The sequence below is a fragment of the Thorsellia anophelis DSM 18579 genome (genome assembly GCF_900111395.1).
GTDB lineage: Bacteria > Pseudomonadota > Gammaproteobacteria > Enterobacterales > Thorselliaceae > Thorsellia > Thorsellia anophelis.
The window spans coordinates 1-57,671 of record NZ_FOHV01000001.1 but is presented as its reverse complement, the minus strand read 5'-3'; the positions used below and the strand labels follow the sequence as shown (position 1 = coordinate 57,671).

51 protein-coding genes and 1 pseudogene (1 of these 52 running past the window's edge) are annotated in these 57,671 nt (G+C 35.3%); 30 read left to right on the top strand and 22 right to left on the bottom strand.

Going from position 1 to position 57,671, the window contains the following annotated elements; genetic code table 11:
* Positions 1-42 carry the 3' portion of a small ribosomal subunit biogenesis GTPase RsgA gene (rsgA, locus tag BMW37_RS00260; protein ID WP_093316478.1) on the top strand. The gene continues 1,008 nt to the left of window position 1, outside the view, so only the last 42 of its 1,050 coding nucleotides appear in the window; its start codon lies beyond the left edge, outside the window; it ends in the stop codon at positions 40-42.
* Positions 43-84: 42 nt separating this feature from the next.
* Positions 85-393, top strand: a complete 309-nt coding sequence (locus tag BMW37_RS00255; RefSeq protein ID WP_093316476.1) for a hypothetical protein — start codon at positions 85-87, stop codon at positions 391-393.
* Positions 394-410: 17 nt separating this feature from the next.
* On the opposite strand, the gene plsY is transcribed toward BMW37_RS00255, so the two are convergent.
* From plsY to BMW37_RS00240, 3 genes are all read right to left on the bottom strand, one after another.
* Positions 411-1,016: a glycerol-3-phosphate 1-O-acyltransferase PlsY gene (gene plsY, locus BMW37_RS00250; protein ID WP_093316473.1), complete on the bottom strand. Its 606-nt coding sequence runs from the start codon at positions 1,014-1,016 to the stop codon at positions 411-413.
* 46 nt (positions 1,017-1,062) lie between these two features.
* Positions 1,063-2,145 carry an alanine racemase gene (alr, locus tag BMW37_RS00245; protein ID WP_093316471.1) on the bottom strand — a complete coding sequence of 361 codons (1,083 nt, stop codon included), beginning with the start codon at positions 2,143-2,145 and terminating at the stop codon, positions 1,063-1,065.
* Between the two features lie 191 nt (positions 2,146-2,336).
* Positions 2,337-2,939 carry a DNA-3-methyladenine glycosylase I gene (locus tag BMW37_RS00240; RefSeq protein ID WP_093316468.1) on the bottom strand — a complete coding sequence of 201 codons (603 nt, stop codon included), beginning with the start codon at positions 2,937-2,939 and terminating at the stop codon, positions 2,337-2,339.
* A 257-nt stretch (positions 2,940-3,196) separates the two neighbouring features.
* Here BMW37_RS00240 and pcnB point away from each other — a divergent pair, with 257 nt between their 5' ends.
* The 3 genes from pcnB to epmA all read left to right on the top strand — a co-directional run bounded on the left by pcnB (position 3,197) and on the right by epmA (position 6,406).
* Entirely contained in the window at positions 3,197-4,777 is a 1,581-nt protein-coding gene (gene pcnB / locus BMW37_RS00235) for a polynucleotide adenylyltransferase PcnB (protein WP_093316466.1), read from the top strand.
* A gap of 52 nt (positions 4,778-4,829) precedes the next feature.
* Positions 4,830-5,345 carry a 2-amino-4-hydroxy-6-hydroxymethyldihydropteridine diphosphokinase gene (folK, locus tag BMW37_RS00230; protein ID WP_093316463.1) on the top strand — a complete coding sequence of 172 codons (516 nt, stop codon included), beginning with the start codon at positions 4,830-4,832 and terminating at the stop codon, positions 5,343-5,345.
* An 83-nt stretch (positions 5,346-5,428) separates the two neighbouring features.
* Entirely contained in the window at positions 5,429-6,406 is a 978-nt protein-coding gene (gene epmA, locus BMW37_RS00225) for an elongation factor P--(R)-beta-lysine ligase (protein WP_093316460.1), read from the top strand.
* A 939-nt stretch (positions 6,407-7,345) separates the two neighbouring features.
* Here the strand turns inward: epmA and ilvN are convergent.
* From ilvN to BMW37_RS00210, 3 genes are all read right to left on the bottom strand, one after another.
* A complete protein-coding gene (gene ilvN, locus BMW37_RS00220) occupies positions 7,346-7,675 on the bottom strand; it encodes an acetolactate synthase small subunit (RefSeq protein ID WP_093316457.1) in 330 nt (109 codons plus the stop codon).
* A 13-nt stretch (positions 7,676-7,688) separates the two neighbouring features.
* The gene (gene ilvB / locus BMW37_RS00215; RefSeq protein ID WP_093316454.1) at positions 7,689-9,374 is read right to left on the bottom strand and encodes an acetolactate synthase large subunit; all 1,686 of its coding nucleotides are present in this window, start codon (positions 9,372-9,374) and stop codon (positions 7,689-7,691) included.
* Positions 9,375-9,944: 570 nt separating this feature from the next.
* Positions 9,945-10,181: a helix-turn-helix domain-containing protein gene (locus BMW37_RS00210; protein ID WP_093316452.1), complete on the bottom strand. Its 237-nt coding sequence runs from the start codon at positions 10,179-10,181 to the stop codon at positions 9,945-9,947.
* Between the two features lie 151 nt (positions 10,182-10,332).
* Here BMW37_RS00210 and BMW37_RS00205 point away from each other — a divergent pair, with 151 nt between their 5' ends.
* On the top strand, positions 10,333-11,175 hold the full coding sequence (locus BMW37_RS00205; protein ID WP_093316449.1) for a LexA family transcriptional regulator: 843 nt from the start codon (positions 10,333-10,335) through the stop codon (positions 11,173-11,175).
* Positions 11,176-11,300: 125 nt separating this feature from the next.
* Here BMW37_RS00205 and ilvC read toward each other — a convergent pair whose 3' ends face one another.
* Together ilvC and thrC are read right to left on the bottom strand one after the other, a co-directional pair.
* Entirely contained in the window at positions 11,301-12,779 is a 1,479-nt protein-coding gene (ilvC, locus tag BMW37_RS00200; protein ID WP_093316447.1) for a ketol-acid reductoisomerase, read from the bottom strand.
* 186 nt (positions 12,780-12,965) lie between these two features.
* Positions 12,966-14,258: a threonine synthase gene (thrC, locus tag BMW37_RS00195; protein ID WP_093316445.1), complete on the bottom strand. Its 1,293-nt coding sequence runs from the start codon at positions 14,256-14,258 to the stop codon at positions 12,966-12,968.
* A gap of 337 nt (positions 14,259-14,595) precedes the next feature.
* Here thrC and orn point away from each other — a divergent pair, with 337 nt between their 5' ends.
* From orn to BMW37_RS00135, 12 genes are all read left to right on the top strand, one after another.
* Positions 14,596-15,165, top strand: a complete 570-nt coding sequence (gene orn / locus BMW37_RS00190) for an oligoribonuclease (RefSeq protein WP_093316442.1) — start codon at positions 14,596-14,598, stop codon at positions 15,163-15,165.
* Positions 15,166-15,967: 802 nt separating this feature from the next.
* A complete protein-coding gene (gene rodZ / locus BMW37_RS00185) occupies positions 15,968-16,990 on the top strand; it encodes a cytoskeleton protein RodZ (protein ID WP_093316439.1) in 1,023 nt (340 codons plus the stop codon).
* 5 nt (positions 16,991-16,995) lie between these two features.
* Positions 16,996-18,096, top strand: a complete 1,101-nt coding sequence (ispG, locus tag BMW37_RS00180; RefSeq protein ID WP_093316922.1) for a flavodoxin-dependent (E)-4-hydroxy-3-methylbut-2-enyl-diphosphate synthase — start codon at positions 16,996-16,998, stop codon at positions 18,094-18,096.
* A gap of 96 nt (positions 18,097-18,192) precedes the next feature.
* A complete protein-coding gene (hisS, locus tag BMW37_RS00175; protein WP_093316437.1) occupies positions 18,193-19,470 on the top strand; it encodes a histidine--tRNA ligase in 1,278 nt (425 codons plus the stop codon).
* A gap of 91 nt (positions 19,471-19,561) precedes the next feature.
* Positions 19,562-20,212, top strand: coding sequence for a YfgM family protein (locus BMW37_RS00170; protein WP_093316434.1), 651 nt, complete (start codon positions 19,562-19,564; stop codon positions 20,210-20,212).
* A gap of 10 nt (positions 20,213-20,222) precedes the next feature.
* A complete protein-coding gene (bamB, locus tag BMW37_RS00165) occupies positions 20,223-21,419 on the top strand; it encodes an outer membrane protein assembly factor BamB (protein WP_093316433.1) in 1,197 nt (398 codons plus the stop codon).
* A gap of 138 nt (positions 21,420-21,557) precedes the next feature.
* On the top strand, positions 21,558-23,123 hold the full coding sequence (gene der, locus BMW37_RS00160) for a ribosome biogenesis GTPase Der (protein WP_093316430.1): 1,566 nt from the start codon (positions 21,558-21,560) through the stop codon (positions 23,121-23,123).
* An 83-nt stretch (positions 23,124-23,206) separates the two neighbouring features.
* Entirely contained in the window at positions 23,207-23,974 is a 768-nt protein-coding gene (locus BMW37_RS00155; protein ID WP_093316428.1) for a class II glutamine amidotransferase, read from the top strand.
* 65 nt (positions 23,975-24,039) lie between these two features.
* The gene (locus BMW37_RS00150; RefSeq protein ID WP_093316425.1) at positions 24,040-24,963 is read left to right on the top strand and encodes a branched-chain amino acid transaminase; all 924 of its coding nucleotides are present in this window, start codon (positions 24,040-24,042) and stop codon (positions 24,961-24,963) included.
* Between the two features lie 132 nt (positions 24,964-25,095).
* Positions 25,096-25,848: an NUDIX domain-containing protein gene (locus BMW37_RS00145; protein WP_177168543.1), complete on the top strand. Its 753-nt coding sequence runs from the start codon at positions 25,096-25,098 to the stop codon at positions 25,846-25,848.
* Positions 25,849-25,919: 71 nt separating this feature from the next.
* Complete coding sequence (locus BMW37_RS00140) at positions 25,920-26,894, top strand: divergent polysaccharide deacetylase family protein (protein ID WP_143047577.1); 975 nt, start codon at positions 25,920-25,922, stop codon at positions 26,892-26,894.
* Positions 26,895-27,006: 112 nt separating this feature from the next.
* Positions 27,007-27,618: a hypothetical protein gene (locus BMW37_RS00135; protein WP_093316418.1), complete on the top strand. Its 612-nt coding sequence runs from the start codon at positions 27,007-27,009 to the stop codon at positions 27,616-27,618.
* 22 nt (positions 27,619-27,640) lie between these two features.
* On the opposite strand, the gene BMW37_RS00130 is transcribed toward BMW37_RS00135, so the two are convergent.
* The 4 genes from BMW37_RS00130 to BMW37_RS00115 all read right to left on the bottom strand — a co-directional run bounded on the left by BMW37_RS00130 (position 27,641) and on the right by BMW37_RS00115 (position 32,719).
* On the bottom strand, positions 27,641-28,129 hold the full coding sequence (locus BMW37_RS00130) for a DUF1249 domain-containing protein (protein ID WP_177168542.1): 489 nt from the start codon (positions 28,127-28,129) through the stop codon (positions 27,641-27,643).
* A 5-nt stretch (positions 28,130-28,134) separates the two neighbouring features.
* Positions 28,135-28,767 (bottom strand): ADP-ribose diphosphatase, encoded by a 633-nt coding sequence (nudF, locus tag BMW37_RS00125; RefSeq protein ID WP_093316413.1) that lies wholly within the window; start codon positions 28,765-28,767, stop codon positions 28,135-28,137.
* Positions 28,768-28,822: 55 nt separating this feature from the next.
* Positions 28,823-31,624 (bottom strand): DNA polymerase I, encoded by a 2,802-nt coding sequence (gene polA, locus BMW37_RS00120; RefSeq protein WP_093316410.1) that lies wholly within the window; start codon positions 31,622-31,624, stop codon positions 28,823-28,825.
* A gap of 711 nt (positions 31,625-32,335) precedes the next feature.
* Positions 32,336-32,719, bottom strand: a complete 384-nt coding sequence (locus tag BMW37_RS00115; RefSeq protein ID WP_093316408.1) for a hypothetical protein — start codon at positions 32,717-32,719, stop codon at positions 32,336-32,338.
* A gap of 906 nt (positions 32,720-33,625) precedes the next feature.
* On the opposite strand from BMW37_RS00115, the gene BMW37_RS00105 reads away from it, so the two are divergent.
* Positions 33,626-34,294, top strand: coding sequence for a glutathione S-transferase family protein (locus BMW37_RS00105; protein ID WP_093316405.1), 669 nt, complete (start codon positions 33,626-33,628; stop codon positions 34,292-34,294).
* Positions 34,295-34,416: 122 nt separating this feature from the next.
* Here BMW37_RS00105 and BMW37_RS00100 read toward each other — a convergent pair whose 3' ends face one another.
* The 3 genes from BMW37_RS00100 to hslO all read right to left on the bottom strand — a co-directional run bounded on the left by BMW37_RS00100 (position 34,417) and on the right by hslO (position 37,226).
* Positions 34,417-35,394 carry an ATP-binding protein gene (locus BMW37_RS00100; protein WP_245710984.1) on the bottom strand — a complete coding sequence of 326 codons (978 nt, stop codon included), beginning with the start codon at positions 35,392-35,394 and terminating at the stop codon, positions 34,417-34,419.
* Complete coding sequence (locus BMW37_RS15370; protein ID WP_245710983.1) at positions 35,394-35,741, bottom strand: AAA family ATPase; 348 nt, start codon at positions 35,739-35,741, stop codon at positions 35,394-35,396. The genes BMW37_RS00100 and BMW37_RS15370 overlap by 1 nt, the downstream gene beginning before the upstream one ends.
* A gap of 588 nt (positions 35,742-36,329) precedes the next feature.
* Positions 36,330-37,226, bottom strand: coding sequence for an Hsp33 family molecular chaperone HslO (gene hslO / locus BMW37_RS00095; protein WP_245710982.1), 897 nt, complete (start codon positions 37,224-37,226; stop codon positions 36,330-36,332).
* Positions 37,227-37,587: 361 nt separating this feature from the next.
* On the opposite strand from hslO, the gene trmB reads away from it, so the two are divergent.
* From trmB to hldE, 4 genes are all read left to right on the top strand, one after another.
* Positions 37,588-38,388: a tRNA (guanosine(46)-N7)-methyltransferase TrmB gene (trmB, locus tag BMW37_RS00090; RefSeq protein WP_093316403.1), complete on the top strand. Its 801-nt coding sequence runs from the start codon at positions 37,588-37,590 to the stop codon at positions 38,386-38,388.
* 57 nt (positions 38,389-38,445) lie between these two features.
* Positions 38,446-39,237 carry a DUF2884 family protein gene (locus BMW37_RS00085; RefSeq protein ID WP_093316401.1) on the top strand — a complete coding sequence of 264 codons (792 nt, stop codon included), beginning with the start codon at positions 38,446-38,448 and terminating at the stop codon, positions 39,235-39,237.
* Positions 39,238-39,319: 82 nt separating this feature from the next.
* On the top strand, positions 39,320-40,069 hold the full coding sequence (locus tag BMW37_RS00080) for an EI24 domain-containing protein (protein ID WP_093316398.1): 750 nt from the start codon (positions 39,320-39,322) through the stop codon (positions 40,067-40,069).
* A gap of 75 nt (positions 40,070-40,144) precedes the next feature.
* Positions 40,145-41,569 (top strand): bifunctional D-glycero-beta-D-manno-heptose-7-phosphate kinase/D-glycero-beta-D-manno-heptose 1-phosphate adenylyltransferase HldE, encoded by a 1,425-nt coding sequence (gene hldE / locus BMW37_RS00075; RefSeq protein WP_093316396.1) that lies wholly within the window; start codon positions 40,145-40,147, stop codon positions 41,567-41,569.
* Between the two features lie 77 nt (positions 41,570-41,646).
* Here hldE and fmt read toward each other — a convergent pair whose 3' ends face one another.
* Both fmt and def read right to left on the bottom strand, forming a co-directional pair.
* Entirely contained in the window at positions 41,647-42,636 is a 990-nt protein-coding gene (gene fmt / locus BMW37_RS00070; protein WP_093316393.1) for a methionyl-tRNA formyltransferase, read from the bottom strand.
* Position 42,637: 1 nt separating this feature from the next.
* Entirely contained in the window at positions 42,638-43,162 is a 525-nt protein-coding gene (gene def / locus BMW37_RS00065) for a peptide deformylase (protein ID WP_093316391.1), read from the bottom strand.
* Between the two features lie 138 nt (positions 43,163-43,300).
* Between def and dprA the strand changes: the two genes are divergently transcribed.
* The 5 genes from dprA to BMW37_RS00040 all read left to right on the top strand — a co-directional run bounded on the left by dprA (position 43,301) and on the right by BMW37_RS00040 (position 48,750).
* Positions 43,301-44,206 carry a DNA-processing protein DprA gene (gene dprA, locus BMW37_RS00060; RefSeq protein ID WP_177168541.1) on the top strand — a complete coding sequence of 302 codons (906 nt, stop codon included), beginning with the start codon at positions 43,301-43,303 and terminating at the stop codon, positions 44,204-44,206.
* A gap of 335 nt (positions 44,207-44,541) precedes the next feature.
* The gene (gene acs, locus BMW37_RS00055; protein ID WP_093316385.1) at positions 44,542-46,503 is read left to right on the top strand and encodes an acetate--CoA ligase; all 1,962 of its coding nucleotides are present in this window, start codon (positions 44,542-44,544) and stop codon (positions 46,501-46,503) included.
* A gap of 257 nt (positions 46,504-46,760) precedes the next feature.
* Positions 46,761-47,057, top strand: coding sequence for a DNA-directed RNA polymerase subunit omega (gene rpoZ / locus BMW37_RS00050; protein ID WP_093316383.1), 297 nt, complete (start codon positions 46,761-46,763; stop codon positions 47,055-47,057).
* 204 nt (positions 47,058-47,261) lie between these two features.
* Positions 47,262-48,149: an HTH-type transcriptional activator IlvY gene (ilvY, locus tag BMW37_RS00045; protein ID WP_093316380.1), complete on the top strand. Its 888-nt coding sequence runs from the start codon at positions 47,262-47,264 to the stop codon at positions 48,147-48,149.
* Between the two features lie 142 nt (positions 48,150-48,291).
* Complete coding sequence (locus tag BMW37_RS00040) at positions 48,292-48,750, top strand: hypothetical protein (protein WP_093316377.1); 459 nt, start codon at positions 48,292-48,294, stop codon at positions 48,748-48,750.
* A 53-nt stretch (positions 48,751-48,803) separates the two neighbouring features.
* On the opposite strand, the gene djlA is transcribed toward BMW37_RS00040, so the two are convergent.
* A complete protein-coding gene (gene djlA / locus BMW37_RS00035) occupies positions 48,804-49,625 on the bottom strand; it encodes a co-chaperone DjlA (protein WP_093316917.1) in 822 nt (273 codons plus the stop codon).
* A gap of 336 nt (positions 49,626-49,961) precedes the next feature.
* Here djlA and uraA point away from each other — a divergent pair, with 336 nt between their 5' ends.
* Both uraA and BMW37_RS00025 read left to right on the top strand, forming a co-directional pair.
* Entirely contained in the window at positions 49,962-51,224 is a 1,263-nt protein-coding gene (uraA, locus tag BMW37_RS00030; RefSeq protein WP_093316375.1) for a uracil permease, read from the top strand.
* 22 nt (positions 51,225-51,246) lie between these two features.
* Positions 51,247-53,850, top strand: a complete 2,604-nt coding sequence (locus BMW37_RS00025; RefSeq protein WP_177168540.1) for a GDYXXLXY domain-containing protein — start codon at positions 51,247-51,249, stop codon at positions 53,848-53,850.
* Between the two features lie 444 nt (positions 53,851-54,294).
* Here BMW37_RS00025 and BMW37_RS00020 read toward each other — a convergent pair whose 3' ends face one another.
* The 4 genes and pseudogenes from BMW37_RS00020 to BMW37_RS00005 form a co-directional block, all read right to left on the bottom strand.
* Complete coding sequence (locus tag BMW37_RS00020) at positions 54,295-54,609, bottom strand: hypothetical protein (RefSeq protein ID WP_093316370.1); 315 nt, start codon at positions 54,607-54,609, stop codon at positions 54,295-54,297.
* Positions 54,610-54,955: 346 nt separating this feature from the next.
* Entirely contained in the window at positions 54,956-55,660 is a 705-nt protein-coding gene (locus BMW37_RS00015; protein ID WP_093316367.1) for a barstar family protein, read from the bottom strand.
* Positions 55,661-55,703: 43 nt separating this feature from the next.
* Positions 55,704-56,420 (bottom strand): barstar family protein, encoded by a 717-nt coding sequence (locus tag BMW37_RS00010; protein WP_093316365.1) that lies wholly within the window; start codon positions 56,418-56,420, stop codon positions 55,704-55,706.
* A 1,012-nt stretch (positions 56,421-57,432) separates the two neighbouring features.
* Positions 57,433-57,671 (bottom strand): annotated as a pseudogene (locus BMW37_RS00005) (hypothetical protein); the annotation flags it as partial.

The window sequence follows — 57,671 nt, the reverse complement described above, 5'->3', positions numbered from 1 at the left end:
GATGCTCAAAATAGGCGCTTTATGACGACCGATGACGAATAATCACATTCATCAGATACCGAAGCTACTTTTTAGGATTGAATCATGCAAAATCAACTTAAATCATCACTGTTCTCGATAGGTATTGTTTGCTTATCTTCTTTTATATCTTTGCCAGCTATAGCAGATGATTGCCAATACATAAAAGAACAATTAACCGTGATATCCAAAAAAGCCCAAAATTTAACACAAAGTGCTGAACGAAACCAGAATGTCGACTTACTACTGACATCTTTACTCAGTAACATTGACACGCTTGAAGAGCCTTCGAAAACGGAAGTTTGCTCAAATGCAAAACTTAAAATTGAACCACTATTAGATGGAATTGCAGCGTTAGAATTAGAATCAAAATAATAAACATAAAAACAGCATTACTTTTTACGCTTATTCAATCTAAACAGTTTAGATTCCCCACCTTTCCATAACCGTTCCAAATTATCGTGGTGACGCCAAATTATCAAACAAGCTAATACAGAGACTGGAAAGGTAAATTCGGGTCTAAACCACCAAATAAAGATTGGGGCAAGTACTGCAGTTATAACCGAAGCTAATGATGAATACCCACTTATTAAGACAACTAACAACCAGACTAATAAAATTAAACCACTTAAATCCCAGCCAATAGGAGCGATTGTTCCGAGTGCAGTAGCAACACCTTTTCCTCCTTTAAACTGGAAAAAAATTGGATAAATATGACCAATACAAACAGCGAGAGCAGTGAGACTGATATAAAGTAAAGGTAAATCTAAGCGATAAGCCAACCAAACCGGTAGCATCCCTTTTAATAAATCAAACATAAACACTAAAATAGACAAATACACTTTACCTGACCTGAATATATTTGCAGCGCCAGGATTGCATGACCCTATGGTTCTTGGGTCAGGAAGATTAAATACCTTGCTAAATAGGATAGCACCTGATACAGACCCCATTAAATAAGCAACAGCAGGAAACAAAAAAATAAAGTAAATAGGCATATCTATATTTAACTCAATAATATATTCATATCAACTTATGACGAAGTCATTCGTCAATGTATTCTAATTTTAAACGAGATGTTAATTGTGTCATTAATTCATAAGGAGACAATCCATTTTGTAACGCAATTCGCTCTATCGGTAAGGCTTTGCCCCATAAAATGACAGTATCTCCAACTTTGTCAGTTGCATTAGGACCTAAGTCAACCGTTATCATATCCATAGAAACTCTACCAATTAATGGTACTTCTCTACCATTAACTAAAACTGGTGTACCATTTTTTAAAGAGCGACTATAACCATCACCATATCCTATCGCAACAACGCCAATAGTCGTATCTCGATCACCAGTCCAAGTAGCATTGTAGCCTACACTTTCACCTTTGAGATGTCTACGCACAGCAATTAGACTACTTTCAAGTTGCATAACTGGCTTTAAATCAAAATCAATTGCGGGTTTATTAGTAAGAGGAGACACACCATATAAAATGATGCCTGCGCGATTTAAATCCCGCCTTGATTCAGGCCAAAAGAGGATGCCTCCAGATGCAGCAAGCGAGCTAAGTCCGATAGCTTTTGTTTGACTAAACGTATCAAATTGATTTATTTGATTCTGAGTAAGTGGGTTGTCTAATTCATCAGAGCATGCAAAATGTGTCATTAAATTGATGGGTTTTTCAACTATCGCAGAGCAACTTAACTGCATAAATGCATTTTCAGCCTCTTCCATGCGAATGCCTAATCGATGCATACCAGTATCTAATTTCAACCAAACTTTAATCAGTTGTTCTGACTTAAAAGCAAGTAGCATATCTAACTGCTCTTGACAATGGATAACGGTTTCTAATTGATGCTCTATCAATAGTGGTAGGCAATATTCACTAACAAATCCCTCTAAGAGTAAAATTGGAGAGGTGATTCCTGATTCCCTTAACGCTAATGCTTCATCAACTCTTGCAACTCCACAATAATCAGCAAAATGTAATGTTTTAGCAATTTCTAATGCGCCATGTCCATAACCATTAGCCTTCACTACAGCCATTAATTGACTATTTGGTGACAATTTTTTTAACGTATTATAATTATGAATGAGTGCAGATCGGTTTATGATGGCTGTGGCAGCTTTCATCGAATATCCTTAAACAAACTTTATATAAATGATTTTGTGCATTGATGCTAATGAATTTCATAATCTTAGTTGATTGAAAACCAGAAGATTAGTATTACCTAATAGTATATACTGAATTAGCTTCTCACTCATAAAAATAAAATCATATTCAGTATCATACTTCTTCTTATTAAATCTAATTAATATCATTTTCAATGACGTGCAATACAATCAGTCAAGTGATCATTAACTAAACCACATGCCTGCATAAAAGCGTAACAGATCGTTGGCCCTACAAATGTAAACCCTCTTTTTTTCAATTCCTTGGACATCAAAATAGCCTCATCTGTCACTGTAGGTATATCTGCCATAGAATTCACTCTGTTTAATTTCGGTTCACTATTTACAAATCCCCATATGAATTCAACAAAATTTTCCCCGTTCTGTTCCATAAGAAGTAAAGCTTTTGCATTTTTAACAATCGCATTCAATTTTAAACGGTTACGAATTAACCCTGGATCAGACAATAGCTCGCAAATATTTTTTTCACTAAATAATGCGACTTTTTCAGGAATAAACTGTTCAAAACAGGTATAATAGTGTTCACGTTTTTTTAAAACAGTATACCAAGAAAGCCCTGCTTGCTGCCCTTCTAAACAGAGCATAGCAAAAAGTTGTAAACGGTCATAACAAGGGACCCCCCATTCATGATCGTGGTAATCTATATATAATTGTGATTCTGTTACCCAATTACATCGTTTGGGACTATTATCTAATTTATCAACTGGATCTATAGAACTATTTTCATAAATCATAATGTTCCTCTTATTAAATACATTATGTGCTTGTAATTTTACTAAGATGTCATTAAACAATCTCTCTTAATAGTGTATCATTGCACTCATAGACTTGATAGGATAGCTTAATGTCTTTATCAAAAAACCCTTAATCAACATAACTACAAACACAATTGAGGTGTATTATTTTTAAGAGTATTACCAATCTATACCGGACTATAGTCAGCGGTAAATTAAAATCAGATTCATTAGATTATGGCTCATCGCAGCCTAATATGACGTCTTCACATAATGCTGAGTTATCCGCTAATGAAGCTCCGCGAAGGAAAAAAAAGTCTAATTCTAAACAACGTGTTACTAAACAAAACGAGATAACAAAAGAATCTAGAGCGAGAGAAGATCAGCGGGATGAACGCCAAAACTCACACATGCCTCGCAGAAATAAACCAAACCGAATCAGAAAAGGCCCAACACAAAGCCGAATCACTGACAACGGTTTAATTGAAACTATTATCCCAAGAGATAAGCATAACATCAGTCGTAATAATATTAGCTCAAATGCGACAAAAGTACTTTATCGCCTTAATAATGCAGGTTTTGAGGCATACCTGGTTGGAGGCGGAGTAAGAGATTTATTACTGGGAAATACACCTAAAGATTTTGACGTATGTACGAATGCTACACCAGCTCAAATAAAACGATTATTCGCAAATTGTAGAATTATTGGCAGACGATTTCAGCTTGCTCATATTGTTTATGGCCGTGAAATTATAGAAGTAGCAACATTTAGAGCGCCTCATGATGAAGAAACTGTAGATAAGAATGCTTCTGCACAAACCCAAAATGGTATGTTAACAAGAGATAATATTTTCGGCACACTTGAACAAGATGCAGCTAGGCGTGATTTTACTATTAACTGCCTTTATTATAATGTAGATGATTTTAGTGTAAAAGATTTTGCTGGGGGAATTGATGATCTCAAAGCCGGGCTCATCAAGTTAATTGGGGATCCTATTACTCGTTATCGCGAAGATCCTGTCCGAATGCTAAGAGCGGTTAGATTTGCAGCGAAACTGAATATGCAAATTAGTAAAGAAACTGCCGAACCAATATTTGAATTATCGCATTTATTAAAAGCTATTCCGCCTGCTAGATTGTTTGACGAATCACTTAAGCTATTACAAGGTGGCTATGGGTTAGCAAGTTTAAAAAAACTGCGTGAATTTAATTTATTTGGTGTGCTCTTTCCACTTTTAAATACATGGTTAGATGAACAAACTAATACTCCCTTTACACGTATGGTAGAGCAAGTTTTAATAAATACAGATCAAAGAATTGCTGACAATTTAGGGGTCAATCCTGCTTTTCTTTTTGCAGCGCTTCTTTGGTATCCCTTGCTAGAAAAATCTAAAACTATCAAAAATGAAGGCGGGTTAACGGATTATGATGCCTTTAACCTTGCAATGAATGATTTATTAGATGAACAGCACCGTACTCTTGCCATTCCAAAACGTTTAACTTTAATTATCCGTGAAATATGGCAACTTCAATCACAACTTGCTCGTCATCAAGGCCCTAAAGCATATAAGCTACTTGAACTCAATAAGTTCAGAGCTGGGTTTGATTTATTAAAACTCAGAGCATCTGTTGAACGTAATCAGGAGATACAAAATTTAGCTCAGTGGTGGGAAAATTTCCAAATTGAGAATCCTATCAGTCAAAGCCAGATAGAGGGCTCATCTAAGCGCAACAAAAGTGTTTATGCAAATGATTTACACGATGCAAATGACACTTATCCAAAACCAAAGCGTCACTTTAATAAACCAAGGCGTAAGAAGGCTATGCCTGAACAATAAGAAACTTGATACAAATAGATATATTTGACCAATCAACGAAGTAATTTAAAATATGAATGAACATAATACCATTACAGCAAATAACCCTTATCATACAGTATACTTGGCACTTGGAAGTAACCTAGGTGACCCGTATGCCAATGTTAATTTTGCAATAGAACAAATCAAAAAGTTGCCTAACTCGAAATGGATGTGTGTTTCAAGTTTCTATCGAACAAAACCACTAGGCGGCTTGTCACAAGATGATTATCTAAATGCCGTAGCATGTATAGAGACCCAATTATCCCCTATAGAATTACTAGATAAAACCCAATCAATTGAATTAAAAGCGGGGCGTATAAGAACGCAAGAGAGATTTGCTTCACGTACTTTAGATATAGATATACTACTATTTGGCAATGAGATCGTCGAAAATGATAGGTTAACAATTCCTCATTATGGATTGAAAAGCCGTGAATTTATGCTTTACCCTTTATTTGAGATTGCTCCCGATCTTATTTTACCTGAAGGAGAGTTTCTAAGTGCTCTTATCAGTAAAACTGATAAAAATGAGATGCAACCTTGGTAAGGCCATTATCAAATATTCACAATAAATTCAATTTTCACTAAAAAATAGCACAATTAAGTATTGCAATGGAAAATAAACTAAACATGTCTGAACAAAATATTAACTGGCAACCAACTGCTACAAATACTATATTAGTCAAGCGAGCAGAATTGATGCATAAAGTAAGACAATTTTTTGTTTCTAGAGGCATACTTGAAGTAGAAACACCTTCTTTAAGTCAGTCAGCAGTGACTGATAAACATTTGCATAGTTTTAAAACTCATTTTTTAGCTCCTAATTCATCAAAAGAAGAACCGCTATATCTTATTACTAGTCCTGAATACCATATGAAACGTATGGTCGCATCAGGAAGTGGCGCTATATTCCAAATATGTAAATGTTTTCGCAATGAAGAAGCAGGACGACTTCACAATCCAGAATTTACCATGTTAGAATGGTATCGTCCTTTTTACACAATGCTAAATTTAATCAATGAAGTAGATGACCTATTACAGTATATCCTAGAGACACAACCTTCTGAGCATTTAAGCTACCGCCATGCAATGCAATTACATCTCCAAATTGATCCACTTGATTCAACACTTAGTACTTTACAAAATAAAGCCCATAAGCTTGGATGGGATGGGGCGCTTTTAGAACAAGACAGGGATACTCTCCTGCAGTTTTTATTTTCAATTGGTGTTGAACCTAAAATTGGGCAGGAAAGACCCATTGTGATTTATCACTTCCCTGCTTCTCAAGCAGCATTAGCTAAACTCAGTGATGTCGACCACCGTGTTGCTGAACGATTTGAGTTCTATTATAAAGGTATTGAACTGGCAAATGGTTTTCATGAATTAACTTGTCCAATTGAGCAACGTAAAAGATTTGAACTGGATAATATCCAAAGGCAAAAATCAAATCTTGAATTAATGCCTATTGACGAATTTTTATTGGCCGCATTAGTCCATGGTATGCCCCCAACCTCCGGTGTTGCACTTGGACTAGATAGATTATTCATGCTTGCTTTAAACAAAACATCAATAAAAGAAGTGCTAGCATACCCAGTAGAATTATCCTAAATGACTCTAAAAATTCTTAAACTGAAACACTCGCTTTATATGATTGATTGTAATTTCTAACTGTAAACTTAACACAGCTAATCAACACTTTAGTAATTAACGAACCTAATCTTATAAAATAATGCAGCATATTCTTCAATAATTACCTATTTCTCGCTCCTTTAATCGTAAAGATTCCGAAAATTTAAATAAAATTTTTGTCTAAAATCGCCGTAAAAACTTTCATCTTTTTTACACACTAAATAAACCTAAAATTTAAATTTAATTAATGCATTGTATTTAAATAGGTTCCCTCCAATAAACTGTAAATTAAAAATAGATTTAAATTAGTTACATCCTTCTTTTTAGCTTTTATAAAAAAACGTTACGCTAATATGAGATTTTTACATCATAGAACTTATATATAATTTAAAAACAAAAAAGCGCTGTTCTAAGGCTTTTAAATTTTAGTTCCTATTACTTAACCAATTTTAGAAGAAAACCTTATGAAAAAACTAAGACGTTCTATATCTTTATTATTAATATTTCACTCCATACTGACAAAATCGAACAAAGAAAACTTTACTTATGAACAATATTTCAATAAACCATGGTATCTATCAAAAAATCGAAAGATAACTGCAAAGGAAATAAACTTATTTTTATTTCTTATTCAAAATCAGTTATATTTAACAATTAAAATATTCTCAGCAATTTTAATTTCGATTTACATCATATTAGGCATCCTTACTTTTTCAATTTTTCATTACGGGCTAAGGTATATATCCAATATATTTACATAACATTAGACTAAAAATGAAATTATGAAATAAGTAGAAAATTAATTAACAAAATGAAGGTTTACAATTATTAAGGTGTTTACCTTCATTTTTTATTACATAATAAATTATCTCAGGCTAATTCACACAGGATGATCTCCAAATACAAATTCTAAAAAAATTAAATTTGCTCATTAAAATAAGGGGCTACCCTATGAAAAATTGGATGGTTACCTGGATATTGTATTACATCAGCGACATCTTGTAATTTTTTTAACTGAGCTATAATTTGTTTTAATCTACTATCTTGGGTAACCTTTAACCAAATACGGCTAGAGGAGGAATTGCTGCCCTGTATCGGTAAACAGAGTATACCTTCCATATTAAAGGCCCTCCTAGCAAATAATCCACAAATATGTGACATTACACCAGGATGATTTCTGACAGTTAAGGCTAATATAGCATATTGGGTTTGAGACTGTTTAGATTCAATTAGCGCCGAATTTGTCATTTTGATTCTCCTTTTAAGCATTGATCATATTAATATTTGAAGCACCAGGCACAACAACAGGGTAAACTTTATTGTGTAAGTCAATAAAAGCATGAATCAAACATGGTCCTTCTGAATTAAGGGCACCTTGTAATGCTACAGCTGGATTAATTGACTGGTTTAAATCAAATGTTCTTAATCCAAATCCCTCTGCTATTTTTAGAAAATTTGTCTGACAATGATAAGTGGAGGCATAGATTTGATTATCATAAAAAAGAGATTGTTGTTGATGGACCATTCCTAATGCTCTATTATTTAATAATATAATTTTCACGTTAAGCTGATGTTCTACTAAAGTTGCCATTTCTTGAAGGTTCATCATGATACTTCCATCACCAGTAAAGCATAAAACTTGACGCCCTGGACAAGCAATAGCTGCGCCTATTGCTGCAGGCAAGCCAAACCCCATCGTACCTAATCCACCTGAGGTTAACCACTGTCTCGGTGTTAACATAGGATAAACTTGAGCAACCCACATCTGATGCTGTCCCACATCTGTTGTAATAATAGCATCCTCAGCTGCATATTCAGCACAATGATAAATTAGCCCATAGTGAGATAAAGGATCATCTTTATTCTCTGTAATTAATGGGTAATCTGCTTTAACTTTAGTAATTCTCTCAAGCCAATCATAGCGTTCATTAGGGCTAATGTACTCTATTAATTGCCTTATAACGGCAGCAGCATCAGCTTCAATGGCAATATTAGCAACCTTAATTTTATCAATTTCTGCAGCATCAATATCGATATGTATAATTTTAGCATTAGGACAAAACTCTGTTACTTTTCCAACGGCCCTATCATCGAATCGAGCACCTATCACAATTAATAAATCTGCTTCATTTAAGATAAGGTTCGTGTAACGTGCAGCATGCATGCCTAACATTCCAATCGAAAGAGGATGAGTTGTTGGAATTGCACCTAGCCCCATAAGGGTCATAGTGGTCGGTAATGAAGATAACTCAGCAAGAGATAAAGCTTCGCTGGAAGCATTTGAGTGAATAATCCCCCCACCTAAATACAAAATAGGTCTTTTTGAGTGATTAATCCAATCAGCAGCATCTTTAATTAATTGTTCTATACTATGACTACGATGATTATATGTACTTGGTTTCCCAATAGAAGCTAATTGATCGGTAACATCTTCAAGCGCAATTTTAGCCATTAAAACATCCTTAGGGATGTCTAACCATACAGGCCCGGGCCTTCCATCTTTAGCTAGCTCAAACGCTTCAATCAAGCTTGGCACCAAATCGATAATGTCTCTTACAAGATAATTATACTTTGTGATAGGAATAGAAATCCCATAAGTATCTATTTCTTGAAAAGCATCAGTACCAATTAAATTATTAGCTACTTGAGCTGTAATGCATACTAAAGGGATTGAATCTAGTTTTGCATCTGCGATAGCGGTGACTAAATTTGTTGCACCTGGCCCACTAGAAGAAATACACACAGCTGGTTTACCTGTTGCACGAGCTATACCTTGGGCAATAAAACCAGCGCCTTGTTCGTGCCTTGCTAAAATATGTTTTATTTTTTTGCTATGACTTAATGCATCATAGAGTGGGAGCGCGGCCCCACCTGGTATACCTGCTATTTGGGTAATATTTTGGAGTTCTAAGACTTTAACAATTAATTCAGCACCTGTCATCTGCATAATACGTTCCTTTTCAAAGCTTAGCCGAGCAAGCTAGATTAAAATAGAACCGGTATCATCAGTGAGGTACAAATAAAAAACCCCACCGATTTTAGCCGGTGGGGTTTAAGCAATTTTGCGTTATGTTCCCATCACGGCTGATTGCCGACGACGACCACCACAACAGAAACAAGCACAAGCGCACCTAATAAATTAGATGTGCACTTTGCTAGTATATTTATCATAGTAGTTAGGTTCATAACGTAGAATCTCAATTTAGTTAATCAATCTATATCGAATATACCTAATTACATCAAATTGATCAAATTAAATCAACCTGAAAGGGAAGTGTGTCAGGTTGATCATCTAAAAATGTGAACTAAATCACATAGAGCATGTTTTGCATAACGCATATTATTAAAATTTAAGCCGCTTCACTATAAGTTATCAACGACCTAATAGGGTGATACTACCAAGTAGGGTGATACTACCAAGCTATAAACCCAGTACATTTTTGCACGTAACCTGCAATACACTACTCGTGGATTCGTACAATAATTTAAATCATACTAATAAATGAAATATGAATCATCAACCAGTTTTATTTTTTGTATATCGACTCGGCCAAATCACCTCAGCTTCAATACCAATTGCTTCTGCTATAAGCCTCTCACCTTTGGGCCAGCGTCTTACTAAGGTATTTTTCAATGTATCAGGTGCTAACCCTGCTGCCCTTGAAACTTGCCTCAAATTTGTTCCTTTTTTTTCTAAAGCTGCACGAATATCAGCTGGATGCCAATCTAATATTTGTTGATTACGTAATATCATAGTATGATTCCTTTCATGTTATCCGGTTAGATAGTATTTAAATCCTAAAGCACATAAAAAACGTATTAATACACTAAGATAACGGATTAAAACACCAAAATCAACTAAAAAAAGTTTTTTTATCCTATAAAACTCATTCAAAGGAAGGAATATGAGCAATAAATCAAGTACGCAAAAAAAAATCATCCAAAGTTATCATGATGAATATAACGTTCATGATTCATTTCCGAGTCGGTTAAAATTAATACTCAAAGATACTTCATATAGTGCGTTTTCAAAACAAACTGGATTATCCGACAAAAGTATACGCGATTATGTAAATGGTAAAACGACCCCTAATTTAGAAAAAGTAAAACTTTTTGCGGAACTAAAAAACTGTAGTGTTACTTGGTTAGCATTTGGTATTGGACCTAAAGATGCATCAAAAGCTCAACCACATGGTTTGCTTGCATGCGAACCTACCCCAAATAATACTGGATATAATTGGCAAATTTTAGATGCCTTAAACCCAGAAAGCAGATTAGTGGTACTAACGGATATTGCGCTAAATCAAAGTATTCAAAATATTAATAAAAAAAACAATCCCAAAGAAGTAGATTATGAAAAAATCTCGTATGCAGCGGTAGATAATCTTAACAGGCAAAATAAAACGACTTTAAGTATCCCATTTAATCTTTCTTTTATTGAGTCAACACTAAATGCAAATCCAGATCATCTATCTGTTTTTGAAGTAATAAGCGATAGTATGACTCCCATGATTAACCCTCAAGATCATATAATTATCAATCATATTGATAAGACCTTAAGCGAAGGGATATATTTGATTTATATAAATGGCACACCAACAATTCGCCATATTCAACAAATGACAGGAAATAGATTAAATTTAAGCTGTAGTAATCCAAATTTTACAAATGAGGAAGTTGATAAGGATAATTATCCGGATGAATTTCAAATTCTAGGTAAGGTAATTTGGGTAGGTAAAATTCTTTAACTGAGCATAAATGATAATGACTTAGTACTAAAAAATAAAAAGTTTAACCTGCAATTGATTAGTGCCTGATATCAAATAAAACCTTTAATTTGATATCAGGCAACTGTTCTATTAATCGCTACTAATTAACCTGCAACTGAAATACGTTTCATATCAGTCATGTAACCACGGAGTTTCGCACCTATAGACTCAATTGGGTGATTACGGATAGATTCATTAGCATCTCTAAGTTGAACGTTATCTACTTCACCTTCTTTAATTGCTTGTCCTAAATCACCAGGTTGAAGTTTTGACATAAACGTTTTTAATAGTGGTACAGCGGCATTAGCAAAAAGGTAATTACCATATTCAGCTGTATCAGAAATAACAACATTCATTTCATATAAACGCTTACGAGCGATAGTATTAGCAATTAAAGGTAATTCATGAAGTGATTCATAATATGCAGATTCTTCAATAATCCCTGCATCAACCATTGTTTCAAATGCTAACTCAACACCTGCTTTTACCATAGCTATCATTACAATACCGTGGTCGAAATAAGTTTGTTCTTCAATTTTTTCATCTGTTAGTGTTGAATTTTCAAACGCAGATTTACCTGTTTCTTCGCGCCAAGTTAATAATTTTTTATCATCATTAGCCCAATCAGCCATCATACCCGCAGAAAATTCACCTGCAATGATATCATCCATATGCTTTTGGAATAGAGGAGCCATTATAACTTTTAACTCTTCAGATAAAGCTAGTGCACGTAATTTTGCAGTATTGTTCAGTCTATCCATCATTAACGTAATACCACCTTGCTTTAAGGCTTCCGTTATAGTTTCCCAACCGAACTGGATAAGTTTTGCTGCATATTTAGGGTCAACTTTATCTGCAACCATTTTATCAAAACATAAAAGAGAACCCGCTTGTAACATGCCACACAGGATTGTTTGCTCTCCCATTAAGTCTGACTTAACTTCAGCAACAAAAGAAGATTCAAGCACACCAGCGCGGTGCCCACCTGTTGCAGCCGCCCAAGCTTTTGCAATAGCAAGACCTTCTCCTTTAGGATCATTTTCTGGGTGAACAGCTATTAGCGTAGGTACACCAAATCCACGTTTATACTCTTCACGTACTTCAGTACCTGGGCATTTAGGTGCAACCATAACAACCGTCAAATCAGAACGAATTTGCTCACCAACTTCAACAATATTAAAACCATGTGAATATCCCAATGCTGCCCCATTTTTCATGAGAGGCTGAACATCTGCAACAACTTTAGAATGTTGTTTATCTGGTGTTAAATTAATGACAAGGTCAGCTGTAGGTAATAATTCTTCATAAGTTCCTACTTTAAATCCATTCTCAGTAGCGCGTTTAAATGAATCCCTTTTTTGTTCAATTGCTTCTTTTCTTAAAGCATAAGCAACATCTAAGCCAGAGTCTCTCATATTTAACCCTTGGTTTAACCCTTGGGCACCACAACCTACTATTACAACTTTCTTCCCTTTAAGAAAATCAGCTTCCCCAGCAAACTCACTGCGTGACATAAAACGACACTTACCTAACTGAGCAAGTTGCTGCCTTAAATTTAAAGTATTAAAATAATTATTAGCCATTATGTTACTCTCTCCAAAAATATCTGAATAAATAGTTATGTGATATATTGTTAACCAATTCAAGATAACCATGATAGAGGTTTACAATCATATTAATTAGTATACTGATTTTTTTCATTGCCAAAAGTGAAATATATAGGATTATTTATTTCACTTTATGCAACAACAAACTTAAGTATTTAAATTCTATTGCCCCGCAACAGACATTAAAAATGCCCTTAATTCTGAAAAATCATCCTGCATCTTATGGGATAACAGCTCTAATGAGGCCCGTTTTGCTAAAGCTTCAGGTAAATCAATTTTTTTATCCAAAATACTTTCAACACTTTCAATAAATTTTGCAGGGTGAGCTGTTCCTAAAAATAAACCAAACTCTCCTGGTTGTAACTGATCTCTCAATAATCGATAAGCAACTGCTGCATGTGGTTCCGAAACATAACCTAATGCATCTAATGCTTTCATTGTCTCAGCAGTTACTTGATCCGTTACTTTACCTGAACCTAATTCATTTAGATCCCATCCCTGAGTTCTAAAAATTTCTTCAACTCTAGGCCAATTATTAGGGGAACTGACATCCATAGCATTCGAGATAGTTGCAACAGTTTTATTTGGCTCCCATTTGCGAGTTTCAAGATAACGCGGTACGGTATCATTTTCATTCGTTGCCGCAATAAAGCGCTTAATTGGTAAGCCTAACGCTTTAGCGAGCAACCCAGCTGTTAAATCTCCAAAATTACCGCTTGGTACTGAAATCACTAATTCTGATCGCTCAGTCTCACTTAATTGAGCAAATGCTTCAAAATAATAACAAATCTGGGCTAATAATCGACTAATATTAATAGAATTAGCTGAATTTAACCCAATCGCTTTTTTAAGTTCGACATCATCAAAAGCATGTTTAACAAGCGCTTGGCATGCGTCAAAATCACTTTCAATCGCAATCGTATGGATATTTTCACCTAATGTACAAAATAATTTTTCTTGTAATGGGCTAATTTTACCTTTTGGGTAGAGGATAACCACTTTAATGTTTGGGATCTTATAAAATGCATGTGCAACAGCAGCCCCAGTATCTCCAGATGTAGCAGTCAAAATGGTAATTTTTTCATCTCCTGCTATATGCTGAAGCATTTGCGCCATAAAACGACCACCAAAATCTTTAAATGCTAATGTAGGACCATGAAATAATTCTAATGTTGCAATATCGTCCGATACATGTTTAACGGGTGCTGGAAACGTAAATGCTGTTTTAATTCTAGCGTGTAAGTCTGATTTTTCAATTTCATTTCCAATTAATGCAGAAAGAATTTCAGTGCTTCTGTCAACAAAATTTAACGACAAAAGCGCCTCTATTTCAGAGGTAGAAAAATGGGGAATAACAGAAGGAAAAAAAAGTCCTTGTTGCTTACCAAGCCCTTGTTTTACAGCTTGAGCAAAACTGACAACTTCACTGTGATCTTTTAAATTATATAATTGCATATTCAGCCTGCTTAAATTAAATTAAAAAAAACAAATTATTAGAGATAAAAAAATCAAAGAAGATGAATTGAATGCGGAAAAAAACTCCAAATTCATCTGCATAAAATGAACACATATATTAATGTTTCTATAATGTAGCAAATTTAGTAAGAAATAACAGTGAAAAAATAGCATTAATGGCTGTCAGTGAAATTTTCATTGAGACTAATTGCTAAAAAACAAGCTTTTCTTGTTATTTCACATCACCACAGGAAAAAAATACCACTAGGCCTGAGTTTACGATATAATAAGAAACAATAATAAAATGATTAGTTAAACATCTAAAGGTATATAAACCATGCAAGAATATCCTAAAATTGATTCTAATGATAAGAAAGAAAATTTAATTTGGATAGATCTTGAAATGACTGGACTTGATCCAAGAACTGACCGAATTATTGAAATTGCAACAATTGTGACAGATAAAATGCTAAATATTCTTGCACAAGGTCCAGTAATAGCAGTATACCAACCACCTGAAGTTTTAGCTTTAATGGACGAATGGAATCAACGTACTCACGGGCATTCTGGCTTAACTGAAAGAGTTAAAAACAGTACAATAACTGAGTCTATTGCTGAATCACAAACATTAGATTTTTTAAAACAGTGGGTACCTGCTAACACATCACCTATCTGTGGCAATAGTATTGGGCAAGATAGACGATTTTTATTTAATTATATGCCAAACTTAGAAGCATATTTTCACTACAGATACTTAGATGTCAGCACTATAAAAGAGTTAGTTCAACGTTGGGAACCTTCAATTTTGAAGAAATTTTCAAAAAAATCGACTCACCAAGCATTAGATGATATAAAAGAATCCATAGAGGAATTAAAATTTTATCGCGAACATGTCATGAAAATTTAATGGTGTCATCGTAATTTGATAAGACTAACCCTTTTTGAATCTATGACATTAAAAAAGCTCAATTATTTTTATCATTTAAATTGAACTTATCTGGAAAAATAAAGTCAAAGTAAAACGAGCAGTTTGAAATCAACGCTTACACTCAAAATTAGTACTAAAGATCAAAGACATCTCCGCAATCTATTAATTTAATAAGGTGGAAATGTAAGTTAAAGTTAAAAAGTGCATAAATCTGCATTTTAGATTATAATTCAAAAGCTTAAGTAAATTTGAATAAATAATGCTATAAAACTATTTGCTAAAATACTTACCTACCCGGTTTTGTATTCACTCTGCAGTGCTTAAATTCACATACTAAAGTGTAAGTTGTTCACTAAAATAATTTCAATTGATTGTACATTAATAGCCATTAATGCACTATAATAAGCTAATTGAAGCTATTTAACCTAAATAACGTTATTGCTGACTTTATTTAGGTTAAATAGAAAATAATGAATATAGTCTTAGCGTTAGATTAACTATTTGATTAAATTTAAAAATCATTAATCGCATTGTTTTAGTACTAAACTCATATTCACAATACGGTACATGGAATGAGATGCCAAAGTGGATTAAATCTTGAATCAGCTCAGCACTCATACCTACCCAAAACATAGCAATAGACTTAGGCTTAATTTTTTAAAATTAACAAAGTGGGTTGCATATAATGAACTTATGACTGGTATTTAGCTGATAAATAACATAAAAAATAGCAAATAACTCAGTCTCTTACATCGCTATTGCGCAGAGACATAGAATTCAAATGAAAACAATTAATAATGAAACACAAACTCCCGCAGAATCTCAGTCACAAACCAATAATGAACATATCCAACAAGCGACAATTGGCGAAATTTTTCGCTCAGAGAGAGAAAAACTAGAATTAACTATCGATACAGTCGCAAAAAGACTTCATCTAAAGAAATCTGTTATCATTGAGCTTGAGAATAATGAGCTACCTGACGTAGCATCTACATTTGTCAGAGGCTATATTCGCTCATATGCGAAGCTTTTAGGTCTTCCTGAATCACAACTACTTTCAATGGTTAATACAGAAAAACCACTGGAAGTGGCCTCACCAACCCCACTTCAATCGTACTCTATAGAGAAGAAAAAAAGACGAAAAGACATTTGGTTTAAAGTCATATCTGGCCTAGTTGTTTTTTCCATAATCGGTGTAACGGGTGCTTATTTACATAACTATCAGCAAGAGAAATCTCAAAGCATAGTACCACTTGATACGATTAATGACTCAACAACAATTAACAATAATATTCCTTTGTCTGTTAATTCAAATACCCCAAATGTATCTTCTGGAGCTAATGGTCCTTTAGCAATACCAAATACAAATAATACTCAATCCGCTCCGCTTGGTATAGAATCAACGCTTCAAGCTCCTTCACAACCTAATGTTTTAATCTCAACTGAGCAATCAGAAAATGCACCAACTCTCACTATACAAGAAGCAGTGAATGATACACTGGCACAAAAAAATAATATTGTACAAAATGAAGACTCAGAAAGTACAAATATAGTTAGCTCTGGAATTATAATGAATTTTAGTGCTGATTGTTGGGTTGAACTAGTAGATGCATCTGGAAAAATATTATTTTCTGGACTGAAAAAAAATGGAGATGAACTGAAGTTTACTGAAGGTGCACCATTTAAATTAAAACTAGGAGTGCCATCTGCAGTTTCTATTAATTTTGATGGTGATCCGATTGATATTACTGGTTTCATTAAAAAAGGCCAAGTTGCTAAATTTACCGTTCCATTAACAGAATAATGATCATGCACCCAGAGAATTCAATTAAAAGACGTCAATCAACTCGTATTAATGTTGGGAAAGTTCCTATCGGGGATGGTGCCCCAATTGCTGTTCAATCTATGACAAATACTAAAACTACTGATGTTGATGCAACAATTGAACAAATAAAACGATTAGAAAGGGTCGGAGTAGATATAGTACGTGTATCAGTGCCTACAATGGATGCAGCTGAAGCGTTTAAACTGATTAAACAACAAATAAATATTCCGCTTATAGCTGATATACATTTTGACTACAGAATTGCACTAAAAGTCGCAGAATATGGCGTTGATTGCTTAAGGATCAATCCTGGAAATATTGGTAATCAAGAAAGGATTCGTTCTGTTGTTGATTGTGCAAGAGACAAGAATATTCCAATAAGAATTGGAGTAAATGGGGGGTCATTAGAAAAAGATATTCAAGAAAAATATGGTGAACCAACACCTGCTGCACTAGTAGAATCAGCTATGCGGCATGTTGATATCCTTGACAAGCTAAACTTTGACCAATTTAAAGTGAGCGTTAAAGCTTCAGACGTATTTCTTGCCGTAGGCGCCTATAGACTATTAGCTGGTAAAATCGACCAACCACTTCACTTAGGAATTACAGAAGCAGGTGGATTTCGTAGTGGCGCGGTCAAATCAGCTATTGGTTTAGGTTTATTGCTCTCTGAAGGGATTGGAGATACCTTACGAATTTCATTAGCCGCTGATCCGATAGAAGAAGTTAAAGTTGGGTTTGATATATTAAAATCCTTACGCATACGCTCAAGAGGAATCAATTTTATCGCCTGTCCTACCTGTTCTAGACAAGAATTTGATGTGATTGCAACTGTAAACGCTTTAGAACAAAGACTTGAAGACATTATTACTCCAATGGATGTGTCTATTATTGGCTGTGTTGTTAACGGGCCTGGTGAAGCCTTAATTTCTACTTTAGGTGTTACCGGTGGTAATAAAAAAAGCGGATTTTATGAAGATGGTATCAGGCAAAAAGAACGATTTGACAACCATGATATGATAGATGCATTAGAGCAAAAAATTCGGCAAAAAGCTTTAATGCTCGATAAAAACAGAATTATTTAGCTTATGAATTCTTTGTTTTTTCTTAACATATGTGAGATAACCCATAACTTTCTCAGAACAATTGAGATTCACTTTTAAATAAAAAATTAGATTACTATGAGCAAAACAATACAAGCTATTAGAGGAATGAATGACATTCTACCAACTGATAGCGCACAATGGCAGCAAGTTGAAACAATATTAAAATCTGTTTTGAATCAATATGGTTTTAATGAAATAAGACTACCTATTGTTGAACACACTCCTCTTTTTAATCGTGCAATTGGTGAAATCACCGATGTAGTTGAAAAAGAAATGTACTCTTTTGAAGATAGAGGCGGTGAAAGCTTAACATTAAGACCAGAGGGCACTGCAGGCTGTGTCAGAGCAGGTATTGAGCATGGATTATTATACAATCAAGAGCAACGTCTTTGGTATATAGGCCCAATGTTCCGTTATGAGCGCCCTCAAAAGGGTCGTTATAGGCAATTTCATCAAATTGGTGCTGAGGTATTTGGTTTAGCAGGGCCTGATATTGATGCTGAGCTTATCATTATGACTGCTCGTTGGTGGAATGCATTAGGGATTAATCAACATGTAAAATTAGAATTAAATTCTATTGGCACTCTTGAAGAGCGAGCTAACTATAAAAATGCTTTAGTTTCTTTTTTATCAAAACACAAAGACAGCTTAGATGAAGATTGCTTACGCAGGTTAGACACAAATCCTCTAAGAATTTTAGATAGTAAAAATCCTGATGTTCAAGCCATACTGATTGATGCGCCAAATTTATTTGATTATTTAGAAGAAGAATCCAAAAGCCATTTCAATCGTTTATGTGATATCCTTAAAGCAAATGGTATAGATTTCACCCTTAATCAACGCTTAGTGCGTGGCTTAGACTATTATAACAGGACCGTTTTTGAATGGGTCACTACAAGTTTAGGTGCACAAGGTACCGTATGCGCTGGTGGAAGATATGATGGCTTAGTGGAACAATTAGGAGGAAAAGCTACCCCTGCTGTTGGCTTTGCTATGGGGCTTGAAAGACTCGTTTTATTGATTCAATCCATTAACCCTCAACTATTTAAAATCAATCAAGCTGACCTGTATGTCGTATCTTTTGGTGACAATAGCATTGAACAAGCGATTGCGATTGCAGAAAAGATACGTAATACTATGCCTAATTTACGCTGCGTTGTGAATCATGGCGGTGGTAATATGAAAAAACAGCTAACACGCGCTGATAAACAAGGGGCTAAATTTGCCGTTCTGATTGGAGAAGATGAGATTAAGCAACAACAAGTGACAATAAAATCTTTAATCTCTGGCGAGCAAACAACCGTTATGCAAAAAGATATGGTAGAATTTCTAAATAATGCGACTAAAAATTAAGATAATCATCAAACTTAATGTTACTCTAAATTTTTAGATGCATAATAATATAACTATCGCTTAGTAAAGCCTATCACTGCAGGAAATAAGAATGCAAACTGATAATGAACAATATGAACAAGTTAAAACCTTTATCCGAGAAAATTGGATTGCAATCACTGCCGGTGTTGTTATTGGTGTTGGTGGATTGCTTGGTTGGAGATACTACCAAGAATATCAAATTGAAAGCCAGCTGAATGAAGCAAGTGCTTATTTTAATGCGACCAGTGCTTTAAATAAATTAAATGAAGCAATAGAGGCAACACCTGAAAATGCTGAATCATTAAATCAAGAAGCTGATAACGCAATTAAAACTTATCTTGCTACAGATAGCAGTAACTACGCTGGCATCGCTGCTTTGAAATTAGCTAAAAATTTAGCTTCACAGAAAAAATATACAGAAGCTGAACAAGTATTAATTGATATCGCATCCAAAGTAAAAGACGAGAATATCTTAGCTACTATTTTGTTTATGCTTGCGAATATTCAAGCAGAACAAGATAAATTTGCAGATGCGCTGGCAACGATAGAAAAAATCACGTTAGCTAGTTGGAACGCTAATCTTCTAGAATTTAAAGCTGATATATTAAAAAGAAAAGGGGACATAAGCGAAGCTAAAAAAGTTTATGAACAAGCTATCACAGTCGCTGATCCATCCTTACAGGATTATCTTCGCCTAAAATTAAATAATTTACCAAGTTGAGGCAAATAGCATGCGCATGCGCTATAGTTTAATTGTTAGTTTATTCTCAATCTCTTTATTAAGTGGATGCTCAACATTATCATCACTGAATCCATTTGGAGAAAAGTTAGAAGTCATGGCACCAGTTCCAGAATTTGCAGCTGAATTTAGTCAGAGACAGATTTGGGAAAAGTCAGTTGGTAAAGGTAGTGGAGAGTATTTCTCTACGCTACGTCCTGCTCATGATAATGGTACGATTTATGCCGCTGATAGGCAAGGTACAGTTATGGCTATTGATGCTACTTCTGGCAATACAATTTGGGAGATCCAATTAGCAGAATCAGTAGGATTACTTTCTAGTAGAAAATCCGCCCTATTATCAGGAGGAGTAAGTGTATATAACAATCGAGTATATATAGGAAGTGAAAGAGGTATTTTATATTCTATTGACTCAGCAACAGGCCAACTCATTTGGGAAGTACAAGCTGCAGGTGAAATTGTTGCAAGACCTACAATTGAAAAAGACAAAATCATGCTCGTAACAACCAATGGAAAATTACAAGTATTGAATATTGCAGATGGCACAGAGGTCTGGCGTGCAGATTTAGATGTGCCTGTTTTATCTTTACGTGGTCAATCATCACCAATTACAGTAGAAGATAAATTTGTGATTGTTGGTGGAGATAACGGTAGAATTAATGCCTTTACTTTCGATCTTGGCCAACTTGTTTGGCAAGAACGCGTTGCAGAGCCACTTGGCGCAACTGAGATTGATCAATTAGGTGATATTGACGCTCAGCCAGTATTTCATAATGGTATATTGTATGCAATCGCTTTTAATAATATGCTTGTTGCCTTTGACTTCAATTCAGGTGAAGCATTATGGAGAGCAGAATATGGCTCAATACGTGACTTCATTGTAACTGATGATGTGATTTATTTAACAGATCAAAATGATCACATTTATGCGCTTAACACCTCAGATTACCAATTAATTTGGAAGCAAGATGGTTTAAATAAGCGCTTCGTAACCGCACCAGCGTTAGTGGGCAATAATATTGTCGTTGCGGATGGTGAAGGGTATGTCTTTTGGTTAAATAAGCAGACAGGCGCATTTGTTGCAAGTGAACAGTTAGATAGATCAGGATTTGTGGCCGATCCCCTTACTGTAAACACTAAAGTAATTCTTCAAGCACGTAAAGGCTCAGTGTATGCAATTGAGCGATAAGTTAATTTAGCGCTATAAATACTAAGCGTCCTTAATCTTACCTGCCTTGGCGGCTGCTTGAATATTTTAAGCAGCCGCTTTATTTTTTTCATATGCATTGATATTTTCAATGCCAAAATCTTAGGTTTAATTTGAATTATGATTCCAGTCGTTGCCTTAGTTGGTCGTCCAAATGTCGGAAAATCAACGCTCTTTAATAGATTGACCAAAACACGCGATGCGCTTGTTGCTGATTTTCCTGGGCTCACTCGTGATAGAAAATATGGTCATGCTCATTATGCAGAGCAATCTTTTATTGTCATTGATACTGGTGGGATTGATGGTACAGAAACAGGGGTTGAAACGCATATGGCAGATCAATCTTTACTCGCCATTGAAGAAGCAGATGTAGTGCTATTTATGGTAGATGCAAGATCTGGTTTAATGCCTGCTGATCACTTAATCACACAACATTTAAGAGAGCGTAAAAAACCGACATTTGTCGTAGTAAACAAAACAGATGGATTAGATCCTGACGTTGCTATGAGTGATTTTTATTCGCTCGGACTTGGTGACATCTATCCTATTGCAGCTGCCCATGGACGTGGTGTGATTAGGTTGCTTGAAGATGCCCTTTTACCATTTAGTGAAAAACTTCAAATCGACGCCGAAGTTGCTGCAAGATCTGAAGATGGTGAATCTATTGATGAAAATGATACGCTTGATGCTTTACTCACAAGTAGTGATGCAGATACAACAAGTGAGCTTACTGAGGAAGAAATTGAAGCTTTAAATGCTAAAATTGCTGCTGGTGAGATTGAAGAGGAGGAAGAAACCACTTTTAATCCTCAAACAGACCTCCCAATTAAAATCGCAATTATAGGCAGACCTAATGTCGGAAAATCTACTCTGACAAACCGCTTACTTGGTGAAGATAGAGTTATAGTTTTTGATATGCCTGGTACAACTCGTGATAGTATCTATATCCCTTTACAAAAAGATGACAGAGATTATGTTTTAATTGATACAGCTGGAGTAAGAAAACGCGGTAAGATCCATGAAGCAGTTGAAAAATTCTCTGTAATTAAAACCCTCCAAGCAATAGAAGATGCAAATGTAGTATTACTTGTAATTGATGCAAGAGAGGGCATTTCAGACCAAGATCTCTCACTTTTAGGCTTTGTACTTAACAGTGGTCGCTCACTTGTTATTGTTGTTAATAAATGGGATGGCATGACCCAAGAAGACAGGGAGCATGTTAAAGATATGCTCGAACTACGCCTAGGATTTGTTGATTTTGCACGTATCCATTTTATCTCTGCACTACACGGTAGTGGAGTTGGTAAATTACTTGGCTTTGTAAATGAAGCTTATGACTGTTCTACCCAACGTGTCAGCACCGCCAAATTAACCCGAATAATGCAAATGGCAACTGAAGATCATCAGCCTCCCCTTATTAGAGGAAGAAGAGTTAAGATGAAATATGCTCATGCAGGTGGATATAACCCTCCAATTGTTGTAATTCATGGTAACCAAGTTAATTCTTTACCTGATAGTTATAAACGCTATTTAATGAACTATTTCAGAAAATCCCTAAAGGTAATGGGAAGTCCGATTAGAATACAATTTAAAGAAAGTGAAAATCCTTACGCTGGTAGACGTAATCAATTAACTGCTAGCCAAATTCGAAAACGAAAAAGATTAATGTCACATATTAAAAAATAAATAATTTCTAATATATCTTGATAAGCTGCGCAAAAACGATAACAATTGAAGTAAATATGGCTTTTAAAGGAAACTGTTAAAATATGTGCGAACTTTTAGGTATGAGCGCAAATATTCCGACGGATATTTGCTTTAGTTTTAGTGGATTAATTCAACGTGGTGGGAAGACTGGCCCTCATAAAGATGGATGGGGGATCACCTTTTATGAAGGTAAAGGATGCCGTATTTTTCGCGATCCGAATCCAAGTTATGATTCTCCGATTGCACATTTTGTTAGAACCTATCCAATTAAGTCACAAACGGTTATTTCTCATATCCGGCAGGCTAATTCAGGCGCAATTGCGCTCGAAAATACCCATCCGTTTATACGAGAATGGCAAGGCAAACATTGGACTTTCGCGCATAATGGTCAACTAAAAGGATTTAAATCGATCCCAACAGGACATTATATTCCCGTAGGAACCACTGATAGTGAACATGCATTTTGTGGTTTACTTCATAGTCTAAATGAAAAATATCGCAGAAAACCCGCTAATTGGCCAGCTGTATTTCGCTTTATAGCACAATATGCTGAAACTATCCGTAAAAAAGGGGTTTTTAACATTCTTCTATCTGATGGAGAATATCTGTTTGCTAGTTGCTCTACAAACCTCTATTTTTTAACTCGCAAAGCTCCATTTGGAAAAGCAGTTTTATTAGATGAAGACTTAGAAGTTGACTTTCAAAAAGAAACAACTTCAAATGATGTTGTGACCATAATTGCTACTCAGCCTTTAACTAGAAACGAACCTTGGGAAAAAGTACAGCCAAACCAGAGTATTTTATTCCTGCATGGTGAAAGAATTTTTTAATACTAATTAAGATTTAAATTTTTAACAGCAACAACCTATCAATAAATAAAAAGAAGGAAAATACAATGACAAAAAAAGCAGATCTCATTTGGTTTAATGGGGAAATGGTTGCTTGGCAAGATGCTAAAATACATGTAATGTCACACGCATTACATTACGGTACATCAGTATTTGAAGGTGTTCGCTGCTATGACACCCATATTGGACCTGCAGTTTTTCGTCACCGCGAGCACATGCAACGCCTTCATGACTCAGCTAAAATTTATCGTATGCCAATTAAATATACAGTTGATGAGCTGATGGAAGCATGTCGTCAAACCATTAGTAAAAATAACCTAAAAAGTGCCTATATACGTCCTCTCGCATTCATAGGAGATGTTGGCATGGGAGTCAATCCTCCTGCAGGATATACAACCGATGTCATTATTGCTGCGTTCCCATGGGGGGCATACTTAGGTGAAGAAGCTTTAGAACAAGGTATAGATGCGATGGTCAGCTCATGGAACCGTGTTGCACCTAATACTATCCCTACTGCTGCTAAAGCAGGTGGTAACTACTTATCCTCATTATTGGTTGGTAGTGAAGCTAGGAGACATGGCTATCAAGAAGGTATCGCACTTGATGTAAACGGATACTTATCTGAAGGTGCAGGCGAAAATTTATTTGAAATAAAAGATGGTATATTATTCACTCCACCTTTTACATCTTCGGCTTTACCTGGTATTACCCGTGATGCCATTATTACACTGGCTAAATCATTAAATATTGAAGTCAGAGAGCAAACTTTATCACGTGAATCCCTTTACTTAGCTGATGAAGTCTTTATGACTGGTACCGCAGCTGAAATTACACCTGTACGTTCAGTAGATGGTATCCAGGTTGGTATTGGTAAAAGAGGTCCTGTTACCAAAAAAATTCAAGATGCATTTTTTGGATTATTCAATGGTAAAACTGAAGACAAATGGGGTTGGTTAGATCCTGTTAACTAAAGTTTGTCATCTTGGTTTAAAAAGGCACATTTAAGTGCCTTTTTTTATAGGGAAATGAGATGGGTGGGTTCAATACTAACTACGCATTTTTGCTAATCCGTAGTATAGTTAATAATTATGCGAGGTGAAAAAATGATAACTTTTGATAGTGATGTATACCAAGGTATAACACTGAACAGCACAGATTTTCCAAAAGAAGCAAACGAATTTAACGAAGCAATCAAAGCAGTGATTGCAACAGCAAATCAAACTCATAAAAGAATCATTTGGGTTACACTTACCCATGAGCAATCGATTTTAATTCCTGTCCTAACACAACATGGATTTATCTTTCATAGCTGCATGGAAAAAGAACTCACCCTAGTGCTAAGATTACAAAAAAATGTGTATGTGCCATTCTCACCGACCCATACCGTTGGGTTAGGGGGAGTTGTATTACGGAAAAAAACTAACCAAGATGCTGAGGTATTAATTATTAAAGAGCACCTCGGTAGTTTTTATAAATTACCGGGTGGACATATGGAGCTTGATGAAACGATTGAGTTAGGTGTTATACGTGAAACCTATGAAGAGACAGGTATTCAAACTGAATTTCAATCAATTGTTGCCATTGCCAGCAAATACCCGTATCAATTAGGTAAATCAAATATTTTTCTGGCATGTTCACTTACCCCAATTAATCATGAAATAAATATCCAAGATACAGGTGAAATTGAAGATGCGAGATGGATTAATTTATCGGATTTTTTTACTTGTGAAGAAGTCTCTCCTTTTGCTAAAGTCTTAGTAACATCGACCCTCAAACAAACTGGTTTAATCATTAATACAACAGCATTTATCACACAAGATAACAATGATGATAAAAGAGAATTATTCACTTTTTAATAAAAAAATTTCTAAAATTTTATATATGCAACCAATTAAAATTAAACGTTAACACTAATCGGGATAACATTTTGAATTCTAAATCTAATAAGATAATTCATTTTTTTATGGTCTTTATTCCTTATCTCGCTTTTTATAGCGTTATAATCTCTGTATCTGCTAATGCCTCAATATTCACACAAACACCAAGACCCACATTCCCTATGACGATTCAATCTGAAACTATTTCTCAATCAGATGCCGAGGCTAACACTGAGATTAATATTGAGCCAGAATCAAGTAAAAACAGACCTCTCTCTTCTTTACCAGAAAGAACACATACGTCAAAATCATCAGAACAGCAAAATATTCAACAAGACCCTAAATTTATTGCCCCTCTTACAACTATCAGCGAAAATAAAGCAAAACTCGTCATTGTTATTGATGATTTAGGATATATTAAGCGAGATTTCCAAATATTAGACCTCCCTGTTACTGTTGCCATCATACCTACAGCACCTTACGCGACCGAGCGTGCTGAAATAGCGTTTGCCAATCAAAGAGAAATTCTCATCCATTTACCAATGCTACCATTCAGTCGCAGTGGTCTAGAAAAAGATACACTTACACCAGATATGTCTCAGACGGAAATAACCACTATCATAGAGCGCTCTATTTTAGCCGTACCGCATGCTGTTGGTATTAATAACCATACTGGTAGTGAAATGACCGCGAGTTTTGAGGGGATGAAAAAGGTTTTTCACGCTTTATCTGGAAAATCTTTATTTTTCCTAGATAGTTTAACAACAGGGAAAAGCCAAGTTGCTTCAGCAGCATCTGAATTTAATCATCCTGTTCTTATTAGGGATATCTTTTTAGATAATATACAAACTGAACAGTCTGTTAATACTCAATTTAATTTAGCTATTGCTATTGCAAGAAAAAAAGGGGTTTCTATTGCTATCGGCCACCCTCATCAAGCAACCATTAATGTGCTAAAACGCCGCTTAGCTGATTTACCAGATGATATTGAACTCGTTACATTACAGTCCATATTAAACGATTAGCAACAGCTTAAATTTTTAATCAGACACAGAAATCGCTTCAAATAATCTGTAAAGTTAATTGCGAGATACAATTAGAAATAATACGATACACTGTATTAAAAAGGAGAATAGCATGCCACATACAACCTATACAGACTGGTCTGAGCTTAAAACTCGTAACGGTTTTGCTGCTGATGAAATCATTTCTAACTTACAAAAAAGCATTCGTCGTTCTATGGATGAATCTGCTTGTGAGTCTGCCTATGAACTTTATATCTCAGGCCAAATGTTTTTAGAAAAATTATGGCGTAGACTACAAGTTATAGCCATTGAAGATATTGGATTTGGTAATCTCTCTGCGACCTATCAAATTAAATCTCTTAATGAAATGCGCAGAAGTTTACCTTATGACGATCCAGATCAACCAGTATTTTTTATTCATGCGATAAGAATTTTATGTGATTCAGAAAAAGATAGATCAAGCGCTTTACTTAAAAATATTATTGTTAAAAGCTTCGAGATGGGTAAAACTCCAACTATTATGGATATTGCGATTGATAAACATACTAAGCGTGGTCGTGAATTAGGAAGAGACGCCATGCATTTTTTCCATGAAGGATCAAAAGTAATGCCTGAAAAAAGAGTCAATAATAATTATCGCCAACGATATTTAGAAATACTGGAATCTTATGATCCAGAACATGCTATTTCAACAAGCTTTAAATATAGTCCAACCCAATTCTAGGTTTAGGTCGCCTTGTTTAAAATTATAACAAGGCGATATTCTCTTTTTTACCCCATAAAATACAGGCTTTTAACCACTCATACAAAAATCGATTATTTCTTTCTTTTTCATCTACTTGCAAGAGATCATCATTAGGATAATTATACCGTCCTTGATAAACCGATCTATTTTTTGCTAAAACCTCAGCTAATTTAGCGTCAAAATAAACTCGAATGGTTAAGTTCGTATACCGTAATTTATTATTTATTTTGGTAATATTACATTCTTCCTTGTTATCATAAGGAAGAATCCAAGATAAAGAAACTAGCATGGTATAATTCGTTTCTTCTAATATAGATAATTCAAAACGCTGAGCACCTAAATAATAAACCTCAAAACTGCTATTCGACTTAGGTAGAAGGTGCGTGATTAGCTTAAAATTATTTTCCGCAAGTTCCAATAAAGTATTTAAATTTGGGTGATAACGCTGCCTAGCTGATACTGGCAATACTCCTAATTTATGGATTATCATCAATATCAACTTCCTAACCAATCTTTTTGAATCTGTTGATAATTCAATTGCAACCATAAAAGAGAAATCACGGAACCTGCATTATCTATTTTACCTTCATTGACCATTTGATAGGCGGCTTCGCGAGAGACTACATGGACTTTTATATCCTCATTTTCACTTGCTAACCCATGTATACCAGAAGCTTCTTTGCTGTTAATCTCACCAACAAAAATAGAGAGCTTTTCACTCATTCCACCTGGACTCGCTAAATAATTTAACGCAGGTAAAATACGCTTTACTTCCAAGCCTGCTTCTTCTAATGCTTCTCTTCTAGCCACTTCCTCAGCGCTTTCACCCTCTTCCATCATGCCAGCAACCATCTCAAACAGCCAGGGTGAAGAGGACGAATTTAAAGCGGCAAACCTGATTTGTTCAATCAGCACAACTTCATCTCTTACTGGATCATATGGAATTAGAATAGCCGCATGACCCCGCTCTAATATCTCCCTCTCAACCACGCCACTTTTGCCACCAGCAAAAAGCGCATGTTTAAATCGATAACGCTTTAATGTAAAAAACCCTTTAAACACGACATCTTCTTCAATTATTTCAACATCAGAACGATTAAAAGTTGGCTCTGGTATTTGGTTAAACATCCCCACATCCTCTTTTCAAATTCACATTAACTGGTTCGGTTATGCATCACTCCCATCAATGGGCTTCATCCCAATTATCACCTATACCAATATCGACTTGAAGCGGAACATCTAATGGCATGGCGCTTTCCATTAAGACTCTTATTTGCTCAGTCACCTGTTCTAAATATATTTCAGGGACTTCAAATACTAATTCATCATGCACTTGCATAATCATCTTAATATTATAATTTGGATTATCATAAACCCACTTATCTACTGCTATCATCGCTAATTTAATGATATCAGCTGCGGTGCCTTGCATAGGTGCATTGATTGCCTCACGCTCTGCAGCCTTTCTTCTCATGCCATTTGAGGACCTGATTTCAGGTAAATACAATCGCCTTCCTTGCAAAGTACGAACGTAGCCTTGCTCAGCTGCAAATTGACGGGTTCTTTCCATATAATCTAACACACCTGGATAACGTTCAAAATAGCGCTGCATATACTCTTTCGCATCTTGTCTTGAAATATTAAGTTGCTTAGCTAAACCAAACTCACTCATCCCATAGATAAGACCAAAATTAATGGCTTTTGCGCTACGACGCATGTCAGATGTCACTGAGTCTAAAGGGACATTAAAAATTTCAGCAGCTGTTGCTTTATGGATATCTAAACCTGAAGCAAAAGCATTCAATAATCCTTCATCTTGTGATAAATGAGCCATAATTCTAAGCTCAATTTGTGAATAGTCGGCTGCCACTATCTTACACTCTGGTGAAGCGATAAAAGCTTGACGGATACGACGCCCATCTTCATGGCGTACAGGAATATTTTGTAAGTTAGGATCAGTAGAAGATAATCGCCCTGTTGCAGCAACCGCTTGTTGATAGGAAGTATGTACTCTACCTGAACTTGGATGAATCAAACTTGGCAATTTATCCGTGTAGGTGTTTTTAAGCTTAGCGATAGTTCTATAGCGAAGAAGTAATTTAGGTAATGGGTAAGTTAAAGCTAGTTCTTCTAATACTTCTTCATCTGTAGAGGGTGCACCTTTAGGCGTCTTTTTTAACACTGGCAATTGTAGCTTATCATAAAAAATGGCTTGTAATTGCTTTGTTGAGGCTAAGTTAAACTCTTCACCTGCTAATAAATATGCATCTTGTTCGATAACTCGCATTTCTTTTTCAAAAGCGATTGATTGCTGATGGAGCATATTTGAATCAATTAATACACCTGTTCTTTCCATTCTCGCTAAAACAGTTAAAAGCGGTATCTCAATTTTTTGAAGTACATGGTCTAAATCAGGTTCAGCTTTAACCTGTGGTAGCATTGCTTGATATAAACGCAAGGTGACATCCGCATCTTCTGCTGCATATTTAGCTGCAATTTCTAACTCTATTTGATTAAAGGTTAATTGTGACTTTCCTTTTCCCGCAATCTCTTCAAATGAAACGGTTTTATGCTCTAGATACCGCTCTGCTAAGCTATCCATATCATGACGTCTAGAAATACTGTTCAGTACGTATGATCCAAGCATAGTGTCAAATTGGATGCCATTTAACGTAATGTTATGCGTTTTAAGAACTGAGAAATCAAATTTTAAATTTTGACCCACTTTTTTAATGGCTTCATTTTCTAATATTGGCTTTAACGAATTGAGAACTAAATCAAAATCCAACTGATTGGGCGCACCTAAATAATCATGGCCTAATGGGATATAGATGGCTTCACCTGGCGAGATTGCAAATGAAAGACCAATTAATCTTGCTAATTGAGTATCGAGAGAATCCGTTTCCGTATCAAACGCAAAACAATCAGCTTGGCTCAGTTTAGCTAACCATTTATCTAAGCTTGCTTGCGCTAAAATCGTCTCATAGAATTCATCACTTAGCGTGGATTTAGAATCAACATTAGAGGTCGTCTCTAGGTCGGTTTTTTTAAAGACTGTATTAACTGCACCTTGCTGTAAAAATGTTTTTTCAAAGACACCTGATTCAAGCTCTTTGAGCCAACGTTTAAAACCATATCGATTAAAATCCGCCTTCAATTGCTCTGTATCTAATGTGTTTATGACCAATTGATCCCAAGGTAAATCTAATTCTACATCGCATTTTATCGTTGCTAATTGTTGTGATAATAACGCCATTTCCCGATTAGCAACTAATTTTTCTGCCATCGTTTTTGACCCTCTAAAACTCAAGGTCGCGATTTTATCTAAATTCTCATAAAGCGTGTTGATTCCACCAATTCCCTGTAAAAGCGCTTGAGCCGTTTTTTCACCAATACCAGGCACACCTGGAATGTTGTCAGAGCTATCTCCCATTAAAGCTAAGAAATCGACAATTAACTCTGGCCCAACGCCATACTTTTCTTGAACACCTTCAGTATTAAGCAGTGTGTTTGTCATCGTATTAATCAAGGTAATGTGAGGCCCGACCAATTGGGCCATATCTTTGTCGCCTGTACTAATTAATACATTCTGCCCTTGCTGCGCTGCCCGAGTTGCTAATGTTCCAATAACATCGTCAGCCTCAACCCCCTCTATCACGAGCATAGGTAAACCAAGCGCAGTAATCATTCTATGCAAAGGTTCTATCTGGGACCGCAAATCATCTGGCATTGGAGGGCGATGAGATTTATAGTCACTAAATAATTCATCACGAAATGTTTTTCCTTTAGCATCAAATACAACAGCTAAATGCTTAGGATTGACCTGTACTAGCATTGAGCGAATCATATTTAACACACCATACATTGCACCCGTTGGTTCTCCCTGCGAGTTCGTTAACGGTGGTGAGGCATAAAATGCACGATAGAGATAAGATGAACCATCGATTAAAACAAATGGGGGAGTAGGGGGGATCTCAATTGACATATTTATCCTCATTATATTGCCCATTTATTGGGATATTTTTGGCGATTTACATGAAAAGGATGTCGCGTATTAGAGCTTAATTGCGATATTTAAGCTTATTTTTATTGCACCTAATCATGAAATTAAATGATAACCAGCGTGAGCAGAATTTAAATGCATGTGCTACGTGAAGGGTTAATTATATTAACGCTTATGACCTAATCTTACCATATCTAAGATTAATTTTGATACTCAAATAAAGGCCGTTTATCTAGATTAGTTTTAAGATTAAAGAGCACAAGTCAGAAAGGCGCATTGTCATTCTAAAAGCTTAGTCATGAGAGACCAGTTAAGACTATTTTTATATATAACGCGATCTTCTACTTTTATCCATTTTGCCATAAACCCCCGTTCTTCAAGGTAGGGAGGGCGTCAAATGAAGAGATAAAGACTATCTGAAAACAAATACCACGGAACAATACACTAAAATGGGAATTGCAACCAAAAAAAACACCTGTTAGAAAAAATTAAGCATCACGCTACATATTAAAGTGTGTTTTATTATTGACATCTTCCCCCTGCTAAAGCAAGGGGATTGCTACTGCGCACCTTCAATGACATAAAAATAGATTCATAGAGCGATTCTTTATATTGATGCACATAGTTATAGGTAGATCCACCTGCTAGACTCATTAAGCTATTGATTATGAATTGTGCAGTCCTTGTTACCTTCTACCACCACTTCGGATAATGATTAAAGGCTTCATAAATATGTGAATACATATCTAAAGTTAATTTCTCACTGCCAGATACATTCATGATGCTTGAATCTACATTATCACCCCTAAATAACCATTTTAATGTATGTGATTTAGGATCGAGCACAAGTTGAAAGTCATTGCTCATATCACGAATTGATGCTAACTGCCTTTTATTTAATAAAACCATAAACTCATCAAGCTGTTCACATTCAAACCACAGAGCAGTCTTAATATTACAGCTATATGTAAATTTATCTATTCGAATTAAAATATTAAACTTTACTGATGGAAGATGATTGTCAAATTCTATTGTTTCAAAAGCGATGTGTATGGGCTGCTTAATTATTATATCCATTTAATTTCCTTCAAAATATCTAGCATGCAGGCAATGATGAATCAATTTAGTTAGTGCTGTTGAGCACGTACTATCGGAATGAAGTAATTAGAACATTCAACCAGTAGTGACATGGCACTGCCAAAGGCAATGAGACGACCTATCGACCTACACTTCAAAAAATCACTGACAATCATCTGAACGAAATCTGAAATTTTATATTTCTAATCATTATGTTAACTTCAGCTTAAACCGTTATTTTATTTGATTGTTGAGATGTCATTATATTCTATTATCCAAATGCAACAATAAATTAGATGGCATGGATGATATCAATTAGGATTTTGATTTTTATAGACACTTACCAATTTAATTTAGTGTTCGCTTATTTTTCAATTCAGGCTATATGCACTTTGAGATTAAATTGAGCGTTTAAAATCTAGAAAAAACTTACCTGTAAGGATATGATATGACCTCACATGATATATACTTTTAAATGCAAATATTCTAAATGCCTTGTTATGATAAAAGACATTTCAAATCATTGCATAAAAAGTTAACTCACGGCAATATCAGTATCCAGGCATAATGCGAAGTATCTAGGCCTCATTATGAATCAACCACTATAATGGGTCTTGGTGTTGGGAGAAAGCTAACCGCACAACACAAAGTAAATTCCAGTGTCTGGAATGCGGATATACTGAAAACGCCGGTATTGCGGTGCATATAATATATTCGTGGCGGGGTACGCCGTGTTAGCCTGTGGAGAGATGACAACTTCAGGTCGCAAGGTGAAGCAGGAACTCGCATAGGTAAATCAGACTTCGGTCTGAATACGGTATCCTCCTCGCCATTTAGGACAAGGAGGATACCAAGTGGTTCAATTTCTTAAACAACTATCTACAACAACAGGTAAAGTGAGGTTATATGTACACACTAGTTCTTGCAAATAAACGTTATTCATCATGGTCAATGCGAGTATGGTTGTTAATGAAAGAATTTGATATTCCCTTTAAAGAGGAACTAATAAGGTTTGACTCCCCTGATTTTGCAAGTCGTGTTAGCGATTATAGCTTAACGAAAAAAGTTCCCCTTTTACTAGATGAGTCACTTGTTATTTCTGATACTTTGGCGATTGTCGAATATCTTGCTGAGTCTCATGCTGAGCTGGCTATTTGGCCGACTGATAAGCAAAAAAGAGCAAAAGCGAGAAGTTTATGTGCGCAAATGCATGCAGGATATTCATTATTAAGAAACGAATGTCCGATGCAATTTGATAAAGTATATAAACGGTTTACACCATCAGAATTATTAAGAAAAGAAATAGCCAGTTTCTCGTCGATATTTTTGGAGGCTTTATCTCAATCAGATGGAGATTTCCTATTTGGTGAATATAGTGCAGCAGATGCCTATTACGCACCTTTTCTATCGAGATTTGACTCGTATTTATTACCGCTAGATGACCGAATTAATGCTTATTATGCCAAGGTAAAAATGACGAAAAGTTATCAAAATTGGCAACAAGACGTAGCAAATGAAAAAGAAGATAATACTGAAAGCTCCCTATATAGTTCTTTAGACGATGTGCGTGATTAGCGATTGTCATCTATGCGCACGACCTAAAGTCAGCGCGCATAGATACTGGCCATTGCCTGAATAAATCAGCAAAAAATAATCCCTTAAACTCGTCTTGAAAAGTAAGCACCCTACCACACCCATCACTCGTTCTCAGTTATACGCATTTTTAAAAAGTGCGCGTAATATAGCGGCATAACGGTATGATTTTTTTCTAGGATAGAAGAGCCTTGAGTGCCGGTTAATTTAAATGTTCTCTTAGGCCTATTTTTTTCAATATAAGATGCCAGTGATTTAGCTCTTGTTCTCTTCCCGCTTTTGACTTCTACTGGGATAATTTCGCCGCTATCCGTTGAAAGAATAAATTCTATTTCAGCTCTTGCATCATGCCAAGAGTAGCATGGCTCATAACCAAGCGCGGTCAATTCTTGCTGAACAAAATTTTCAGCTATATAGCCTTTATATTCATAATTTTGCTGCTTAATTTCTCTATAACCACTACCAAGCATATGATTCAGTAGCCCCACATCAAAATGAAATAGTTTTACCATATTCTCTTTTTTATAGGCCGCAAATGGCATCCTTAACAGACCTTCAACAGGATAATTAGACAATACCAAATTGCAACATTTAAGCCAATAAATGGCAGTTTCAAGATCTTTATAGCGTGATTTTCGCTCATGGACACCTTTAAATTTAAATCTTTGAACAGACTCATCACCCACAATAGCAAGCTGGGAAGGGATGCTATTAAAGACGGATTCAATAAGCATGGCATCCACTTTGCCTGCATATTTACCAAAATCTCGTCTATACCCATTGACGAGATCAGAGTGGACTTTAGAGACTTCTGCTATGCGCTCCAAAATATTTGCTTGTTTTAATTGATACCATTTACACACTGCTTCTGGCATGCCGCCTGTGAAAAAATAATCCGTTAACTTATCCATTAATATGGTGTGTACAGCTGGAGTATTAATCTGAGAATCAAATGCTTTTATCAAAGCAGGCTCATCTGATGCATGAATGAATTCCTGAAAAGTAAGAGGTCTTAAGTTATGCTGCTCTACTTGCCCAACTGGAAAAGAATTTAATAGGCCAATATTAGATCCACTTGCCACTAAAAAAATGACTGATTACTTTCTGCAAAATATTTTAATGACGTAACAGCACGTTCACACTCCCCTATCTCATCAAATATCAATAAATCTGTTAATGGATTGAATGGCTTATTGGTGATTAAAGAGATATTCATGATAATTTCATCTGGAGTTAAAGCACCATTAAAAACCTCCTTATAAATTGGGTTTTCAAGGAAATCAATCCGCAATACATGATTAAATGATTTACCCAATAATTGATGAAGTAAGTACGTTTTTCCTGTTTGCCTTGCTCCATTAATTAAAAGCGGTTTACGAGCCGGCTTATCTTTCCATTTTATTAATGCGTCTAATAAGTTTCGTTTCATCAATACCTCCAATCCGTTAGATATCTATTTATAGACAGACTGCTCCTACTTTAAAATACAACACAGCACATTTTTATGCGCATAAAAATGTAAAATGGATGTTGATATAGAGTATTACTGTAATTGTCTATTTAGTAGCGGTAGGGTACCCTCTAAAATGACTTGTCCTAAGCTTACCAATGGAACCCTAAATTTTTACACTGATAAAGAAATTGAAAATAGACTTGCTCGTTTGTGATAGTCATTTAACACAATCAAACATACTAGCAAGCTTATTTATTGATATATTGATGAATGTAAGGAGTTAACTCAGTGTATCTTAGTTTAAGTGCGCAATTAACGATATCAAGGAATAAATAATTAAGGGGACGTGTGAAGTAAACTTATCCGGCATGCTATAAAAGCCGGACCTTAAGGGAAGAGAGGATGTCAAAGATTATAATCTACATCAGCTATCCACTCTGTGGATTTGCATGAGAGCGCATTTTCAAATCTTTGATGTCCAATTTAGGCTGCCCGCCAATGACTCAACCCTATAGCAATTTGAAAAGGCGCAACAACCTAAAATGGCAACATTACGATTAAAACCTAGTTTGTTAGATTTCTTTTGAGTGCAGTATTAATCATATCCGCATCAAATTCGTAAGCTTTACCACAAAAATCACAATTAAAAGTCACAAGCTTTTGCTCATTAAGCAATGATTCAATCTCTTCATCACCCAAAGTCGCCATCGCTGAGTAGCACTTTTCTTCAGAGCAATGGCAAAAAAAGGAAACAGGCTGTGGATCGTATAATCTAACGATTTCTTCATGATAGAGCCTGTTAAGTATCTCTTCCACTGGCAAATTAAATAATTCCTCTGCTTTTATCGTGTGAGTTAATTGAGTGATGCTATCAAAAAAGTACTCATCTTTTTCCACTTGGCCAGGCATAACCTGTAAAAACATGCCTGCAGCATGCATTACTCCTTCATGCATTTGAGAAAAAAGAAACAACCTTGTTTCTAATTGCTCAGATTGTGTGAAGTAACGTTCTAAACAACTGGCAATACTATGCCCTTCTAATTCAACAATACCTTGATAACGCTCACCATCTTTAGGCATAACAGTGATGACGATATACCCTCGTCCAAAAAGCGTTTCAATGTTACTCTCTGGCAAGAAAGCAATTGATTCATCATATTTCACAGTGCCACGCATTTGTTGATGGTTATTACCATTAATCACTAACATAGAAATAGGTCCATCACCTTGTAATTGAACAGTGATATCCCCTTCAAATTTTAATGTTGCTGTTAATAAACTAGTTGCAACAACAAGCTCCCCTAACAACTTTTGAATGGCAACAGGGTAATTATGATGCTCTAGCATTGCATTAAGTGTATGAGTGACTGTAACTAATTCTCCCCTTGCCGCATGCTCATCAAATAAAAACCGATAGAGTTGATCTGTTTTTTGTGACTGCAGCATTAAATCTTGTGACATAAATTACCTTTGTTAAATAATATAAAACCTAAATAAATCATTAAATTAATGAGTGGACTTTGCTTAAAAGTACTTATCAAGCACGCAATTAGCCTTATTATATACAATATAGCTAATGATATGACGATTATTTTGGGATATTATTACAACATGATAAAATAACTCACCCACCAAAAATATTCACGTACTCACAAAGCAATCTGATGTTAAGCTATAAAATAATCCGCCGACATGTTATATTAACGCTATTAAATCCGTTGAATTACCGATAACTAATTTCCGCCCTCAAGCTAAATTTGATACCCATAACTATCTCATTTGCTTGATGACGATTGACCTAGGCTTGAGCAAATAAAATAATATGTCATCTAATCATACCCCACACCCTAACTTACCGCCCTTAGTTGAAACTAAAGGAGCAATCAACGCTGTTAGCATAGAAAATTTATCAAATAGTGTTATTAGTACTGAAACTGATAGTGAAGGAAAAGTGTTACGAAAAGTCCGCAGCTTTGTTCGTCGTCAAGGTAGGTTAACTAATGGTCAAGAAAATGCTTTAAAACAATTCTGGCCAGTCCATGGCGTTGAATACCAAAAAGAACCACTCGATTTAACTCGCTTATTCAACAATGATGCTAATGTCACATTAGAAATTGGTTTTGGCATGGGTAACTCACTTGTCGCAATGGCAAGCGAAAATAGGGACCAAAATTTCTTAGGTATCGAGGTTCATTTACCTGGTGTTGGTGCTTGTTTACATTTAGCTAACGAAACAAATTTATCTAATTTAAAAGTAATGTGCCACGATGCGATAGAAGTACTAGAAAATATGATTCCTAATCATAGTTTGCATATGATTCAGTTATTTTTTCCAGACCCATGGCATAAAGCTAGGCACCATAAACGCCGTATTGTACAAACTGAATTTTTAAATTTGATTCACCAAAAACTCCTTAAAAATGGCGTATTTCATATGGCTACTGATTGGGAGCCATATGCACAGTGGTCACTAGAATTTTTAACACAGCACCCACAATTTACTAATTTATCGACAACCCAAGATTATGTGCCAAGACCTGAAAGCCGACCTGTGACAAAATTTGAACAAAGAGGAACGAAACTTGGGCATGGTGTATGGGATTTAATGTTTAAAGCCATTTAAGTTATGAGTTTTACAAACTTATCTTCTAAAAACTATCATTTAAAATAAGGTACTCACATGCCAACTATTTCTAATACACCACTGATATTTTCTAATAAGGTAGCACATAAAGGCCTTATGCCTACAATAAAAATAATAGGCGCAGTACTTGGATTTTTATGTCTCACCCACACAAATCTTAGTCAAGCAAATGATATGTTTGCCCTTGAAAAAATAGGGTGTCCTATCATGCCAACTAAAAACATTACCATCACCGATAAAACGGTTTCCCTGAGTCAAAATTCAGATACCTGGTTAATTAGCAGGGATGGTAGCATGACCCTTAATGGTAAATTTGTCAATTTATCAGAAAATGAACAAAATAAAGCAGAGCAATTTCAACAAACCGTCAGAGATGACCTACCAAATTTACTGAGTACAACCCACACACTAATCGATACGAATTTAGAAAAACTAGATACAACCATAGTGGATACACTTGGCAAAAATAGTCAATTAAGAGAAAAAATTAAAGAGCTTAAACCGATTATTTTTGAAGAACTTAACCAAGTAATTAATGACAAAAATAATGAAGTGAATTTATCTATTGCAAATTTATCTGCAATAAACGAGAACATAGAATCACTTAGTAAAAAACATGGTCAAGAAATACTAAAAATCGCTCTATCAGAGATTGCCATGAAGCAGCTTTTAGCCCCTAAAGATCAACGTATTAACCTATCTGATCTGCAAAACACACTTAAAGAACGATTTGCTTCTGAAGATAAGAAAGCACGTGCACTACTTGAAACGTCTTGCGACATGTTTGCTAACTGGCAAACATTAGAATCAGGTTTCATTAAACAATAAACGTAGATATTTGGTTTAACATAATAGGCAGCATAACCGTATCTTACTTGTATATATTAGGCATTTTAAGAGTAATAACATCATGGCAAATATAAATACTCCTTCTATCTCAACTGCATTTAAACAAGCACTCATAAGTTGCTTTCACCCTAAGGTATGGCTTGCATTTTGCATCCCATTTTTAACTTTCATTGTTAGTAGTATTTTGCTTGGAACATTTTTTGGTGGGTTAATTAATGATTTAATTACTTTTTTATTTAGCAAAATCAGTTGGGTTGAGAGCATTAATCTTTGGTTTGATAATACACTTGGGTTTGGTGTGACTAGCTTTTTTATTTGGCTTGCAACCTTTTTAACCGTATTAGCACTAGGCGGGATTACAGCGGTTGTTATTAGTGCACTTATTGTGGACGATATGCTTATTAAACACATTTATAAAAAAAAGTTTGCTCACCTTGATATAAAAGGTGTCTCGCTTAAACAAGATATTAAAAATACATTATATTATGCAGGTATTTTTGTTGTAACAATTTTTATTGGTCTACCTCTTTGGTTTATCCCTCCAATCGCAATTGCTTGGCAAATTTATTGGACTCGTTTTTTCTTTAGCCGCACTCTACCTTTTGATGCTTTATGCGATTACGCTAATGATTCTGAAATAAAACAAATTCTCAGCAGTGAAAAACCTGCGAATGAAAAAATTGGCCTGTTTTGTGCGTTATTAAATTACATTCCAACAGCGGCATTATTCGTACCAATTTTTGCAATTTTATGGTTTGGTTATTACAATTTTGCGGTGCTAGATCAACGTAGACAAAACACCATTAGTTAACTTAGCAAAAATATTAGTTAAATGATAACAGCTTAAAAGTAATTTATTTATTGTTTTCACACAAAAAGGATATCTATGAGAACACAACTACCGACCTTTGAATCTGCCAGTGTTTTAGTTGTTGGAGATATTATGCTTGATCGGTATTGGTCTGGTCCAACTGGCAGAATTTCACCTGAAGCCCCCGTTCCAATTGTAAAAGTAAACCACATAGAGGAGCGCCCGGGCGGAGCAGCAAACGTTGCAATGAACGTAGCTTCGCTCGGTGCAAAGGCACAATTAATTGGTCTTTCTGGTATAGATGAAGCAGCCAATAGTCTAGAAACACAATTAAACCAACATAAAATCACTTGTCATTTTATTAAAGTGGCTTCACACCCAACGATTACAAAACTCAGAATCTTATCTCGTAATCAGCAACTCATGCGTTTAGATTTTGAAGAAGGCTTTGATGATATAGAGCCTACCCCTATGATAGAAAAATTATTGATTGAACTACGCGCTGCAAATGTACTTGTTTTTTCTGATTATGGAAAAGGAGTCTTAAACCATATTCAGTTAATGATCCAGCAAGCAAAATCACAAGGTAAACCAATCATTATTGATCCAAAGGGAACTGATTTTAAAAAATACGCTGGCGCGACATTATTAACACCTAACATGAGTGAATTTGAAGCGGTTGTAGGTAAATGCAACACAGAAGAAGAAATTGAAACTAAAGGGCTTGAATTAATTAAGTCTTGTCAATTAGAGGCATTACTCATCACCCGCTCAGAAAAAGGCATGACACTGCTTCAACCTAATAAACCTACTTTTCATCTCCCAACACTCGCGCAAGAGGTTTATGATGTAACAGGTGCTGGTGATACCGTAATTGCTGTGTTAGCTTCAAGTTTAGCTACTGGTAAATCATTAGAAGAAGCCTGTATATTAGCCAATACAGGTGCTGGCATTGTAGTAGGTAAGTTAGGGACATCTACAGTCAGTGCAATAGAACTTGAAAATGCACTGAGAAAGCGTGCTTCGATTGGTTTTGGTATTATGAGTGAGTTAAATCTAACCGCCGCCATAAAACTAGCCAGAGCTAGGGGCGAAAAAATCGTGATGACAAATGGTTGCTTTGATATTTTGCATGCAGGGCATGTTTCTTACTTGGCCAACGCACGAAAACTCGGCAGTCGATTAATTGTAGCAGTAAATAGCGATGCTTCCGTTGCTAGGCTTAAAGGACCGACTCGCCCAATTAATCCTCTAGAACAAAGAATGCAGGTACTCGCAGCATTAGAATCCGTTGACTGGGTTGTCCCTTTTGAAGAGGATACGCCGCAAAGAGTTATTGGGGAAATTCTACCCGATCTTTTAGTCAAAGGCGGTGATTACAAACCTGATGAAATTGCTGGAGGAAAGGAAGTTCTAGCAGCAGGAGGGGAAGTACGAGTGTTGAATTTTGAACCAGGTATTTCGACCTCTCAAATTATTGCTAAAGCTAAAAATCGCTAAGGGATTTTATTGAATGTCGCTCAGGTTAAAAAATAGATTTTTAATCTGAGCTTAGTATACGATACAGATAGCTTTATTTAAGAAAATTTTCGACCTACAGCAAATAGTGATTTTTTAGAATTAAGAAGATCAGCAACAGGCATAGGTTTACTACCTGCAGGTTGAACTTGTGTAATGCGTAATATTCCACTCTCTGTTTTGAAATAAAGACCACTTTTATCAGCTTGCAAGAGCGTACCGTTATCAACATTTTTTTCAGATAGTATCGGCATATTATCAATCGCTTCGGCTTCCCAAATTTTAATAGAAAGCTCATCTACCATAAAATAACTCATAGGCCATGGATTAAATGCTCGTACACAACGAGCTAATTCGTGTGCACTCAGTGACCAATCTAATTTTGCTTCTTCTTTAGTCAATTTATGAGCATATGTCACAGCATCTTCTGATTGAGGGGAAGGAATAAGCGCACCTTCAGTTAGGCTAACCAGCGCTTCTAATAATGCCTTAGGACCTATATTCGCTAGCTTTTGGTATAATGAAGCACTGGTATCATTAGCTTCAATAGGCAAGCTTAGCTTGTATAGCATATCTCCAGTATCAAGCCCAACATCCATCTGCATAATCGTAATGCCTGTTTGTTCATCACCTGCCCAAATAGCCCTTTGAATAGGTGCTGCACCTCGCCATCTTGGTAATAAAGAACCATGCACATTAATACAGCCTAATTGCGGCATTTCCAGCACAGATTTAGGTAAAATTAACCCGTACGCAACCACAACCATCAGGTCAGCTTCTAAATCAGAAACTAAAGCCTGATCAGAAGGTTCTTTTAGCTTTTCAGGTTGAAATACTGGTAATCCATGTTCGAGTGCTAATAATTTAACTGGACTAGCAGTGAGCTTTTTTCCTCGACCAGCTGGTCTATCTGGTTGGGTAAATACCCCAACAATATTCAATTTAGCCTTTATCAATGCTTGTAAATGTTGAGCAGCAAACTCAGGCGTACCAGCAAAAATAATTCGTTTGGATAAAAGTGCTTGGGGTATCATGTTACTATCAAGCATATCAACCTTCTTTATCTTCTAAACGACTTTCTAATCGAGCGAGTTTCAGTAATTTTTGTTTTAACCTGTCACGTTTTAATGGGGAGAGATAATCAACAAAAAGTTTTCCATCTAAATGATCGAGTTCATGTTGAATACAAATCGCTAATAAACCATCCGCTTCTAACTCAAACATCTTACCATTTCTATCTTGAGCTCTTATTTTAACCCACTGTGCACGAGGAACGAGGGCTCTATATTCATAGACAGATAAACATCCTTCTTCAATGCCAGTCTCCCCTTTTTTGTCTAAAATTTCAGGATTAATCAACACTAAAGGCTCATTTCTCTCATCAGAAATATCAATCACAACTAAACGGATATGATGATCAACCTGCGATGCAGCAAGCCCTATACCTTCCTCTGCATACATGGTTTCAAGCATATCATCAATGAAAGTTTGAAGATCTGCTGAAATAGTCTCCACTTTTTTTGCTTTTGTACGTAAACGTTCATCTGGAAACTGTAGAACTGATAAAATTGCCATAAAATAAATATCCCTGTTAAGTCTGATAAAGTAGTGGGTTAATTATAGTGGTTTAACTGGAAAAAAAATAGCCTATGTCACGTAATGTCTTATCATTACCTCATATTATTCCTCCGTATTAATTGTAAGGATACGAATATGCTTAAGGAAGAGCTTTGGATGCGCCTAAATACTGTCCATGCATTATCAATTGAAACTTGGACTAGTATTGAGTCTCATTTTAGCCACAACGTTTCAAATAACCTTGCTCAAAATAGTGAAATATTATCAATGTCAGGGCTTAATCCATTACAAATCAAACAATTTTTTGAAATTGATAGTGATCTTGTCAATAAAACACTAAAGTGGCTAGAAACATCAAAACGTTATATTTTACCGATTAGCAGTCATAATTATCCAAGTAATTTAAAGAATATTGATAGGCCACCTAACTTACTTTTTGTTGAAGGAGATGTTGCTTTACTTCACGCCCCACAACTCGTGATTGTTGGCAGTAGACGTGCCACTCATTATGGTCAATTTTGGGCAAATAAATTTGCTTGCGAACTTTCAAAACTTGGATTTGTGATAACAAGTGGATTAGCAAGAGGCATAGATCAAACCGTTCACCAATCTCTATTAAGAGTGAAAGGGAAAACAATTGCTGTATTAGGTTCAGGATTGAATGATATATACCCATCTGAACATACAGCCCTTGCTGATAAAATTGTTGAGCATGGAGGAACGCTTGTCTCACCATTTTATCCAGACACAAAACAGACTATTCATCATTTTAGCGCTAAGAACCATTTAATGAGTGCGCTTGGAAATGGCATTTTAGTCATAGAAGCAACATTAAAAAGTGGGTCATTAATGACAGCTCGTTTTGCATTAGAACAGGGAAAAGATATTTTTGCTCTACCAGGCCCACTTGGCAATAAGCAAAGCCAAGGGACACACTGGTTAATTAAGCAAGGCGCAAATTTAGCCTCAGATCCACAAGATATATTAGAGCATATACAGTCTAATTTTAATTGGCTTAACACAGATAATCCAGAAAGATAATTACTTAAAAGATTAAGGCTCAATTTATCTAACTTAATCAAATTGTTTAAAACAAAATGCTCTTTTAATGCTAAAGGCAGAGAGTAAATCTGCCTGCTATTTTATTGAACCAACTGTGTAATCCTAGAGTAAAAGTGTGCGCCTGTTAACATAATTACAACATTTATAGTCAATCCTGTGATCTAAAACACATTATCTAATATCCACTCTACCAAAAACAGATATAAGCCTCTATTGTCATTTAACATTTTATTCATACTTAATTAACAACCATACTTAAAGCCTTACCAATTATTTAAAATCTAAATATTCATATCAACACTTAGGAGCAATCTATGCTAGAAGGTAGAATGTATAATAAACCAGAGCAATTAGCTCAATCTGCTTTTATTACTGAAGAAAAATATCAAACTTTATACCAACAATCCATAACTCATCCAGATGAGTTTTGGAAAGAACAGGCTAAGAATATTGATTGGATTAAACCATTTACGCAAGTAAAAAATACTCAATTTGGATTAGGTAACGTTAATATACGTTGGTATGAAGATGGCACATTGAATATTGCACAAAATTGCCTAGATAGGCACCTTGAAACTAAAGGAGATAACGTTGCAATCATCTGGGAAGGAGATGATCCTAGTCAATCGAAAAAAATAACCTACAAAGAACTCTATGATCAGGTCTGCCGCTTTGCAAATGTCTTGAAATCTCAAGGTATTAATAAAGGAGATGTCGTTGTCATTTACATGCCTATGGTGCCTGAAGCTGCTATTGCTATGCTGGCTTGTACCAGAATTGGTGCAGTCCATTCTGTCATTTTTGGTGGTTTTTCGCCAGAAGCGATTGCAGGTAGAATAATAGACTCTAATGCAAAATTAGTCATTACTTCTGATGAAGGTATTCGAGGAGGCAAAATTATTCCATTGAAAAAAAATGTGGATGTGGCGCTCGCTAAACCAGAAGTCACAACAGTTAAAAGTGTAATTGTATTAGAGAGAACTGGGCATCATGATGCTTGGCATGAGGAAAGAGACATTTGGTGGCATGAGGCTATCTCAGCTGCTAATCCACATTGCCCTGCAGAAGAAATGGGGGCTGAATCTCCTTTATTTATCCTATATACCTCAGGTTCCACAGGTAAACCTAAAGGAGTACTACATACAACTGGCGGTTATCTTGTCTATACCACATTAACGTTTAAAACCGTTTTTAATTATCAACCAAATGATATTTTTTGGTGTACTGCTGACGTAGGCTGGATTACTGGCCACAGTTATTTAGTATATGGCCCGCTTTCAAATGGTGCAACCATTGTGATGTATGAAGGGATACCGAGCTACCCTACTGCTAACAGACTCTCTCAAATTATTGATAAATATAATGTTAACATTCTTTATACTGCACCAACTGCGATAAGAGCATTGATGGCTCAAGGGGAGGTTGTTGTAGAAAATACCCACCGAAACTCGTTAAAATTACTCGGAACAGTAGGTGAACCAATTAATCCACAAGCTTGGATTTGGTATCATGAAACAATCGGGAATGGAAAATGCCCAATTGTAGATACTTGGTGGCAAACTGAAACCGGTGGATTTTTAATTACCCCACTACCAGGTGCGCATGATCTTAAACCTGGTTCAGCTATGAAACCTTTTTTTGGTGTACAACCTGCACTAATGGATAATGAAGGTAACCTTATAAAGGGAGAGGGTGAAGGAAATCTCGTCATTTTAGATTCATGGCCTTCACAAGCAAGAACACTCTATGGAGATCATGCTAGATTCGAAGAGGCATACTTTACCACATTTAAAGGGACCTATTTTAGTGGAGATGCCGCTAAAAGAGACGCTGATGGTGATTTATGGATTACAGGCAGAGTGGATGATGTTCTGAATGTATCAGGACATAGACTGGGGACTGCAGAAATAGAATCGGCTTTAGTCGCTCATCCTAAAATAGCAGAGGCAGCGGTAATAGGTGTCCCTCATGATATTAAAGGACAAGCAATCTATGCTTATATTACGCTCAATGCTGGAGAAGAGGCAGATCAAACGCTATATAATGAAGTAAAAGCTTGGGTTAGAAATGAAATAGGGCCAATTGCAACACCTGATTTCCTACACTGGACGAATGCGCTCCCGAAGACTCGTTCAGGTAAAATCATGAGGCGAATTTTACGTAAGATTGCTTGTGATGAAGCAGATCAATTAGGCGATATCTCGACCCTAGCCGATCCTTCTGTAGTAGCGCGTTTAATTACTGAGTCAAAAGCGCTTTTCACAAAAGTATCTTAATTACCTCCCCTTAATCCCTTCTTTGAAAGATGTCACAAAGGGGGGATTAGCCAAATCAAGGCTAATATCAAAAATCAATCGCTATTTGTTCAAAAATCTTCTATAATTTAACGTTAGTAGTAAGGTAATGTGTTTTTATTTAAAATAAACAAATGAAAATTTCATCTAGCAAAAATAAACTTCGTTTTTAATTTACTTACCTTATATAAATAATTTTTTATTTTACAGAAATTCGTTACTCAAGATTTGGGGGATATATGGCTCGCGTAACCGTACAAGATGCAGTAGAACAAGTTGGTAATCGTTTTGATTTAATTTTAGTTGCATCACGCCGTGCACGTCAGTTACAAACGGGTGGTAAGGATCCTTTAGTACCAGCAGAAAATGATAAACCAACAGTGATAGCACTACGTGAAATCGAAAAAGGCTTAATTAACAATTCAATCTTAGATGCTCGTGCTCGCCAAGAACAACAAGAAGCTGAAGTGTTAGAAATAACAGCAATGCGTTCTATCAGTTCATTAACCTCTATTTTAGATGACAGAGACGACTAACAACTTGAATTGTAAAAACTGTTTGTTTGAAAGGCGCAAAATTGCGCCTTTTTAGTCTTTACCGTCAATATAAATAATGTATAAATAAAATCTGTATCATCTACTTCAATCATTCAAGACTGCACTCTTCTTTTGAACAAATTCAATTGAACAAGTATAACTAATCACCCTTAGCTCACATGCGCTTACTTGCGGTAATTTAATATGGATTTAAGTGATCTAAAATGCTTTTTAAACCTTACTCAGACCCTACATTTTGGGCGTAGTGCATCTGCCTTACACATGAGTGCCTCAACACTTTCAAGACAGATTCAACGATTGGAAAACTCATTAGGCCAAGCTTTATTTATTCGAGACAATCGTCATGTAGAGCTCACAGAAGCTGGTCAAAAATTTATTAATTTTGCACAAACAACACTCTTAGAATATGAACAAATCAAACAGCTAGTAAATGCAAAAAATAGCACGTTAGCAGGAGAACTTAAGTTATTTTGTTCCGTAACTGCAGCCTATAGCCATCTCCCCCCTATTTTAGATAAATTCCGGGCGCTGCATCCAAATGTAGAAATCAAACTCTCTACAGGCGATGCTGCTGATGCATTAGAAAAAATTCAATCAAGAGAAGCTGATCTAGGAATAGCAGGAAGACCGGCTAACTTACCTCTATCTATTATTTTTCATAAAATTGGTGATATTGAATTATCCTTAATCATTCCTGCAATGCCCTGTCAAGTGAAACAAGCTGCAATACAGGCAAACCCAAACTGGGAAGAGATTCCGTTCATTTTACCAGAACATGGACCTTCCAGAAAACGAGTGGATGAATGGTTTAAGCGGCAAAATATTAAGCATCCACATATTTATGCAACCGTTGCTGGTCATGAAGCGATTGTCCCTATGGTCGCAGTAGGATGCGGTATTGCAATTCTCCCTGCGGTTGTTGTAGAAAACAGTGCTGAAACAATCAAACAAAGAATCATCAAGAAAGAAATTTTAGATATTCAATCTTTTGATTTAGGAATCTGTACACAAATCAAACGCATGCATGAGCCGATTATTGAAGCATTTTTAGCATTAATTGCTAAAGATTGATTAATTAGTCAAAAATACTTTTTATTTTTAAAATTAATTTGTTGTTGATATACTATCGACTGCTTATACATAAATTTTCTTTCAAAAATTTTTATATTTCATATGTTCAATCTAATTATCATAATGACTAGGAGTTATTTAGATGTCAGTGAGTACTAATATTAAAAAAATAATGCTGTTAAGTGCAATAAGTTTAGCTATTACAACTTCTAGTTATGCAGATTCTATCGTAAAAGATATTACTTCATCAGCAACAGGAATGGCACTTGAAACACTAAAGGGCGTAGGTGAGGGAATCGATGAACATTTTGTTGCTAAGTTCGAAATCGATCCAAAAACTGATTTAGAAGCCCTAGGGATTGATATTAGCAATATCAAAAACAAAGAATTAGGCACAAATAAAATTGCAGCTTATGTTATCGCGAATAAAGAATTCAAAGGTAAAATCATCATTAAAGCAATGAACAGTGGCGACAAGGAGATTGGACGTGCAATTACTGAATTAACGCTTGAAGAAGATGATGCCCAAGATGTCATCTTCCAATTCAGTGAACATATGGACAGTGCTTTGGTTAAAAAATATATAGTATCAGCAAAATAAAACAGTTTTAGGCGACTAAAAAAACGGAAAATTCTTCAGTCGCTTTAAAAAGATTATTTAAATCCTATATGATTTTTTAGTAATTCATAAGCTGCTTGGATGGTTTGCGCTTTTTCTTTAGCCATCTCCATCATCTCAGGTGGCAACCCCTTAGCAACTAACTTATCTGGATGGTGTTCGCTCATGAGTTTTCGATAAGCACGCTTTATCACTACTGCATCACTCTGTTCTGCGATCCCTAAAATGGTATACGCTTCTTTTATTTTTGAGGTACTCGAACTAAATCCTCGCTGCTCTGAATAATTTGCACCTTGATGATTCTGACCAAACTGATTTCCAGCTAATAGCATATTTAAAATCGATTCAAATTGTCTACCAATCCCTAACTCATTAGCAATCACCATTAAAACATCTTTTTCTTTTTCGTGTAATACACCATCAGCTAAAGCGACTTGCAGCTGAATCTCTAAAAAAATCTTAATCAGATCAAAACGCCTACCTAAAGAAAGTCTTAAATCTCTCATGACTTTTCTTAAAGGAAAATCAGGTTCTTTACCAAAACGATACGCTTCTTGGGCAACTCGTCTTTGATCATCATATAAATCAAAACGGTCCATAATTGAGTTTGCCATTTCAATATCACGTTCAGTAATGACCCCTTTTGCTTTGCTCAAATGCCCCATAACTTGGAAGGTTGTTGTAAAAAAAACTTGTTGTCTATCAAGATAGCGCTCATCCCCTTCAAATGCGAGAGAACGCTTACGAGATCTATCAATTAAATGCCCTAAAATTAAACAGCAAATAACACCGATAAATCCAAGTTTGAAAATAAGTGCTAGAATAACACCTACAATTTTTCCTAAATGTTGTTTCATTATTTCATGCAAGCGTACTTGGGTTATGCCAAGGGAGGGATAGCATCTGCTAAAAAGCAGCCTCATTCTTGCTCTCCTGTTTAAGTAAAGCTATCTTATAAGTGCATTTATTAATAACCGTTTTTATCTAAACTGGCTAATTGATATATACGCGATATGAATGAATACAACCTAATTTATCAATAAATCACCAATACCACATTATTATCTGCATCAAAACATATTTTAAACGCTATAATAGCAAAGTGCAGCAAATGAGTATTTGAAAAATTTTATAAAATGCTATTTCTTTACGATCATACCTTTTTTTAATGCTGATTTATAGGACTCTACTAAATGAAATCATCCCAAATTATCGATGTACATGAACGGTTACCGATTCTTAAAACTCTCCCGCTCAGTCTTCAACATCTTTTCGCGATGTTCGGGGCGACAGTCATGGTTCCCTTCTTACTAAAAGTTGATCCTGCCACTATATTGCTTTTTAATGGATTCGGTACATTGTTATACCTATTTATCTGTAAAGGTAAAATTCCTGCTTATTTAGGGTCAAGCTTTGCATTTATCGCCCCAGTAGGTGCAATTTATGCGAGTGGTTTGTCCTATGAATACGCACTAGGTGCTTTTATCATTTGCGGAATAATATTTATGGCAGTAGCTGGAATTATAAAAGTTGCAGGGACGCAGTGGATAAATATTTTATTTCCACCTGCTGCCATGGGAGCAATTGTTGCTGTTATTGGTCTTGAACTTGCCCATACGGCAGCAGACATGGCAGGTCTACTACCAAGCACTACAAACCCTTTTAATGGTAAAGTTGTCATCGTTTCCCTATCAACATTAACGATAACTGTGCTCGGCACCATTCTATTTCGTGGTTTTTTTGCGATTATTCCAATTTTAATTGGTGTGCTTAGTGGTTATGCAATTGCACACTTTGTTGGATTAACTGATTTTACACTTGTTAAAGAAACAAATTGGTTTGCACTCCCAACATTTTACTCCCCTAAATTTGATCTAATTGCGATTATCACAGTGCTGCCTGCAGCTCTTGTTGTCATTGTTGAGCATGTTGGCCACTTAATGGTCACCGCTAATATTGTCAAAAAAGATTTAATTACGAGCCCTGGGCTTCATCGTTCGATGTTCGCTAATGGACTTTCCACCACATTCTCTGGATTTTTTGGTTCCACGCCCAATACTACTTATGGAGAAAACATAGGGGTACTTGCTCTCACTAAAGTCTACAGTACTTGGGTAATTGGGTTTGCAGCAGTTATTGCTATATTCTTATCTTGTATCGGTAAACTCTCTGCTGCAATTCAAGCAATTCATCCAGCGGTAATTGGTGGTGTTTCTCTTCTTCTTTATGGGGTGATTGCTGCCTCTGGTATCCGAATTTTAGTTGAAAGCAAGGTTGACTATAATAAGCCGCAAAATTTGATATTAACCTCAATTATCCTTATTATCGGTGTCAGTGGAGCTGCAATTAAAATCGGCGCAGTTAACTTAACAGGAATGTCTCTTGCCACCATAATTGGTGTGGGAATTAGTCTGCTATTTTTTGTGATCAATAAAATCCGAACAACCGAAGTCTAACTAAATTTTTATGAGAAATCCTATGCAAACACAACAGCATAATCTACAAGTTTCTAAATACATCACTGTTAATTTGATAATATTATCGATTATTTTATTAAGTAGTGGACTTATCACATTTGTTGCAGCAAATTGGTCAGAGATTGATATTATGCAACGATTTATGATTACTCAAGGAACTTTGATAGCTTCTGCTATTGGATGCATAGGATTAACTCTCTATTTTAAACCCCAAATAAGCCATGAACATCTAGGGGCGTTCTGGGGAAACTTCTGCCTGACTTTAATCGCAATTACAGCAATTGGTGGTATTTTTGCTTTAATCGGGCAAACTTATCAAACTGGTGCAGATGCATGGCAGTTATTCGCATTATGGACAGCATTAGCTCTCCCTTGGGCTTTATACCAAAATAAACCATTAATATGGTTATTTTGGTTAGTTATATTAAATACAACTCTGCTACTCATAAGCAATCAATTATTCAATGCCTTTTTTCCTAAAATGTTATTACCCGCGATCATTAATTTACTTATTTATATCGCAGTCGTAAGAACCCAAAAAATCAATTGGCTAAGCCACTTACTTCTCGTCACAACCTTAACTTACAGCTATTTATTTATTTTTTTTGAATCTAATTACGACAATATCATCATCGTATTAATAGCAAGTACAGTACTTTTACTTATTGCACTGGAAATCTACCTACGAAAGGAACCGATTAGTTATATCATTATTATTTTTTATATTTTAGTGTTTATTAATACACTCATTCACAGCAATATCCAAACAGATTTCACTTTCCAATTTTTATTTATCACAATTTCCCTCATTATATCAACTGTATTATTTTTCAGTTATTTAAGGAGTGTTTATCTCAAATGGCGTAAAGAAAATGCCGTTTTTAGTGATGATACACAATTAAAAATGAGAAGAACGCTTACCATATGCCGATCTTTATTAGGTTGGTCAATTAGCATTGCAGCTTCAGCTTTTATTTTACTTTGGCTTGATGACCAATTGATTATCGTTATTCCCTTTATTCTAGGCGCCTTAATCTTAATTAAAAATAAAGTCCTATCCGACTCTCTAGTTAATCAAATTAGCTGTGCGTTCATTTATGTTTTTTGTGCTTTATCCTGGGGTGAAATAGTCACTCGGGAGTTTATTACCCCTCTTTTTGAAACAGCTGTTATTGACCGTTTTTTTTGGGCGCTATTAGTTACTGCAATATGCATTACAATGCTGTTCATTTTGGTTAAAAACACCGCTAGCCGTTCCATTTCAGCAGTTGCTTTAACATTAATCACAATAAATATGTTCCTACTGATTTTGAAAAAACTTATTAATGCCACTGACTATGAACTCATACAAATTTATTTATATTATATTGTTGTTATTTCGAATTATCTTTTAATCGCATTAATTATTTACTCTGATAAAAGACCAAAAGCAAAACTTTTCAGAGTTAAACCTTTTAGCTTAATTCCTACGCAAGTATGGTGGGTTTTACTTATGCTAATTGGTGTATACCATATTTTTTTACTCAGTGAATTTTTTAGCAAAAAATACGTCCACGAATATGCAAATTTTTTCTATATCCCAATGCCACTGTTTACGGCAGCATTGCTTTGGTTAAATAATAAACTACCGAATGATACTCGCTTTAAAATCGGGCTTCTAATTCTGTCTGCTGCGAGCTATTTTATATTGCCTTATTTTTCTGGCTTAAATTATATTCTTACCCTAATTTTTATTAGTGTCGCACTTCAATCTAGAACGGTATTAGTATTGAGTTGGATGTTTAGTTTGTTACTTTTAACCTTTAACTATTACTCAAAAGAAGTTCTGTTAATTGATAAATCCTTTCAATTAGCGGTAAGTGGTGGAGTGATATTTTTGTTCAGTATGCTACTTAGTTTTTTCGTTAAGCAAATTGAAAAAGATTTAAAAAGCATTTCTAGTGAAAAGCAAAATTTAGATACATCAACTAGACACTCTGATGACTTAACAACCGAAGGCAACGATCCTAATGAAATTACACCTAAAGAAAAAATAACCTTATCAGCTTTATTAGCAACGCGAAAAACCCGTCTTAGTTTAGCCACTATTGGCCTTGGTGCTGCTTTATTTATTGCAAATACAACCATTATTGCTTATGAACATATTATTAAAGAAGGGGATATTGTCCGTTTAGATCTCACTCCCGCTGATCCTCGTTCATTAATACAAGGAGACTATATGCGACTTGCTTATCGTCTTGAATCGAGTATTGCATCAGAACTCTATCAACAAAAATTGAAAGACAGTCAATTCGAAAAATCACTTTTATTCAAAATTTTTCCTGAGCACTACTCATTAAGTTATACCCTAGATGAAAATCGAGTCATGCAATGGGCCGGTATACATAACGAAGAGGAGTATGCATCTATTGGGGTTAAAATAGATGAGTTTAATGATGCAACGATTCGTATCAGTCATGAATATTTTTTTGAAGATGGTCAAGCTGAGCAGTATGAAAAAGCTAAATATGCTGAATTTAGGCGAGGACCTAATGGCAAACTGATTTTATCTAATCTTTTAGATGAAAAATTTAAAATTATTACTAATGACCAATCTAAAGAATAACTGTCTACGGTCTTGAAGTTACCTTATCTACGATAAGGTAACTTATAATCGGCAACAATTTCAAGATAATTTTCCGTAACAACAATCTGATAAAGTATTAAATGAGATTTGATTACGGCAGGTGGAATTCACTTTTTTAAATCATTGTTCAGTGGGCATATCATTGTTGTAGTTGACAATATATGCCCCTTTTTCCATAAGAGGCGCCATTATAATCTCAGCAATTCTCAGATAGTTACTTATAAATCGCTAACTCAAACGAATCATATGTTAACCTTAAGCTTATCAAGGTGAAGTGACTTTTTTTAAATATCATTATGATCATCAGACAGATGTTAGTGGTCAATATGTAGATGAAAATACGATTAATGCGCCTGAATTTCAACCAAACAAATTTTATTTGTTTTTTATCAATTGCTTATTCAATAAATCATCGACTATTTATCATACTTTATCTACATCGATATATGCTTCATCTCGCAATAAGTTTTGTTTTGATAAAGCTTCTAATTTCCTCATATCATTGATAATCTTCTCTAATGCTGAATGTAGACCTTCCAATTCAGCCAATGTAAAATTGCAATAAATTCCATTATCATCAGCTTGTGTTTCGGTACTAGCAATCACTTTTTCATTAAAATAAAGCTGTAGTTTTTTATCATAGTTTGGTAGGGAAATTCTACCTGATATTCCACCAAAAGCAGTATCACCATTTAAAGCAGCAAGCATATAATAACCTGTGTAGATTTCTTTTGACATATATTCCTTAAGACTCATATTTGCACAAATCACTCTAACCACTTGTTGAATAAGGTGATTTCCTACAGCCAAGTGTGAACTTATCCAATCCATTCACACCGTTTATAATCCCATTGTTGAAAAACTTGACTGTTCGATATCTGTAATGAATTAATTAACAATAAACCTATGTGAACCTAAGATCGATTATATTTTTGATAGTACGATTTTGCATAGATGATACCTACTGCATGCTAATTTTGACATCTCCCTCGCTTTGAAAGACGGGGTTTTACGGCACACCGGATAATACCCACAGTTTGACACACCCACCTGTGATTATCTGCCCCCCTAAGTCGAATTCAATTTATCTTAAATTTAAATGACAATACTCTCTCAGAACGTACTGCGCTTCACTAATAAATTCATAAGGATATTCGAAATCTTGGGTGTTATTTATCATAAGCTGAGACTGCGCTAAATCAGTCCAAATAATATTAATTATGCCAGTTTGAGGCAATAAATTGGCAAGAATTTCCTCCAGCTCTTCAAAATTACTTCCCATATATCCGTACATACCGAAAAATCCGTAACCAATCTCACAAAAAAACGCATCTGGATCAGTGACATATTTTCCTTCAAGTATAATCTGATTCTTAACTAAACTATTCTTTATCCCAGATATTAGGTATGCAGCAGAAAGGTACTTTCTTTTTAATGATAATTGCATATCATGCCATATTCTATCTTGACTATTAGAGTACCCATTTATAACGGATAAAGCACCAAATACATATTTATCCAGCATTTTTTTTATCGTGCAGTAAACAATACCTTGTTCTAATTTAATATCAATTACTTCAAAATTAAAATTTAAACGACCACCATAAAGTGCGGTTTTTAACTGATAGGTACACCCTATTTTGATTGGTGCGATGCTATGTAAATTTGAACCTATAAAAACGTATAAATATACGCCAATTTCATTTGAAAAGTCGCTACATTCCACTAACTCATCAAATGAAAAAATAAGTTCATCTTCTAAACTATAAATAATGTAATTTTCACCCATACCTACCCCACACTATTTTCCCCCCGCCCTAAAGAACAGGATTTTACGGTACACAAGATAAATCACAATATTTTTGCAGTACGTCCTTAGCCCATTCGATAAAATCATAATCTGGAAAATTGCTCAAATCACTTCGGCTATTAGCAATCATTAACTTTGATTGCTCAAAATTAACCCATTTAATTTTAATTGGATTATCGATTTGATACATGTCATTTAGCATATCTGCAACGGCATTCAAGTTCCATCCCATATAACCAAATGTACCAAAAAACCCATAACCTAGCTCACAAAAAAATGAATCAGTATCAATAATATACTTACCATCAAGTATGATCTCATTTTTGTTCAAATTCTTCTTGAATCCCGAAACTAGGTATGAGGCAGAGAGATAAGCAAATTTGCACTGCTTTTTAATTTCAATAAATACTCGGCGATCTGCTTTTTCATAAACACTAAGCAATGTTAAAGCCCCAAACGTATACATACCATTACGCTTCAATATTCTAAAATAAGCAACTTGGTTTATTATATTAATGCCAATTACACTGAATTCAAAATCTAACCTGCCATCATAGCGCTTAGTTTTTAGTAGATAATGCGTATCAGAATCAAAATATGTCGTTTTATCTAATGGAAAGCCAACAAATGCATATAAATAAAATCCACCTATATCAGAAAAATCACCACACTCTATCAACCCATGAAAAGAGGAGATATGATTATTTTTTGCATCGTATACTTCAAAATATTCACTCATCCGTTTTACCTTTTGTTATTCTTTTCCCCTGCTATATTAGATTACCTAATTAGGTAAAAAGTGCGCCTTATAAATGAATATAGTTAAATACACAGCGGAATGGTAAAATTATTTTAAATTTGTACAAAACACGTTGATGAACACTCACAACAACAGAATAAAAACAAAAACTTATCTACATATTGATTTTTAATGTCACATCCTAGCTTGTCAATCATCGAACTACCTATAGATTATAGTAACGTAGGTTGCTTAATTTTATCTGCATCTATGTTGTCAACACATCCTTTTTTATTAGACGAAGTTTGTATTTTTTATTTATTGTAAATAATTGATATAATATAAAATTCACCCAAAATAGATAGTCTAAATTTAACGCCCACAAAACACTCTCATTATCACGCTCAACTTAATATTCAAAATTTGATATGGTAACGATAGTTATTGCATACACTAAAAACCATATCAATCAAGATAGCCACATACGCTGGAACAAATAAACCCAATATCCAAATATCAATGTATTGAATGAAAACCCTTTTTTCACTTGAACATAATGACCATTTTTATGGAAAGTAATATATTTTATAATGGATCCTTATCAGCTAAGATAGATTTCTTGAACTCCCCCTAAATGGAAGTGGATTCCTGTCGTCACATCCAACTGCATGTATGATTAACACCTTTAGCCTTCTTCAATGTGGTTAGGTTCTTATTTCAATCGCTAAATTTGATTTCATCTCCTAAATCCTTTTGTTCTTTGGAATAAGCCAAAGCGCTATTGTAATCAAATCGACTGCAATCAAATGCATTAAAAACCAGAACAGACCTATTTAATTTTGCTACTTAAATAGCAATAGCTTACAACCTCCCCATAAATAAGTAGGTTGCAAGCTTGAATAATATCGAGTAGGGTAAGACGTTACCGTCTTATCCCTCTCACAGAACCGTACGTACGGACCTCGTATACGGCTCATACCAATAAATATCTAACGTTTTTGTTAGACGTTCTTTACTTATACAAGCTTGTTAAGTCAAATAGTTTGAGTTCTTCAAACCATTTATTAGGCATTGCATAATGTGCTAGCGGACTACAAGCGTTCCTCCAGCTATTCATCTTGATAAATTTGAATGTACCTTTGTACCCAAGCTGTCTTAATCGTCGGTGAAGCCTGCTTGGCTTTTTCCAACTTTTAAGTTGAACTGCCCTGAGTCTACGTCTTATCCAAGTCATCAAAGTTGCATAGCTGT

Excerpts from the sequence above, each read along its gene's own strand:
- BMW37_RS00145 (WP_177168543.1), top strand. The coding sequence starts at position 25,096 with ATGATAACTTTTGATAGTGATGTATACCAAGGTATAACACTGAACAGC.
- der (WP_093316430.1), top strand. The coding sequence starts at position 21,558 with ATGATTCCAGTCGTTGCCTTAGTTGGTCGTCCAAATGTCGGAAAATCA.
- BMW37_RS00130 (WP_177168542.1), bottom strand. The coding sequence starts at position 28,129 with ATGATAATCCATAAATTAGGAGTATTGCCAGTATCAGCTAGGCAGCGT.
- acs (WP_093316385.1), top strand. The coding sequence starts at position 44,542 with ATGCTAGAAGGTAGAATGTATAATAAACCAGAGCAATTAGCTCAATCT.
- BMW37_RS00025 (WP_177168540.1), top strand. The coding sequence starts at position 51,247 with ATGCAAACACAACAGCATAATCTACAAGTTTCTAAATACATCACTGTT.
- BMW37_RS00205 (WP_093316449.1), top strand. The coding sequence starts at position 10,333 with ATGAGCAATAAATCAAGTACGCAAAAAAAAATCATCCAAAGTTATCAT.
- BMW37_RS00155 (WP_093316428.1), top strand. The coding sequence starts at position 23,207 with ATGTGCGAACTTTTAGGTATGAGCGCAAATATTCCGACGGATATTTGC.
- orn (WP_093316442.1), top strand. The coding sequence starts at position 14,596 with ATGCAAGAATATCCTAAAATTGATTCTAATGATAAGAAAGAAAATTTA.
- BMW37_RS00170 (WP_093316434.1), top strand. The coding sequence starts at position 19,562 with ATGCAAACTGATAATGAACAATATGAACAAGTTAAAACCTTTATCCGA.
- def (WP_093316391.1), bottom strand. The coding sequence starts at position 43,162 with ATGGCAATTTTATCAGTTCTACAGTTTCCAGATGAACGTTTACGTACA.
- dprA (WP_177168541.1), top strand. The coding sequence starts at position 43,301 with ATGCTTAAGGAAGAGCTTTGGATGCGCCTAAATACTGTCCATGCATTA.
- BMW37_RS00135 (WP_093316418.1), top strand. The coding sequence starts at position 27,007 with ATGCCACATACAACCTATACAGACTGGTCTGAGCTTAAAACTCGTAAC.
- ilvC (WP_093316447.1), bottom strand. The coding sequence starts at position 12,779 with ATGGCTAATAATTATTTTAATACTTTAAATTTAAGGCAGCAACTTGCT.
- BMW37_RS00040 (WP_093316377.1), top strand. The coding sequence starts at position 48,292 with ATGTCAGTGAGTACTAATATTAAAAAAATAATGCTGTTAAGTGCAATA.
- alr (WP_093316471.1), bottom strand. The coding sequence starts at position 2,145 with ATGAAAGCTGCCACAGCCATCATAAACCGATCTGCACTCATTCATAAT.
- ilvB (WP_093316454.1), bottom strand. The coding sequence starts at position 9,374 with ATGCAGATGACAGGTGCTGAATTAATTGTTAAAGTCTTAGAACTCCAA.
- ispG (WP_093316922.1), top strand. The coding sequence starts at position 16,996 with ATGCACCCAGAGAATTCAATTAAAAGACGTCAATCAACTCGTATTAAT.
- hldE (WP_093316396.1), top strand. The coding sequence starts at position 40,145 with ATGAGAACACAACTACCGACCTTTGAATCTGCCAGTGTTTTAGTTGTT.
- djlA (WP_093316917.1), bottom strand. The coding sequence starts at position 49,625 with ATGAAACAACATTTAGGAAAAATTGTAGGTGTTATTCTAGCACTTATT.
- thrC (WP_093316445.1), bottom strand. The coding sequence starts at position 14,258 with ATGCAATTATATAATTTAAAAGATCACAGTGAAGTTGTCAGTTTTGCT.
- trmB (WP_093316403.1), top strand. The coding sequence starts at position 37,588 with ATGTCATCTAATCATACCCCACACCCTAACTTACCGCCCTTAGTTGAA.
- polA (WP_093316410.1), bottom strand. The coding sequence starts at position 31,624 with ATGTCAATTGAGATCCCCCCTACTCCCCCATTTGTTTTAATCGATGGT.
- BMW37_RS00080 (WP_093316398.1), top strand. The coding sequence starts at position 39,320 with ATGGCAAATATAAATACTCCTTCTATCTCAACTGCATTTAAACAAGCA.
- nudF (WP_093316413.1), bottom strand. The coding sequence starts at position 28,767 with ATGTTTAACCAAATACCAGAGCCAACTTTTAATCGTTCTGATGTTGAA.
- BMW37_RS00150 (WP_093316425.1), top strand. The coding sequence starts at position 24,040 with ATGACAAAAAAAGCAGATCTCATTTGGTTTAATGGGGAAATGGTTGCT.
- epmA (WP_093316460.1), top strand. The coding sequence starts at position 5,429 with ATGTCTGAACAAAATATTAACTGGCAACCAACTGCTACAAATACTATA.
- BMW37_RS00210 (WP_093316452.1), bottom strand. The coding sequence starts at position 10,181 with ATGATATTACGTAATCAACAAATATTAGATTGGCATCCAGCTGATATT.
- bamB (WP_093316433.1), top strand. The coding sequence starts at position 20,223 with ATGCGCATGCGCTATAGTTTAATTGTTAGTTTATTCTCAATCTCTTTA.
- hisS (WP_093316437.1), top strand. The coding sequence starts at position 18,193 with ATGAGCAAAACAATACAAGCTATTAGAGGAATGAATGACATTCTACCA.
- folK (WP_093316463.1), top strand. The coding sequence starts at position 4,830 with ATGAATGAACATAATACCATTACAGCAAATAACCCTTATCATACAGTA.
- fmt (WP_093316393.1), bottom strand. The coding sequence starts at position 42,636 with ATGCTTGATAGTAACATGATACCCCAAGCACTTTTATCCAAACGAATT.
- BMW37_RS00240 (WP_093316468.1), bottom strand. The coding sequence starts at position 2,939 with ATGATTTATGAAAATAGTTCTATAGATCCAGTTGATAAATTAGATAAT.
- ilvY (WP_093316380.1), top strand. The coding sequence starts at position 47,262 with ATGGATTTAAGTGATCTAAAATGCTTTTTAAACCTTACTCAGACCCTA.
- BMW37_RS00015 (WP_093316367.1), bottom strand. The coding sequence starts at position 55,660 with ATGGGTGAAAATTACATTATTTATAGTTTAGAAGATGAACTTATTTTT.
- hslO (WP_245710982.1), bottom strand. The coding sequence starts at position 37,226 with ATGTCACAAGATTTAATGCTGCAGTCACAAAAAACAGATCAACTCTAT.
- ilvN (WP_093316457.1), bottom strand. The coding sequence starts at position 7,675 with ATGACAAATTCGGCGCTAATTGAATCTAAACAGTCTCAAACCCAATAT.
- BMW37_RS00010 (WP_093316365.1), bottom strand. The coding sequence starts at position 56,420 with ATGAGTGAATATTTTGAAGTATACGATGCAAAAAATAATCATATCTCC.
- pcnB (WP_093316466.1), top strand. The coding sequence starts at position 3,197 with ATGACGTCTTCACATAATGCTGAGTTATCCGCTAATGAAGCTCCGCGA.
- BMW37_RS15370 (WP_245710983.1), bottom strand. The coding sequence starts at position 35,741 with ATGAAACGAAACTTATTAGACGCATTAATAAAATGGAAAGATAAGCCG.
- uraA (WP_093316375.1), top strand. The coding sequence starts at position 49,962 with ATGAAATCATCCCAAATTATCGATGTACATGAACGGTTACCGATTCTT.
- BMW37_RS00085 (WP_093316401.1), top strand. The coding sequence starts at position 38,446 with ATGCCAACTATTTCTAATACACCACTGATATTTTCTAATAAGGTAGCA.
- BMW37_RS00105 (WP_093316405.1), top strand. The coding sequence starts at position 33,626 with ATGTACACACTAGTTCTTGCAAATAAACGTTATTCATCATGGTCAATG.
- BMW37_RS00020 (WP_093316370.1), bottom strand. The coding sequence starts at position 54,609 with ATGTCAAAAGAAATCTACACAGGTTATTATATGCTTGCTGCTTTAAAT.
- BMW37_RS00115 (WP_093316408.1), bottom strand. The coding sequence starts at position 32,719 with ATGGATATAATAATTAAGCAGCCCATACACATCGCTTTTGAAACAATA.
- rpoZ (WP_093316383.1), top strand. The coding sequence starts at position 46,761 with ATGGCTCGCGTAACCGTACAAGATGCAGTAGAACAAGTTGGTAATCGT.
- plsY (WP_093316473.1), bottom strand. The coding sequence starts at position 1,016 with ATGCCTATTTACTTTATTTTTTTGTTTCCTGCTGTTGCTTATTTAATG.
- rodZ (WP_093316439.1), top strand. The coding sequence starts at position 15,968 with ATGAAAACAATTAATAATGAAACACAAACTCCCGCAGAATCTCAGTCA.
- BMW37_RS00255 (WP_093316476.1), top strand. The coding sequence starts at position 85 with ATGCAAAATCAACTTAAATCATCACTGTTCTCGATAGGTATTGTTTGC.